General features: G+C 70.4%; 42 protein-coding genes (1 of these 42 running past the window's edge). 14 read left to right on the forward strand and 28 right to left on the reverse strand.

Translation table 11 applies throughout. From position 1 onward, the window contains the following. The 5 genes from ACWDTS_RS00005 to ACWDTS_RS00025 form a co-directional block, all read right to left on the reverse strand. Positions 1 to 9332 (reverse strand): amino acid adenylation domain-containing protein (locus tag ACWDTS_RS00005; protein WP_450117272.1); only part of this gene is annotated, 9332 nt, incomplete at its 3' end. Continuing rightward, positions 9329 to 10018, reverse strand: a complete 690-nt coding sequence (locus ACWDTS_RS00010; RefSeq protein WP_450111485.1) for a DUF6875 domain-containing protein — start codon at positions 10016 to 10018, stop codon at positions 9329 to 9331. The genes ACWDTS_RS00005 and ACWDTS_RS00010, both read right to left, overlap by 4 nt. 252 nt (positions 10019 to 10270) lie before the next feature. After that, complete coding sequence (locus ACWDTS_RS00015) at positions 10271 to 17317, reverse strand: amino acid adenylation domain-containing protein (RefSeq protein WP_450117273.1); 7047 nt, start codon at positions 17315 to 17317, stop codon at positions 10271 to 10273. 218 nt (positions 17318 to 17535) lie between these two features. After that, positions 17536 to 18450 carry a hypothetical protein gene (locus tag ACWDTS_RS00020; RefSeq protein WP_197256114.1) on the reverse strand — a complete coding sequence of 305 codons (915 nt, stop codon included), beginning with the start codon at positions 18448 to 18450 and terminating at the stop codon, positions 17536 to 17538. A 70-nt stretch (positions 18451 to 18520) separates the two neighbouring features. Then, positions 18521 to 20656 carry a hypothetical protein gene (locus tag ACWDTS_RS00025; RefSeq protein WP_248674285.1) on the reverse strand — a complete coding sequence of 712 codons (2136 nt, stop codon included), beginning with the start codon at positions 20654 to 20656 and terminating at the stop codon, positions 18521 to 18523. Positions 20657 to 20900: 244 nt separating this feature from the next. Between ACWDTS_RS00025 and ACWDTS_RS00030 the strand changes: the two genes are divergently transcribed. Beyond that, complete coding sequence (locus ACWDTS_RS00030; protein ID WP_282581989.1) at positions 20901 to 22139, forward strand: lipase family protein; 1239 nt, start codon at positions 20901 to 20903, stop codon at positions 22137 to 22139. A gap of 1 nt (position 22140) precedes the next feature. On the opposite strand, the gene ACWDTS_RS00035 is transcribed toward ACWDTS_RS00030, so the two are convergent. Then, a complete protein-coding gene (locus tag ACWDTS_RS00035) occupies positions 22141 to 22332 on the reverse strand; it encodes a hypothetical protein (RefSeq protein WP_374068785.1) in 192 nt (63 codons plus the stop codon). A gap of 225 nt (positions 22333 to 22557) precedes the next feature. Between ACWDTS_RS00035 and ACWDTS_RS00040 the strand changes: the two genes are divergently transcribed. Next, positions 22558 to 23466, forward strand: a complete 909-nt coding sequence (locus tag ACWDTS_RS00040) for a beta/alpha barrel domain-containing protein (protein ID WP_197256123.1) — start codon at positions 22558 to 22560, stop codon at positions 23464 to 23466. 13 nt (positions 23467 to 23479) lie between these two features. Further along, complete coding sequence (locus ACWDTS_RS00045; RefSeq protein ID WP_450117274.1) at positions 23480 to 24436, forward strand: glycerate kinase; 957 nt, start codon at positions 23480 to 23482, stop codon at positions 24434 to 24436. 13 nt (positions 24437 to 24449) lie between these two features. On the opposite strand, the gene ACWDTS_RS00050 is transcribed toward ACWDTS_RS00045, so the two are convergent. The 6 genes from ACWDTS_RS00050 to ACWDTS_RS00075 all read right to left on the reverse strand — a co-directional run bounded on the left by ACWDTS_RS00050 (position 24450) and on the right by ACWDTS_RS00075 (position 31843). Next, positions 24450 to 25445, reverse strand: a complete 996-nt coding sequence (locus ACWDTS_RS00050; RefSeq protein ID WP_248674286.1) for a hypothetical protein — start codon at positions 25443 to 25445, stop codon at positions 24450 to 24452. A gap of 63 nt (positions 25446 to 25508) precedes the next feature. Further along, on the reverse strand, positions 25509 to 25991 hold the full coding sequence (locus ACWDTS_RS00055) for an LppA family lipoprotein (protein ID WP_197256104.1): 483 nt from the start codon (positions 25989 to 25991) through the stop codon (positions 25509 to 25511). Next, positions 25988 to 27568: an alpha/beta hydrolase gene (locus ACWDTS_RS00060; protein ID WP_450117275.1), complete on the reverse strand. Its 1581-nt coding sequence runs from the start codon at positions 27566 to 27568 to the stop codon at positions 25988 to 25990. The genes ACWDTS_RS00055 and ACWDTS_RS00060 overlap by 4 nt, the downstream gene beginning before the upstream one ends. Positions 27569 to 27691: 123 nt before the next feature. Further along, positions 27692 to 30214: an ABC transporter permease gene (locus ACWDTS_RS00065; protein WP_450117276.1), complete on the reverse strand. Its 2523-nt coding sequence runs from the start codon at positions 30212 to 30214 to the stop codon at positions 27692 to 27694. A 14-nt stretch (positions 30215 to 30228) separates the two neighbouring features. After that, positions 30229 to 31002: an ABC transporter ATP-binding protein gene (locus ACWDTS_RS00070; protein ID WP_450111491.1), complete on the reverse strand. Its 774-nt coding sequence runs from the start codon at positions 31000 to 31002 to the stop codon at positions 30229 to 30231. A gap of 79 nt (positions 31003 to 31081) precedes the next feature. Next, on the reverse strand, positions 31082 to 31843 hold the full coding sequence (locus ACWDTS_RS00075) for an SDR family NAD(P)-dependent oxidoreductase (RefSeq protein ID WP_450117277.1): 762 nt from the start codon (positions 31841 to 31843) through the stop codon (positions 31082 to 31084). Positions 31844 to 32030: 187 nt separating this feature from the next. On the opposite strand from ACWDTS_RS00075, the gene ACWDTS_RS00080 reads away from it, so the two are divergent. Together ACWDTS_RS00080 and ACWDTS_RS00085 are read left to right on the forward strand one after the other, a co-directional pair. Next, positions 32031 to 32612, forward strand: coding sequence for a T3SS (YopN, CesT) and YbjN peptide-binding chaperone 1 (locus ACWDTS_RS00080; RefSeq protein ID WP_197256093.1), 582 nt, complete (start codon positions 32031 to 32033; stop codon positions 32610 to 32612). A gap of 27 nt (positions 32613 to 32639) precedes the next feature. Continuing rightward, entirely contained in the window at positions 32640 to 33410 is a 771-nt protein-coding gene (locus tag ACWDTS_RS00085; protein WP_450117278.1) for a deoxyribonuclease IV, read from the forward strand. A gap of 53 nt (positions 33411 to 33463) precedes the next feature. Here the strand turns inward: ACWDTS_RS00085 and ACWDTS_RS00090 are convergent, their stop codons facing one another. From ACWDTS_RS00090 to ACWDTS_RS00105, 4 genes are all read right to left on the reverse strand, one after another. Next, a complete protein-coding gene (locus ACWDTS_RS00090; RefSeq protein ID WP_450110067.1) occupies positions 33464 to 34060 on the reverse strand; it encodes a TetR/AcrR family transcriptional regulator in 597 nt (198 codons plus the stop codon). Continuing rightward, the gene (locus ACWDTS_RS00095) at positions 34057 to 34812 is read right to left on the reverse strand and encodes an ABC transporter permease (protein ID WP_197256087.1); all 756 of its coding nucleotides are present in this window, start codon (positions 34810 to 34812) and stop codon (positions 34057 to 34059) included. The genes ACWDTS_RS00090 and ACWDTS_RS00095 overlap by 4 nt, the downstream gene beginning before the upstream one ends. After that, on the reverse strand, positions 34809 to 35540 hold the full coding sequence (locus tag ACWDTS_RS00100; RefSeq protein ID WP_450110066.1) for an ABC transporter ATP-binding protein: 732 nt from the start codon (positions 35538 to 35540) through the stop codon (positions 34809 to 34811). The genes ACWDTS_RS00095 and ACWDTS_RS00100 overlap by 4 nt, the downstream gene beginning before the upstream one ends. An 87-nt stretch (positions 35541 to 35627) precedes the next feature. Next, positions 35628 to 36557: an NADP-dependent oxidoreductase gene (locus ACWDTS_RS00105; protein WP_450110065.1), complete on the reverse strand. Its 930-nt coding sequence runs from the start codon at positions 36555 to 36557 to the stop codon at positions 35628 to 35630. A gap of 125 nt (positions 36558 to 36682) precedes the next feature. Here ACWDTS_RS00105 and ACWDTS_RS00110 point away from each other — a divergent pair, with 125 nt between their 5' ends. After that, positions 36683 to 37135 (forward strand): winged helix-turn-helix transcriptional regulator, encoded by a 453-nt coding sequence (locus tag ACWDTS_RS00110; RefSeq protein WP_450110064.1) that lies wholly within the window; start codon positions 36683 to 36685, stop codon positions 37133 to 37135. 10 nt (positions 37136 to 37145) lie between these two features. Beyond that, on the forward strand, positions 37146 to 37733 hold the full coding sequence (locus tag ACWDTS_RS00115) for an AMIN-like domain-containing (lipo)protein (RefSeq protein WP_450110063.1): 588 nt from the start codon (positions 37146 to 37148) through the stop codon (positions 37731 to 37733). Between the two features lie 43 nt (positions 37734 to 37776). Here ACWDTS_RS00115 and ACWDTS_RS00120 read toward each other — a convergent pair whose 3' ends face one another. The 4 genes from ACWDTS_RS00120 to ACWDTS_RS00135 form a co-directional block, all read right to left on the reverse strand. Continuing rightward, positions 37777 to 38001 carry a hypothetical protein gene (locus ACWDTS_RS00120; RefSeq protein ID WP_231611450.1) on the reverse strand — a complete coding sequence of 75 codons (225 nt, stop codon included), beginning with the start codon at positions 37999 to 38001 and terminating at the stop codon, positions 37777 to 37779. Between the two features lie 62 nt (positions 38002 to 38063). Further along, entirely contained in the window at positions 38064 to 38390 is a 327-nt protein-coding gene (locus ACWDTS_RS00125; RefSeq protein WP_450110061.1) for a hypothetical protein, read from the reverse strand. Beyond that, entirely contained in the window at positions 38387 to 39706 is a 1320-nt protein-coding gene (locus tag ACWDTS_RS00130) for a hypothetical protein (protein ID WP_450110060.1), read from the reverse strand. The genes ACWDTS_RS00125 and ACWDTS_RS00130 overlap by 4 nt, the downstream gene beginning before the upstream one ends. Continuing rightward, the gene (locus tag ACWDTS_RS00135) at positions 39703 to 40122 is read right to left on the reverse strand and encodes a hypothetical protein (RefSeq protein ID WP_450110059.1); all 420 of its coding nucleotides are present in this window, start codon (positions 40120 to 40122) and stop codon (positions 39703 to 39705) included. The genes ACWDTS_RS00130 and ACWDTS_RS00135 overlap by 4 nt, the downstream gene beginning before the upstream one ends. A gap of 193 nt (positions 40123 to 40315) precedes the next feature. Here ACWDTS_RS00135 and ACWDTS_RS00140 point away from each other — a divergent pair, with 193 nt between their 5' ends. Genes ACWDTS_RS00140 through ACWDTS_RS00150 form a run of 3 tightly spaced genes read left to right on the forward strand, consistent with a single transcriptional unit; the run spans position 40316 to position 43522 of the window. Beyond that, positions 40316 to 42217, forward strand: a complete 1902-nt coding sequence (locus ACWDTS_RS00140) for an ABC transporter ATP-binding protein (RefSeq protein WP_450110058.1) — start codon at positions 40316 to 40318, stop codon at positions 42215 to 42217. Continuing rightward, complete coding sequence (locus ACWDTS_RS00145; RefSeq protein ID WP_248674299.1) at positions 42214 to 42732, forward strand: mycothiol transferase; 519 nt, start codon at positions 42214 to 42216, stop codon at positions 42730 to 42732. The genes ACWDTS_RS00140 and ACWDTS_RS00145 overlap by 4 nt, the downstream gene beginning before the upstream one ends. 4 nt (positions 42733 to 42736) lie before the next feature. After that, the gene (locus ACWDTS_RS00150; protein ID WP_450110057.1) at positions 42737 to 43522 is read left to right on the forward strand and encodes a DUF1206 domain-containing protein; all 786 of its coding nucleotides are present in this window, start codon (positions 42737 to 42739) and stop codon (positions 43520 to 43522) included. Between the two features lie 33 nt (positions 43523 to 43555). Here ACWDTS_RS00150 and ACWDTS_RS00155 read toward each other — a convergent pair whose 3' ends face one another. Beyond that, complete coding sequence (locus ACWDTS_RS00155) at positions 43556 to 45514, reverse strand: DEAD/DEAH box helicase (protein WP_450110056.1); 1959 nt, start codon at positions 45512 to 45514, stop codon at positions 43556 to 43558. Positions 45515 to 45665: 151 nt separating this feature from the next. Here ACWDTS_RS00155 and ACWDTS_RS00160 point away from each other — a divergent pair, with 151 nt between their 5' ends. From ACWDTS_RS00160 to ACWDTS_RS00170, 3 genes are all read left to right on the forward strand, one after another. Further along, positions 45666 to 46940, forward strand: a complete 1275-nt coding sequence (locus ACWDTS_RS00160; protein WP_197256062.1) for a TrpB-like pyridoxal phosphate-dependent enzyme — start codon at positions 45666 to 45668, stop codon at positions 46938 to 46940. Between the two features lie 123 nt (positions 46941 to 47063). Beyond that, a complete protein-coding gene (locus ACWDTS_RS00165) occupies positions 47064 to 47693 on the forward strand; it encodes a phosphoribosyltransferase (RefSeq protein WP_450110055.1) in 630 nt (209 codons plus the stop codon). A 165-nt stretch (positions 47694 to 47858) separates the two neighbouring features. Further along, entirely contained in the window at positions 47859 to 49661 is a 1803-nt protein-coding gene (locus tag ACWDTS_RS00170) for an AMP-dependent synthetase/ligase (RefSeq protein WP_450110054.1), read from the forward strand. A 57-nt stretch (positions 49662 to 49718) separates the two neighbouring features. On the opposite strand, the gene ACWDTS_RS00175 is transcribed toward ACWDTS_RS00170, so the two are convergent. The 3 genes from ACWDTS_RS00175 to ACWDTS_RS00185 form a co-directional block, all read right to left on the reverse strand. After that, positions 49719 to 50348, reverse strand: coding sequence for an alpha/beta hydrolase (locus tag ACWDTS_RS00175; RefSeq protein WP_450110053.1), 630 nt, complete (start codon positions 50346 to 50348; stop codon positions 49719 to 49721). Between the two features lie 77 nt (positions 50349 to 50425). Then, positions 50426 to 51604 (reverse strand): amino acid deaminase/aldolase, encoded by a 1179-nt coding sequence (locus ACWDTS_RS00180; RefSeq protein ID WP_450117279.1) that lies wholly within the window; start codon positions 51602 to 51604, stop codon positions 50426 to 50428. Positions 51605 to 51724: 120 nt separating this feature from the next. Next, the gene (locus ACWDTS_RS00185) at positions 51725 to 52369 is read right to left on the reverse strand and encodes a TetR/AcrR family transcriptional regulator (protein ID WP_450110051.1); all 645 of its coding nucleotides are present in this window, start codon (positions 52367 to 52369) and stop codon (positions 51725 to 51727) included. A gap of 95 nt (positions 52370 to 52464) precedes the next feature. Here ACWDTS_RS00185 and ACWDTS_RS00190 point away from each other — a divergent pair, with 95 nt between their 5' ends. Beyond that, positions 52465 to 53790 carry a D-arabinono-1,4-lactone oxidase gene (locus tag ACWDTS_RS00190; protein ID WP_450117280.1) on the forward strand — a complete coding sequence of 442 codons (1326 nt, stop codon included), beginning with the start codon at positions 52465 to 52467 and terminating at the stop codon, positions 53788 to 53790. On the opposite strand, the gene ACWDTS_RS00195 is transcribed toward ACWDTS_RS00190, so the two are convergent. The 4 genes from ACWDTS_RS00195 to ACWDTS_RS00210 form a co-directional block, all read right to left on the reverse strand. Continuing rightward, on the reverse strand, positions 53783 to 54706 hold the full coding sequence (locus ACWDTS_RS00195; protein WP_450117281.1) for an adenosine deaminase: 924 nt from the start codon (positions 54704 to 54706) through the stop codon (positions 53783 to 53785). The genes ACWDTS_RS00190 and ACWDTS_RS00195 overlap by 8 nt on opposite strands. A 69-nt stretch (positions 54707 to 54775) precedes the next feature. Beyond that, complete coding sequence (locus ACWDTS_RS00200; RefSeq protein WP_450117282.1) at positions 54776 to 55537, reverse strand: crotonase/enoyl-CoA hydratase family protein; 762 nt, start codon at positions 55535 to 55537, stop codon at positions 54776 to 54778. An 87-nt stretch (positions 55538 to 55624) separates the two neighbouring features. Next, positions 55625 to 56677: a class I adenylate-forming enzyme family protein gene (locus ACWDTS_RS00205; RefSeq protein WP_450110049.1), complete on the reverse strand. Its 1053-nt coding sequence runs from the start codon at positions 56675 to 56677 to the stop codon at positions 55625 to 55627. Between the two features lie 71 nt (positions 56678 to 56748). Continuing rightward, positions 56749 to 57671 carry the 3' portion of an MFS transporter gene (locus ACWDTS_RS00210; protein WP_450117283.1) on the reverse strand. 553 nt of this gene lie beyond the right edge of the window, so only the last 923 of its 1476 coding nucleotides appear in the window; the start codon falls outside the window, past its right edge; it ends in the stop codon at positions 56749 to 56751.

Below are 57671 nucleotides of genomic sequence, written 5' to 3' on the forward strand. Positions count from 1 at the left end.
GTGTTCAACGTCGCCCCGCGATCACGCACCCACGCCGACAACGCCGCCGTCTCCTCCACACCGAAATCGGCACACACGTCCCGTGATTCGCGGTACCGGCGCGTTGGATCGTCCGGGACGACCAGTGTCGGCTCGTCGACGCCGGCGAGCGCACGTGCCCATTCGTCGAGGGAGTGTTCGCGGTCCTGCCGCTCGACCCAGGCGAGGTAGTCCCGGTACGAGGTGGGCCGCGGGAGGCCGGCGGGGTCGCCTTCGGTCGCGTACAGCATCAGCAGTTCGCGAACGAGGAGCGGCGTCGACCAGCCGTCGAGCAGCAGGTGATGGTTGGTCATGATCAGCCGGTGACTGTCCGGCCCGGTGGTGACCAGCAGCCACCGGATCAGCGGCGGTTGCGCGGGATCGAATCGTGTCGCCCGGTCTTCCGCCATGATCCGTTCGAGTTCGCGGTCGCGGTCGTCGGCGGGGAGAGCGGACAGATCGATCTCGGTGAACGGCAGTTCGACGCGATCCCGGACGATCTGTACCGGTCGTCCGTCGACGTCGGGCACGAACGTGGTGCGCAGGTTGGCGTGGCGGTCCAGCAGCACCGTTCCGGCGCGCCGCAACCGCTCCGCGTCGACCTGTCCGCGCAGCTCGAGCACCAGTTGCACCAGGTACGCGTCGACGGAGTCCTCCGACACCAGCGCATGGAACAGCAGACCCTCCTGCAGCGGCGACAGCGGCCACACGTCAGCCAGGTCCGGATACTGCCGCTCGAGTTCCTCGATCTGCGCCTGCTGCAGTGTCACCAGGTCCAGGTCGGACGACGTGTGTCCCCCGGAGCCGGGGATGCGGGTGCGCTCCGCCAGCGCGGTGAGCACGCGGCACCACAGGTCGGCGACGTCGTGCACCTCGCCTGCGGTCAGTAGCCCGGTCGGGAACGCCCACGTGGCGCGCAGCCGAGGGCCGGTGCTGTCGTCGAGGGTGAGCGCGTTGATGTCCAGCGCCGCGGGCACCGGCATCTCCGGATCCTGGGCACCGCCGAGTTCCGAGCCGGCGTCGACGGGCATCCACGGTCCCGCCGGCATCCCGTCCGCTGTTCCGGTGGCGATGCGGCCGAGGTAGTTGAAGCCGATCTGCGGCCCAGCGTGTTCGCGCAGGATCGAGGCGGTTTCGTCGTCGAGATAGCGGAGCAGCCCGAAGCCGATGCCGTGGTCGGGGACCGCGAGGAGCTGTTCCTTGACGGACTTCACGGCCGCGTCCAGCGCAGGGCCGCCGCCGCAGGCGTCGTCGAGATCGATCCCGGCCAGGTCCAGCCGGACCGGGAAGCCGGTGGTGAACCAGCCGACGGTCCGGCTCAGCTCGGCGCCCGGTACCGTCTGTTCCTCCCGCCCGTGCCCTTCCAAGGCGATGAATGCGTCGTCGATCGGGGTGCCGCGGTTGCGGCGCCAGGCCGTCGCCGCGACCGCGAGTGCAGTGAGCAGACCGTCCGCGACGCTGCCGTGGAACGCATCGGGGACGGCGGTCAGCAGCGCCTCGGTCACGTCGGTCGGCAGTTCGACGCAGAAGTGCTCGGCCGTCGCGGTCACGTCGGTCGCGGGATCGAGCGGGCGGGATCCGATCGTCGGGTCGTCCCCGGCCGTGGTCGCGCGCCAGAAGTCGAGTTCGGCGAGCCGTTCGGGTTGCTGCGCGGCCTCGACCAGACCGTGCGCCCAGCGGCGCATCGACGTACCGACCGCGTCGAGCTGCGGGTTCTCTCCCGCCGCGATCTGCGACCACGCGGTCGCGAGATCCGGGACGAGGTTCCGCCACGACACCCCGTCCACGGCCGAATGATGGATCACGACCAGCAGCCGACCCGGGATTCCGGTGTCGGACGAGTCGGTGCCGGCGGGGTCGAACCACACCGCCTGCAGCACGATTCCCGAGGCCGGGTCGAGCCGGTCGGCGGCGGCGTCGAGTTCGGCGTGTGCGATGGCGTCGAAGTCGTCGCCGTGCGGGTCGGTGGCCACGCGGACGAGGACATCGTCGGCGTCGACGGTTCCGGTCGGCTGCACGGTCCAGGTCCACGTCCCGTTCGACGAGCGCAGCCGGGAGCGCAGCATGTCGTGCCGATCGAGCACGGCCTGGAGCGTGCGCGTGAGTGTCGTGTGGTCGATGCCGGCAGGTAGTTCGAGCAGGACCGCCTGGGAGAAGCGGGTGTGGTGCAGCGGGCTGCGGTCGAGGAGCCAGTGCATGACGGGGGTGAGCGGCAGGTCGCCGACCCCACCACCGGGCAGCTCCTCGAGCACCACCACACCGGCACCACCGGACGCCGCCACCTGCGCCAACGCCGCCACCGTCCGGCACTCGAACACATCCCGCGGCGAGAACACCAACCCCCGCGCCTTCGCCCGCGCCACCAACTGGATCGACATGATGCTGTCCCCACCGAGCGCGAAGAACGAATCCTGCGCCCCCACCGTCTCGACCCCCAGCACCTCGGCGAACAACTCCGCCAGCACCGCCTCCGTCTCCGAGGCCGGCGCACGGAACTCCGCCGCACCCGAACGGAAATCCGGCTCCGGCAACGCCGCCCGATCCACCTTCCCGTTCGCCGTCACCGGCACCGCATCGATCACCGACACCGACGCCGGCACCATGTGCGGCGCCAACCGCGCCCCCACCTGTGCCAGCACCGCGACCGGATCCAGCTCGGCGCCGGGTTCCGGCACCACATATCCGACGAGCCGATCCACCGCACCACGATGGACACTCGCCACCGCCTGCTCGACTCCGTCGCACGCCCGCAGCGCGGATTCGATCTCGCCGAGTTCGATGCGGAAGCCGCAGACCTTCACCTGATCGTCGGAGCGGTGGAGGTACTCGAGTTCGAATGTGTTGTCGCCGCACTTCTTCCATCGAACGAGGTCGCCGGTTCGGTACATCCGCTGCCCGGGGGTCCCGAACGGATCGGCCACGAACCGCGACGCGGTCAGCGAACCCCGGTTCCGGTATCCCCGTGCCAGGGCGGGGCCCGACAGGTACAGCTCCCCCGCCACGCCGACCGGGACCGGCCGCAGCCGGTCGTCGAGCACCAGTTCGGCGAATCCACGGATCGGGCCACCGATCGTCACGGGATCTCCCACCGTGAGCGGCCGTCCGGCGTTCGACTGGATCGTCGCTTCCGCCGGACCGTAGGTGTTCACCATGGTCCGGCCCGGCGCCCACCGCGCCACCAGCTCCGGCGGGCAGGCCTCACCACCGACGATCACCGTGCCCAGATGGTCGAGCCCGACCGGATCCACCGTGCCCAGCGCCGCCGGGGTCAGGGCCACATGGGTGACCTGCTCGCGCGCCAGCAACTCCGCGAGTTCGCGACCACCGAAGACCCCGGGCTGCGAGATCACCAGGCGGCCACCGGATCCGAAGGCCCACAACATCTCCAGCACCGCCGCGTCAAAGCTCGGCGACGCCGCGTGCAGCACCCGCGCATCCGGACCCAATCCGAACCGGGCGCGCTGCTCGGCAACCAGGTTCGCGAGTCCGGCGTGCGTGACGGTCACGCCCTTGGGCACGCCCGTCGACCCGGACGTGTAGATCACGTACGCGGCCTGCTCCGGCCGTACCGGCACCCGCACCTCCCGGTACCGGGAGCCGTCGGCGTGGGCGGTCTCGGAGACGGGTATCCAGGGGACGAGGCCGGGCAGCTGTTCGACTCGGTCCGGGGTCGTAAGGCCCAGCACGGCACCGGAATCGGCGAGCATGTGCTCGATCCGGCCGGCCGGGTACCCGGGGTCGACGGGGACGAACGCGGCCCCGGTCTTCGCGACCGCCCACACCGACAGGATCGACTCCACCGACCGCGACACCGCGATCGCCACCACCGATTCCGGACCCGCTCCTGCTTCGATCAACCTGTGCGCCAATCGATTCGACTCGTCGTGCAGCTCGCGGTACGTCACTCGACGGTCTCCGCAGACGACGGCGATCGCGTCCGGATCGGTCGCCGCCGACGCCGTCAGCAGCTCGGACAGCGTCCTCGACGGCAGCGCGGGTGCGCCCGCCGCCGGCACCAGGTGGCGGCGTTCGTCCGGGGAGAGGATGTCGATCGTCTCGATCGGCGCCGACGGGTCGGCGGTCACGTCCTCGAGGATGCGCACGAACCGTTCGGCGAACGCCCGCACGGTCGTCTCCTCGAGGAGGTCGTCGGCGTAGACGAGCGCAGCCGATATTCCTTCGGGGGCACCGTTTTCGGTGAACTCTTCGACGAGACCCAGGTGGAGGTCGTAGCGTGCGACGCCGGGATCGAGCAGGATCGGCTCGACCGTCAGGCCCGGCAGTTCCAGGCGCGCGGCTTCGGTGTTCCGGAACTCCAGCATCACCTGGAACAGCGGCGAATACGCGGTCGACCGCTCCGGATCCACGGCGTCGACGACCTGATCGAACGGGACCTCGGCGTGCGCGAAGGCTCCGAGCGCGCTCTCGCGCGCCCGGCCGAGAAGCCCGGTGAACGAACCGGCCGGATCGACGGCGGTCCGCAGCACGATCGTGTTGACGAACATGCCCACGACGTCGTCGAGCGCGGCCTCTCCCCGACCGGCGACCGGGGTGCCGACACTGATGTCGTCGGATCCGCCGAGCCGGGCCAGCAGCACCGCCAGCGCGGCGTGCATCACCATGAACATCGTCGAATCATGTTGCCGGGCAAGTTCTCGAAGGCGGCGGTGCAGTTCGGAATCCATCCTGAAGTCCGCCGTGCCCGCGTGCAGCGACCGGTGTACCGGCCGTGGCCGGTCCCACGGCAGTTCGAGCACCGCGGGCGCGCCGGACAACGTCCGCTGCCAGTACCCGAGCTGGACCGCGGCACGCGAATGCGGGTCCGTGTCGCTGCCGAGAAGCTCCCGCTGCCACAGGGTGTAGTCGACGTAGTCGACCGGCAGCGGCGCCCAGTCGGGGGCGTGACCGTCGCGGCGCGCGGTGTAGGCGACCATGACGTCCCGGGCCAAGGGCACCATCGACGAACCGTCGGCCGCGATGTGGTGCACCACCATGACAAGGGCGTGCTCGGCCGGGCCGGTCCGGAACAGTGCGGTCCGGATCGGGGCGGCGCGGCTGACGTCGAAACCGGTTCCGCCCAGCTCCGCGATGCGGGCCCGCAGGGTCGTCTCGTCGGGAACCACGGTCGGCGTCAGGTCGGGCAGCACCGCCTCGACGGGGAGCGTGACCTGATGCGGCCCGTCCTCGGAGCCGGGGTACACGGTGCGCAGCGTGATGTGCCGTTCGAGGACGTCGGCCAGGGCGGCGCGAAGGGCGTCCGGATCGAGATCGCCGGTCAGCCGCAGCGCGATGGGGATGTTGTAGGCCGGGGAGCCGGTGTCGAGCTGGTTGACGAGCCACATGCGCTGTTGCGCGAGGGACAGCGGGATCCGGTCCGGGCGCGGGAGGCGAGCCAGGGCGGGCCGGGATCCGGCCGCGGTGTCCCGGGCGCTCACTCGGGCGGCCAGTGCCGCCACGGTCGGCGCTTCGAACAGATCGCGGACCCCGATACCCGAGCCGAGCGCGGTGTTCACCCGGGCGACTACCCGCGTCGCACTGAGGGAGTTGCCGCCGAGGTCGAAGAAGTTCGCGTCGATGCCGAGTCCACCGGTGCCGAGCACGTCGGCGAAAGCCGTCGCGATCGCCGACTCGCGGGCGGTGCGGGGTGCGCGGAACTGCGTGGGCGCCGCGAAGTCCGGTGCGGGCAGCGCCGCGCGGTCGAACTTGCCGACCGGGGTACGCGGGATGTCGTCGAGGACGACGACGGCCGCGGGAACCATGTAACCCGGAACCCGTGCGCGCACGTGCTCGGTGAGCGCGGCGACATCGGGTTCTCCGTCGTCGGACGGGACGACATAGGCCACCAGAACGGTGTCTCCGCCCGGGCCGAGCCGCCCGACTGTGACGGCGAAACGCACACCCGGATGGGAGGCCAGGGCGGCGTCGATCTCGCCGAGTTCGATGCGGAGGCCGCGGATCTTCACCTGGAAGTCGCTGCGCCCCAGGTAGTCCAGTTCGAGTCCGCCGTCGTCGGCGCGCCGCCATCGCACGACGTCGCCGGTCCGGTACATCCGGCTGCCGGGTCCGCCGAACGGGTCCGCGACGAACCGGCCCGCGGTCAGGTCCGGCCGATTCCGGTAGCCCCACGCCAGGCCGGGGCCCGACAGGTACAGTTCTCCCGCGACTCCGACCGGCACGGGTCGCAGCCGCTCGTCGAGGACGAGTTCGGCGATGCCGCGGATCGGTCCGCCGATGCCGACCGGGCCGTCCGCCGCGACCGCACCGAGATTCGACATGACCGTCACTTCGGTCGGCCCGTACGCGTTGAACATCGTCCGGCCGGGCGCCCACCGCGCCACGAGTTCCGGCGCGCAGGCCTCACCGGCCGCCACCAGGCACCGGAGCGACCCGCGCCCGACGGGGTCGAGGGAGGCGAGCACCGACGGCGTCAGGACCGCGTGGGTCACCGCCCGGTGGTCCATCAGCGCGGCGAGATCGTCTCCGCCGTAGGTGCCCGGGGGTGCGATCACCAGTTGCGCGCCGGAACCGAAGGCCCACAGCATCTCGAACACCGACGCGTCGAAACTCGGGGACGCGAAGTGCAGCACGCGGGACGCGGGATCGGCGCCGAACCGCTCCCGCTCTTCCGTCGACAGACACGTCAGGCCCCGGTGCGGCACGACGACACCCTTCGGGGTTCCCGTGGAACCGGACGTGTAGATCACGTACGCCGGGTGGTCGAGGTGCAGCGGCGCGGTGCGGTCCCGGTCGGTGATCGGCTGCGGCGAATGCGTGGCCACCGCGTCGACGGCGGCGGGTTCGTCGATCGGCATCCACGGCACGTCCCCGGGCAGCGTCGGAGCCGAAGCCGTGACGGTCAGCCCGAGTGCCGCCCCCGAATCGGAGAGCATGTGCTCGATGCGCGCGGACGGGTAGGTGGGGTCGACCGGGACGAAGGCGGCCCCCGTCTTCGCGACCGCCCACACCGCGAGCACCGACTCGTACGAGCGCGGGATCGCCACGGCGACAGTCGTTCCGGGCCCGGCGCCTCGTGCGATCAGCAACCGCGCCAGTCGGTTCGAGTCGGTGTCGAGCCGGCCGTAGGTGATCCGCCGGTCCCCGCACCACACGGCGACCGCGTCGGAGTCGGTGCCGGCCGACGCGGCCAGCAGATCCGGCAGGGTGGCCGCGGGGACCGCGGCTGCCCCGGTGACCGGGGTCAGCTCGGCGCGTTCGCGCGGCGACAGGACGTCGAGGTCGCCGAGCCGCACCATGGGTTCGGCCACGCCCTGTTCGAGAATGCGGCGGAACCGATCCGCGCAGGCGCGCACGGCCGCCGCGTCGACTGCGGCGCTGAACTCGAAGTCGATCGTCAGGCCCGCAGGGTGACAGGCGTCGGTGAACGTCTCGGCGACGGTCACCCGGACGGCACCGAATCCGCCGCGGTCGCCGGGTGCGGGGGCGGTGATCGACACACCGGCGACGCCGGAATAGGTCGCTTCGCGCACTCCGAGCACGACCTGGCACGGCGACGGCGACTGCCCGCCCCTTGTCAGCTCGTCCAGGACCCGGGCGAGCTCGATCCCGGTATGGGAGAACGCACCCAGTTCACAGTCGCGTGTCCGGGCGACGGCCTCCGAGAAGGTGGTCGCGTCCTCCACCCGCGTGCGCAGCACGACGGCATCGACGCCGGTCCCGGCGCGCACGGGGGCGCCGATCGTGATGTCGTCGGAATCGACGGATCTGCTCAGCGCAACGGCGAGCGCGGTGTGCACGACCGAGTAGGTCCGGGTGTCGTGGGCCCTGGCCAGGCATCGCGCCCGGCGGTGCGTCCGGGCATCGACGGCGACGCGGGTGCGGTCCCCGTGTTCCGGATGCGCGGACGTCGGGCCGCTCGCCGGTCCGCCGGACGTCGGCAGGTTCGCGAGGGTGCGACGCCAGTAGTCGAGGTGCTGCGCCGCGGCGCGCCTGCGCTCGCCGGCACGCACGCTGTCGGGATCGATCGCGGACAGCGGCGTATCGGGCGCCGAGGACACGAATTCCTGGACGAATCCGACGAATCCACCGTGGAGTTCGTGCAACTCGTCGTCCCGATAGCGGCCGGGATTGCCCCGGAATTCGAGGTAGGTCGTCGGCGGTGTGCCGCTCTGGTACACGTTGACCAGCAGGTCCTCGACCGGTCCCGACGTGAGCACATGGAATTCACCGACGAGGGGCCCGAGAACGATCTCCTCGTGGAAGAGCATGACGTTCACCATCGGGGCACTCGCCCGGCGGGTGTCGGCGCCGAGGTCGCGCATGATCGTGGCGAGGTCACCACGCTGGTGCCGCAGTGCGCCGAGCAGTTCGCCCTGGACGCGGTCCACGAGGTCGCCGACGGCGTCGTCGGGTCGCACCGCGATCCGCAGCGGTGCGACGTTGACGACCATGCCACCGGACCGGCGCAACACCGCGGTGGTGCGGCCCGACACCGGAATGTCGACACGCACCTCCGGCCGGCCCGTCAACCGGGACAGGTAACACGCGAATCCGGCGATGATCGAGGCCGCCGAGTTTCCGCTCGCGCGGTTGTCGGTGTCGAGAAGCCGGGCCGCGGTGGCATCGGCGAGCGCGGCGGTGACCAGGGTGTTGTCGGCAACGGCCGGGGCCCGGCGCTCGCTCAGGCTCGAGCCCTCCGTCAGGACGGCGAGCCGTTCGGCCCAGTACTCGCGGTCGGAGTCGAAGCGCGCCGACTCGCAGTAGCGGCGGTCGAGGTCGTACAGGGCGCGCAGGTCGGCGGCACCGTGAGGTTCGGGCTCACGCCCCTCGGCCGCCGCGGTGTACAGCGCCGCGATCCGCTTCACCATGGTCATCGCGCCGTAGCCGTCCAACGCGACGTGATGAATTCGGCTGTACCAGAGATAGTGCTCGTCGCCGAGTCGCAGGATCGACGACGCGACGAGCCGGTCGGTGGCCGGATCCATCGGTGCCGTGTAGTTCGCGTGCATCCAGGCGTGGGCCGCCGCGACCGGGTCCTCGTGGGCCCGGAAGTCGAGCACCTCGAGGTCGGAGTCGAGCGTCGGATCGACCACCTGGTACGGCTCCCCGTCGACCTCGGTCAGCCGCAGGAACCCGGAACCGAACTCGAGCCCGGCCACGACGGCCACCCGGTGGAACAGGTCGACGTCGAGCGCCCCGTGGAATTCCACGTACTGGGCGATGCACAGCGGCACCTCGGGTGCGAGTTGCTGCGCGAACCACATCCCGTACTGGGCGGGTGAGAGGGGAAACGGGGTCGTGCTGTCCTTGCCGGCCGGCCCGGTGGAGGCAACGGGCGCGGCCGAGTCCGTGCTCATGACGCGAGCTTCTCCGCAATCTCGGTGCGGACGGACGACGGGACCGAACCCGCGAACTTCTTCAGGTAGGCCAGGACCCATTCGCGGTCGGCCGTCAGGAACGGGAAGTCCGAGCCGACCATGTGCCGCACGGCAAGCATGGGCACCGGCGCGTCGAGAGCTCGGAACTCGCTGTTGCGCAAACCGGACACCGTGCAGCCCGGGTAGAACTGGCCGAGCATGAGGCCCTGAACGACGAAGTCGGACTTGCGTTCGTTCTGCACGCGCTCGATCAGGTCGTAGTCCGTCAGATCGGGGAAGACCACGACGACGGCCTTGAGGGCGGCGTCGGCGCCGGTGTCCGGCGGAAGTCCCGGGAAGAGCTCGGCGAGGTCGTCGGCGATGGCGCGCATCCGGTCCTCCCCGACGTCGGTGCCGGGGACGAACGCTGCCCAGAACAACCGCCGGGTGATCGACGGGCCGGCGAACGGGCAGACCGGGCCACGCCGGCCGAGGTCCTTGTGCGGGTGGCACAGGTAGTCGACCGCCCAGCGGCGCACCGTCGGTGCGCTGGGGTGCTCGTCGATGGCGAACCCGTCGAAGAGGCTGACGAGTTCGATGCCCGATCGGGGGCCGCGTACGGAGGGACCGGGAGGGGTGGACGCCGGGGACGTTGCGGTTTCCAGGCGACGAGTGGTAGCCGGCATTTGCTTCTCCAAGTGACTGTGGATGGTCGGACTCATGGCGGTCCGTCTTCTGGGAATGTCCGTTTTTTGGGAATGTCTGCGATCGGTGCTGCCGATAACTTTCGGCCGCTTCACCGGCGGGGTCACGAGTAGTGCGCTACCTGTTTCGCGCTCCGGAACGGGTAGCGCGCAATGTGCTGGACTGTCGCTGTCGTGACATCTCTAGAATCCCGCGTTCCGGCCGACGTCACCAGTACCCAAGGGGGTTTCTGTTCACACCCTGTGGCCCGCCGCGCCCTGCCGCGTACCTGCCGAGCCGGTCCGGGCCGCGTCCGCACGAAGCAGGTGCCGGGCGAGCTCGGGACCGATCTCGGCGAGGGCCTGCGGACTCGTCAGCTCCTGGTGGGTGGCTCGCACCGCGTGCTCGTCGATCCGGCCGGCGACGTGCGCCTGCCAGGCCTCTGCGGCGGTGGGGTCGCCGGCCGATTCCGCGGCCGCGAAGTACAGCACATCGAGATCGGGCGACGCCGACGGACTATGTGTGACAGCGAGTTCCACCGTCGCGGTGAACACCCGGTGCAGCATCTCGACGCGTTCCGGCGTCACCGCGTCGAACAGGCCGCCGGTGCGGCGCAGCACGTCCGCGGCCTGTTCCGCGGTCAACGTGTCGCCGGCCGGCAGGTCACCGAACTCGGCGAGCAGTTCGGCCAGGGTCGGTGGTTCGCGGCGGATGTCGTCGTCGCCCAGCAGATGCGAGTCGAGCATCGTGAGGGTCGCGACCTCGGAGCCGAGCCGCACCGCCATCTCGTGGGCGATCTGGCCGCCCACCGAATACCCCACCAGGTGGTACGGGCCGTCCGGCTGCACGGACCGGATCTGCTCGATGTAGCGGTCGGCGAGGTCGCCGAGGTCGGTGAAACGCGCCTCGAGGTCGGTGAGCGCCGGGGACTGCAGGCCGTACACCGGGCGATCGCCCAGGTAGGGCACCAGACCGGTGAAGCACCAGGCCAGGCCGATCGCCGGGTGGATGCAGAACACCGGCGTGCCGGTGCCGTCCGGGCGCAGCGGAAGCAGCGGCGCGAGCGCGTCGTCGGCTTCGTGGTCCGGCGCGGTGGCGATCCGGTGGGCCAGGGATTCCGGGGTGGGGTCGGTGAAGATCCACTGCACCGGCACCTGCCGGCCGATCCCGTCCGAGATCTTGGCCATCAGCACGGTCGCACTCAGGGACGTGCCGCCGAGAGCGAAGTAGTTGTCGTCCAGCCCGACCCGATCGATCCCGAGATCCTCGGCGAACGCGTCGGCGACGACGGTCTCGGCGGCGTCGCGCGGCGCCCGGTAGGCGACGCGGGTGTGCTCCGGCCGCGGCAGGGCGGCCCGGTCGAGCTTGCCGTTCGCGGTGACCGGGACCCGAGCCAGGACGGTGACGGTCGCGGGAACCATGTGCGGGGCGAGCCGGGCGCGGGCGTGGCCGAGCACGGCATCGACGTCGACCTCGGAGCCCGGGGCCGCGACGACGTAGCCGGCGAGCCGGTCCCCGTCGGTGTGGGCGACGGCGTGCGCGACACCGGGATAGCCGAGCAGCGCCGATTCGATCTCGCCGAGTTCGATGCGGAATCCGCGGACCTTCACCTGCTGATCGGAGCGGCCGACGTAGTCGAGTTCGAGCGTCCCGTCCTCGCGGCGGCGCCAGCGCACCAGATCACCCGTGCGGTACATCCGCAGCCCGTCCGCGGCGGCGACGAACCGAGCCGCCGACAATCCGGGACGGTTACGGTAGCCACGGGCCGAGCCGGGACCCGACAGGTACAGTTCCCCCACCACCCCGACCGGGACCGGCCGCAGCCGCTCGTCGAGCACCAGTTCGGCGAAGCCGCGGATCGGGCCGCCGATCGTAACCGGTTCTCCTGCAACGAGAGCGCGACCTGCATTGGACTGAATAGTCGTTTCCGCGGGACCGTAGGTGTTCACCATGGTCCGGCCAGGGGCCCACCGCGCGACGAGTTCCGGAGGGCAGGCCTCGCCACCGACGATGACCGTGCTCAGATGGTCGAGTCCGTCCGGATCCACCGTGCCCAGCGCAGCGGGGGTCAGTGCCACGTGCGTGACCTGCTCGCGCGCCAGCAGATCGGCGAGCTCGCGCCCGCCGAACACCCCGGGCGGAGAGATCACCAGACGACCACCGGCCCCGAAGGCCCACAGCATCTCCAGGACGGCCGCGTCGAAACTCGGCGAGGCCGCGTGCAGCACCCGCGCGTGCGGGCCGAGTCCGAACCGGGTGCGCTGTTCGGCCACCAGGTTCGCCAGGCCCGCGTGGGTGACCTCGACGCCCTTCGGCACTCCCGTCGATCCGGACGTGTAGATGAAGTATGCGGGATGCTCGACCAGCAGCGGCGCGACCCGATCCGCATCGGTCACCCGATCGATCGACGCCTGCTCGCACGGCTGATCCAGGTTCAGCCACGTCACCGATGCCGGCAATGCATCACGCGCATCCGAAATCGTGACCCCCACCGTCACAGCCGAATCCGCGATCATGTGCGCAATTCGCGCCGCGGGATAGTTCGGGTCGACGGGAAGGAACGCGGCCCCGGTCTTCACGACCGCCCACACCGCGAGCGCGGATTCGAGCGACCGCGGAATCGCGATCGCCACCGCAGACTCCGGACCGACACCGGCGCGGATCAGTACCCGCGCCAGCCAATTCGACTGCTCGTCCAGCTCACGGTAGGTCAGCCGGCGCTCCCCCGCGACCACCGCGACCGCGTCGGGGTCGGCAGCCGCCGCGGCCGCGAACAACTCGGGCAGGGTGACGGCGGGGACCGACGCACCGCCCGACACCGGGACCAGTTCGGCGCGTTCGGCGTCGTCGAGCAGGTCGAAGGCGCCGAGCGGACGCGTCGGCTCGGCAACGACGGCCTCGAGCAACCCCACGAACCGACGCGCGAAACCGTCGACGGTGCTGCGGTCGAAGATGTCTGTGGTGTAACCGAATTCGGCTTTCATTCCGGCGGGAGCGCCGGAACGGTCCCGGGTCTCGTCGATGCTCAGGTACAGATCGCACTTGGCGACCTCGAGGTCGATGTCGACGGTCTCGACGGTCAGCCCCGGCAGGTCGAGGCGGGTCGCGTCGAGGTTGCGGAACTCGAGGAGCACCTGGAACAGCGGCGAGTGCGCGGAGGATCGCACCGGGTCGAGCGCCCGGACGACGTGGTCGAACGGGACGTCGGCGTTCCCGAAGGCGGCGAGGTCACCGTCGCGCACCTGGGCCACCAACTCGCCGAAGGTGGACTGCGGTGCGATGCGGGTGCGGAGGGTCACCGTGTTGACGAACATGCCGACCATGTCGTCGAGCGCCGCGTCGCCCCGGCCCGCCACCGGCGTTCCGATCGCGAGATCCGCTGTGCCCGCGAGCTTCCCGAGGAGGACTGCCAGCGCGGCGTGCACGACCATGAACACGGTGGCGTCGTGCTCGCGGGCCAGCTCGGTGACCGCGCGGTGCAGGTCCGGGCCGAACCCGAACGGCACGGCGGCCCCGTGCGCGGAGCGATGCATCGTCCGCTCCCGATCGGTCGGCAGTTCGAGCAGTTCCGGCAGTCCGTCGAGGGTGTGGCGCCAGAAGTCGATCTGCGCGGTCGCGAGCGAGTCCGGGTCGGTGTCGTCGCCGACGACCTCCCGCTGCCACAGGGTGTAGTCGACGTAGTGCGCGGGCAGCGGCACCCACAGCGGCGCCTGCCCCTGCGCGCGGGTCGTGTAGGCGAGCATCACATCCCGTGCGAGCGGCGCCATCGAGAAGCCGTCGGCCGCGATGTGGTGCAGCACGATCGCGACGACGTGCTCCTGGGAGCCCAGCCGGAACAGGGCGGTGCGGATCGGGACGTCGACGCTCACGTCGAAGCCGATGGACGCGACGGCGCGCAACCGTTCCCGCAGCTCGGATTCGCCCGTCACCGGCATCGGCGTGAGGTCGGCGGTGACGCTGCCGGCGGGCAGCACGACCTGATGCGGACCCTGCTCGGACGACGGGTGAACGGTGCGGAGAGCCTCGTGCCGCTCCAGCACATCGGCGAGCGCGGCGCGCAGCGCGTCGAGGTCCAGGTCGCCGGTCAGGCGCAGCGCGATCGGGACGTTGTAGGCGGGGGAGGTCGGATCGACCTGGTTGACCACCCACATCCGCTGCTGCGCGAGCGACAGCGGCACCCGCTCCGGCCGGGGACCTGCCACCAGGGCGGGCCGGTCCCCCGCGCGACGGCCGGCCGCATCGGCGCGCGCGGCGAACGCCGCGACGGTGGGTGCCTCGAACAGTTCCCGCACACCCATTTCCGTGCCGACGGCGGTGTTCACGCGGGCGACCACGCGGGTCGCGCTGAGCGAGTTGCCGCCGAGGTCGAAGAAGTGGTCGTCCAGGCCGACGCGGTCCAGGCCGAGGACCTCCGCGAAGGCCGCGGCGGCGGCACGTTCGGTGCCGGTGACGGGCGCCCGGTATTCGGCCCGGGCGAAGTCCGGGGCGGGCAGCGCGGCGCGGTCGAGCTTGCCGACCGGGGTGAGCGGCAGTTCGCCGAGCACGACGATCGCCGCCGGAATCATGTGCGAGGGCACGAAGTCCCGGAGATGCGCGATCAGCGCGGCGGCCTCGGGGACCGCGGTGTCGGATCCGTCCGCGGGCAGCACGTAGGACACCAGCACGGTGTCGCCGCCCGGCCCGGGGCGTCCGACCGTGATGGCGAAGTCCACGTCCGGATGGGCGGTGAGGGCCGCGTCGATCTCCCCGAGTTCGACGCGGATGCCGCGGATCTTGACCTGGAAGTCGGACCGGCCGAGGTAGTCGAGAGTGGAGCTTCCGTCGGCGGTGGTCCGCCAGCGCACGACGTCACCGGTGCGGTACAGGCGCGCACCCGGCTCACCGAAGGGGTCGGCGACGAACCGCGACGCGGTCAGCGCCGGCCGCCCCCGGTAGCCGCGCGCCAGCGCAGGTCCGCCGAGGTAGAGCTCGCCGGCGACACCGGCCGGGACCGGGCGCAGCGCGGCGTCGAGGACGACCTCGGTGAATCCGCGTCCCGGTCCCCCGATGGTCACGGGTTCTCCCGGGACGAGCGCGTCGCTGAGATTGGACATCACGGTCGCTTCGGTGGGCCCGTATCCGTCGAGCATGGTGCGGCCGGGAGCCCAGCGATCCACCAGTTCCGATGCGCACGCCTCCCCCGCGACGAGCAGGACGCGCAGCGCGTCGAGACCGGACGGGTCGAGCGAGGCCAGCACGCTCGGGGTGAGCACCATATGGGTGACGGCCTCGCGGCGCAGGAGCTCGGTGAATTCGTCGCCGCCGTAGACGGTCGGGGGCACGATGACCAGGGTCGCGGCCGATCCCACCGCCCACAGCATCTCGAACACCGACGCATCGAAACTCGGTGAGGCGCAGTGGAGCACCTTCGCATTGCGGTCGCCGGCGAGGCGGGTGCGTTGTTCGGTCACGAGGTTCGCCAGCCCGTGGTGGGTGACGACGACGCCCTTCGGCAGGCCGGTCGAACCCGACGTGTAGATCACGTACGCGGCCTGGCCGGGGTTGACCGGGTCGCCGTCGGTGATCGGCGCGTCGGACACGTCGCCGGCGGGTTCGTCGAGCAGGAGCCAGCACACCGAGCCGGGCAGCCGGTGCACCGTCGACGAAAGGGTCACGCCGACAGTTACTTCGGAGTCGGTGATCATGTGCTCGATGCGTCCGGCCGGGTGGTTCGGGTCCACCGGCACGAACGCGGCGCCGGCCTTCGCGACGGCCCACACCGCGGTCACCGACTCGACGGATCGGGTGAGTGCAACCGCGACGATCGACTCACGGCGCACACCGGCGGCCCGCAGGGCGCGAGCGAGCCGGTTCGACGCGGCGTCGAGTTCGGCGTAGGTGACGCGCCGGCCGGGCGCCGCGAGCGCGATGCCGTCGGGGTTCGCGGCGACCGCCTCGGCCAGCAGCTGCGGCAGCGTGATGCCGGGCATCGGGGCGGTACCGCCGACGACGGTGCGGTGCGGGGCCTCGAGGTCGGCCAGGCGGGATTCCGGGCCGGCCGCGAGCATCCGCTCGACGAGCGCGACGACGGCGTCGTGGTGCACGCGCAGCTCGTCGTCGCCGTAGCGATTCGGATTGGCGGCGAACTCGACGAATACCGTTGCGCCGCTGCGGTATACGTTCACGACGAGATCGGGCACGGGACCGGTCGTGAGGATGTGGAAGTCGGTGGAGAGCGAACCGAACTGCAGGTGCCGGTCGAACAGCATCACGTTGACCATCGGACCGGTCACGGCGCGGGCGGCGGCGTCCGCGCCGAGGTCGCGCAGGATGTCCTCGACATTGCCGCGCTGGTGCCGCAGTGCGCCGAGCAGTTCCCCCTGGACGCGGTCCACGAGGCCGCCGACAGTGTCGCCCGGCCGCGTCTGCACCCGGATCGGGGCGACGTTGGCGAGCATGCCGCCCGAGCGGCGCAGGATCGCGGTGGGTCGCGCCGAGACCGGGATGTCGACGGTGACCTCGCGGCGGCCGGTGCGTCGGGACAGGTAGTGGGCGAATGCCGCGACCAATGTGGCGGCGGCGGTGCCGTCGTTGCCCGAGAGCAGCGCGGCGGCCCGATCGGACAGGGCGGTGCGGAGGGTGCGGCTCGTCGCGACCGGCGGGGCGTCCCGGTCGGCGAGAGTGGCAGCGCCGCTGCGGGTGTCCAGGCGCTGCGCCCAGTAGTCGCGGTCGGCGGCGAACCGGTGGGACTCGCGGTACTCGCGCTCGAGCCGTTCGAGGGTGCGCAGGTCCGCGGCCCGGTTCGGTTCCGGCACAGTGTGTTCCACCGCGGCGGTGTAGAGGGAGGCAACTCGGCCGACCATCGTCGCGGCACCGTGCCCGTCGAGGGCGATGTGGTGGATGCGGCTGTACCACAGGTAGTGCTCGTCACCGACCCGCAGCAACGTCGACTCGCACAGGTGGTCGCGCTCGAAGTTCACCGGGGCCGTGTAGTTCGCGTGCATCCAGGACTGCGCGGCGGTCAGCGGGTCGGGTTCGGCGCGGAAGTCGTGGAAGCCCATCTCCGCGTCGGCCGGCGGGTCGATAACCTGGTGTGGCACGCCGTCGACCTCGACGATGCGCAGGAACACCGACTGGAACTCGTGTGCGGCGCGCATCGCGACCTCGCGGAACAGCTCGACGTCGAGCGGACCCCGGATGTCGAGATACTGGGCGATGCAGATCGGCACATCGGGTGCGAGGTGCTGCGCGAACCACAGTCCGTGCTGGGCGGCCGAGAGTGGGAACGGCTCGTGGACGGTGGTCGACGCGGCGCGGTCCATCGATTCACAACCCCTGGAGTGCTGGCGCCGCGGGGTGCGCGGCGGGCGGTGGATTCTTCGGTTCGCCGGTGCGAATCCGGCTTCTCCACCGTGCCGCGGCGGGGCCGCGTCGTTAACACACCCAAGGGGTGAGGGTGTACCACCTCGTGTGTCTTGGTGGCGGCCGGGGCCGCCACATCTGCACACCGGCGCGTCAGCGCCGAATGGACGCTGCCGCGTCAGCGCCTGGCGATGCCTCGGCCGATCCGTTCGATCCGTTCGACACCGGACGCACCCACCCCGGCCGCCCGGTCGCCGATCGCCTTGGCGCTGCCACCGATCGCCTCGCCGAGCGCACCGCCGACGATGCGGACGGGGCGGGAGATCTCGTCGAGCGCCTCGGCGACGGCGGGATCCTCGTCGTCGAGCCACCCGGCGGCATCGGCTCGGCACGCCGCGCGGAAGTCGTCGAGGTCCTCGCGCAGATCCACCAGGTTCTTCACGGTGCGGGTCGACGACAGCCGCTTCACCAGCTCGAGCGTGGTGCCCTGGGCGAACCGCGCCAACGCGCGGCGGGCTCGGCGCAACAGTTCGCCGTCGCGGTCGAGGTGCTCGGCGAGCAGACCGCGGGCCTGCCCGATCGCCTCGGGCAGAGCGGCGGGCTCGGTGGTGCGCAGGTGCTCGAGGCGCAGTCGGTGCCAGAGGTTCAGCGAGTCCTCGACGAGAACGAGCAGCTGCAGGGTCTCCCCGAGCCGCTGCGCCGGGTCGAGCGCGCCGGCTTCGGCGGCGTCGGCCGCGTCGAGAACCGCGGTCGCGTGGTCACGCAAACGCGAGACGGCCGTGGCGAGCGGCGCACCGAAGCCGGCCACCGCGTCCCATTCCCGTGCCGGGAGCGCACCGGTCTGGTCGACGATCGCCACGGCACGGGTCAGCTCATTGTGGTGGGCGACGACGTCACCGAGGGCGGGGGCGTCGGCCAGTTCGAGGAGCTGCTCGACGGTGCTCGACCCGGTCCCGGCCGGCCCGGCGGTCACCCGGGCCACCGCGGCCTCCACCGACGAGACGGCGGCGCGCAGCGCACGGACGATCGCGTCGAGGGACCCTGCACCGGCGGGCGGGACGTCGGGAGCCGCGGGGTTCGGTTCGTCGGTCATGGTGTCCATGGTGCTACGTCCGGTTTCCGGACGCACGCGGGACCCGGCGGTCACCGGCACCACCGAGCCGTCAGTTCCGGACCCGCACCCACGCGTCCTCGAGGAGCGCCACGAGGTCGATCTCGCGGCGGGCCCGGTACGCGCTCAGGACGCGGCGCGGGCGGGTTTCGTCCTCGAGTCCGATCGCGGCGGCGAGCGCGGCGGCCATGCCCTCCTCCGGCACGATCTCCGGCGTCGAATGCCCGACCAGCGCCAGCGCCTTGCGCAGCGGTTCGGCGTTGTCGGCGACCGTGCGCAACGGCACCACGTCGAAATGCCCGTCGGGGTGGAACTCGAGGAACACCTCGTTGTCCTCCTCGACTCCGAGATCCTCGAGGAATCGCCGGATCGTGCCGAGCTGCGGGGTCGCGCCGGACCACCGCATCACCTGCGTCCCCAGCCGGGAACCGAGCACCAGGCCCCCTCCGGGCGGGCATCCGACGATCCCGGCCACGGCGGACGGAACCGGGAAGTCGGCGCCGCGCAGGTGGTCGCGGGTGGCGGTGATACGCAGCCGGGAGACGTCGCCGAGCCGGTAGAGCCGGCGGGTGCGCTGCGGCGACCGCACCGCGACGTGGGTGCGGACCCGTCGCCGGACGCGGCCCCCGACGACCTCGAAGTCGCCGCTGTCCGCGAAGATCCGAGCGGCGGCCTCCGAGATCGGGAACCGCTCGGTCAGGGCGGCGGCCAGCGCGGCGGCGTCGGCGGACCCGCCGGCCCCGTCGACGATCCGGGCGATGCGCGCACGGACCGCACCCGGGATGTCGGTCTCCCACCGCGCGAGCGACCACAGTCCGGATTCGGAGACGGCGAACCGTTCGTCGTCTGCGAGCTCACCGATGACGGTCGCGGTGTCGTGGGTGGTGTCCATGCGGGTGACGAGGGCGGCGGCGGGCATCGGATCGCCGAGGATCTCGAGCACCTGCGCCGCGCGATCGGCGAGGCTGTCCTGGCGAGTGAGGATCCGGCCGTCGATCACCGGCAGCCCGCAGTGCCGCAGCCACGCGGTCAGTTCGCCGGCGGGCAGATTCCACAGTGCCCCGACGGCGGCGAGTTCGACGACCCCGTTCTCGGATTCGAACTCGGCGAGCAGGGCGCGTGTCTGCCGCTCCGCCTCGGGCAGGTTCGGCACCGCGACCCAGCCGTCCGCGACTTCGAAGCGGTCGTCGAGACGGTTCAGCACCCGGCCGAGCGGAACGTCGAGACCGGGAACCTGCCGGGACAGGTCCGGGGACAGCGCCAGGATCCGGTCGAGCGAGGCGACGGGTCGCACGTGCACGCGCAGCGCGGCGAGCAGGTCCCCGACCGCCGTGCCGAACGGGAACGTCGACGGGGCGGACGGATCGGCGGGAACATCGTCGAGGACCCGTTGCCGCAGGTTCTCCCGCTCCGGCGCGGGCAAGGCCGCGACGTAGCCGCCGAGTTCGGCGATCGGATCGTGCGGTCCGGGCAGCGGCAGGTCGCGCGCGATCAGGGCGGTGATGCGCGCGGCGACCTCCTGGATCTCCTCGGGGGCACCGTCCTCGAGTTCGACGCGCAGCAGCGGCCGGTCGCCCTGGCCACGCAGCGTCCGCCAGCGGGCCAGTTCCGCGAGATCGGAGACGAGCAGGTCGAGTGCGGGCACGTTCGATCCGGTGGCCGCACCCTCCGGTGCGCGCAACACGCCGGGATCGCGCAGGATCGCGAGGACCATCGCCGCACACACGATCTCGTGCACGGTGGCGGGGCCGGCGCCGCGCACCGCGAACAGGTCGGACGGGCTGCGGTCGAGCAGCGCGGCCGTGGTCGCGACCCCCGGCAGGCGGTCGACGATCGTGGCCGCGGCGGTGCTCAGGTCCAGCGCGGCGACCGGCACGTCGATCCGGTCGGCGAGCCCGGCGGACAGCGGCATGTCCGGATGTTCGGTGACGTAGATGTGGGCGAGGGCCGCGCAGACGGCGGGAACGTCGGCCGAGGCGGCCGTCTCGGCCGGCGACTGCTTCTCCCACCAGCGGTCGCCGGGAGCGAGTTCGGACAGGGCCGCGGCGCGTCCGGAACCGTACCGGTCGAGCCACGGCATCAGATCGAGCCAGCGGCGCTCCCCGAGTTCCTTGTCGGACAACGCAATGGACCACAGCGACACGACCGGCTGCTCCTCTTCGACGCTCGGCGGGATATCACGAACCACGGACCCCCCACCGCCGCGGTCACCCACGAGAGGAAACCGCCCGGTCGACTCTACCGGTGCGCCACCGTCCGGGCTCGTGACGGGGCCGAGAGACCCGGGACGGCCCGGCGATTCGCCCGGATCGGCGCCCACCCGGCGGTAACGTTGACGGTGTCGGGGCATTCCACCGAGGTTCACCTCGAGCGAGGAGTTCCGGATGCGACGGCCACATCGCGCGACCCCGGTACTGTCGGCCGGCTCGCTCTTGACCACAGTCCTCGTCACGGTGTGGCTCCTGTCGACCGCCGGCCCGGCGACCGCGTCACCGGTGTCCGGGTTCCCCCTTCCGCCACCGCCGCGTGTGACGCTCGACGACCTGCTGCCGACACCGATCACCGACGACGAGTTCTTCGCGCGACCCGCGGATCTCGAGGCCTACCCGCCGGGCACGGTGCTGCGGGAACGTGCGGTGCGGATGCGGGCGCTGCCGGCGGCGCTCGTCCCTCACACCGCACGGCAGTTCCTGGTGCGCTCGACCGACGCGTCGGGACGGCCGATCCCGGTGACGGCGACGCTCGTGCTGCCCGACGCCCCGTGGCCCGGCGGGACGCGGCCGGTCGTCGTCTACAACATGGCGATCGATTCGCTCGGCACCCGCTGTACCCCGTCGTATCGGATGGTGCACGATGCCGTCGACATCGACGTCCCGCCGATGCTGCCGGTCCTGCTCGCCCACGGCTGGGCGGTGCTCGTCCCCGATCACGAGGGACCGAACATGGCGTATGCCGCCGGCCCGCTCGCCGGGCACGCCGTGCTGGATTCGATCCGGGGGTTGCGCACCGTCGCACCCGACCTCGCGGATTCTCCGCTCGCGATGACCGGCTACAGCGGCGGCGCCATCGCGACGGGCTGGGCCGCGCAACTGCAACCGACGTACGCGCCCGACGTGCAGTTCACCGGCGCCGCGGCCGGTGGGCTGCCCGCCGACCTGTCGCTGCTGCGGGCCACGATGAACGGGCAGCTCGGAGCCGGGCTGTTCCTCGCGGCGACGGTGGGTCTGGCCCGCGAGTATCCGCAACTGCTGGACCTGGCCGACCCGTTGACCGGGGTCCTGGCCCGGACCCCGCTGAAGGACCAGTGCACGATCGTGCTGGCTGCCACCGGCGTCGCCATGGTTCCCGTCGAGGTGTTCACCACCGTCCCGGACCCGTTCGACGATCCGCGGGTGCGGCAGGTGCTCGACGACAACCGGCTCGGCGGGCAGATCCCGCAGGCCCCGATGTACCTGTACCACGGGTCGTCGCAGGTGTTCCTCGGTGACGAGTTCATCCCGGAATCGGGAGTTCTTGCCCTGCAACAGCAATGGTGCGCCGGCGGCGCGAACGTGACCTATGTGCCGGTGTGGGGTGAACACCTGACGGCCGCGGTCGCGGGTGCACCCGGGATGCTGGACTGGATCTCCGAGCGGCTCGCCGGTGTGCCGGCACCGCAGGGGTGCCCGTGAATCAAGATGCCGCGGTGTCCGAATCCTGGGCGTCCTGCGCGGCGGGCCTCAGCCGCAGCAGCACCAGGCCCGCGACGAACGCGACGATCAACGACGCGACCGCACCGTTGACGTGCAGGGCATTGACCGCGACCGCCGCCCCGCCGACACCGGCGAGCAGCGCACACCACAGCAACGCCTTTGCGATCACCACACCCATGACCACGCACCCTCCAAGGCCCCGATCCGACAAACGACAATAGTGTCACCCGTCACAACCGCTGCGACACCGGGTCCGGCGTGTCCGAGAATCCGCGTTCCGGCGACTCCCCACGGGCCGTCCCGGTCCGTAGGCTCGGAGCCGGATGCCCCGGCGGAATCCGGGCGTGAGACGAGGCGGAGGTACGGCGTGAACTTCGGGGACGTGCGACTGCAGGATGTGACCCTGCGGGATGTGACACTGCGCGACGGACTGCAGCTGACCGGCAAGCTCCTGCCCACCGAACGCAAGGTGCGCCTCGCCCGGTCCCTGCTGGCCACCGGCATCCCCGAGCTCGAGATCGGTTCGCTCGCCCGCCCGGACCTGGTCCCCCCGATGGCCAACACCCTGGAGTTGATCGCGGCGCTCACCGAGGAGGAACTCGATCGCTGCTGGGTGTGGGTCGCCACGCCGCGGCACGTGGAGAAGGCGATCGCGGCCGGCGCGCGCCACTTCCAGTACTGCTTCTCGGTGTCCGACGCCCACAACAACGCGAACATCGGCCGCGACACCGAGACGAGCGTCGCCGCGATGCCCGCCGCCGTCGAACTGGCCCACGCCGCCGGCGGCAGCATCCAGCTGTGCCTCGCCACGTCGTTCACCTGCCCGTTCGACGGCCCCGTCGACCCGGACCGGGTCCTGGAGATCGCGTGCGATCCGCGGACCGACGGCGCCGCCGACATCGTCCTCGCCGACACCCTCGGGCAGGCCGTGCCCGGCCAGGTCGCCGAGCTGATCGCGCGGGTCCGCACCGAATCCCCCGCGCGCCGGATCGTCTACCACGGCCACGACACGTGGGGACTCGGTGTCGCGAACAGCCTGGCCGCGGTGTCGGCCGGTGCGAGCGTCGTCGACGGGGCCCTCGCCGGGCTCGGCGGCTGCCCGTTCGCGCCCGGTGCGAGCGGTAACACCGCCACCGAGGACCTGCTGTTCGCAACCCGCCCGCAGTGGCTGTCGCCGGACGTGTTCGCCGATCTGGTGCGGCTCGGCGAGGACCTCGTGGCCGAACTGGACGAACCGAACCGGGCACGGGCGACGCAGGGCGCCCGTTCGGAAGCCGCAGCGTTCGAATGGGTGCTGCGTTCGTGACAGGATCACCAGCGTGCGGATCCTGATCGCCCCGGACAGTTTCAAGGGCACCTACCGTGCGGCCGAGGTCGCGGACTCCGTCGCGGCCGGCGCCGAAACGTCGGGGCACGAGACGATCCGGCTCCCGGTCGCCGACGGCGGCGAGGGCACCCTCGAAGTCCTGACCGGGCCGATGCTGCTCGACCGCATCGAGGTCGAGACGGTCAACCCGTGGCGGGTGTCGTGCGCGGGGACGTTCGGACTGGCACCGGACGGAACCGCCCTCGTCGAACTCGCGACCGCGAGCGGAATCACGACCCCGCACAACGGTTTCCGCGATCCGGTCACCGCGGACACCTACGGTACGGGCTTGCTGATGGCGGAGGCGGCGCGATGCGGCGCGGAGCGCATCGTCGTCGCGGCCGGTGGTTCGGCGACCACCGACGGCGGCCTCGGCGCCATCGCCGCGATCGACTCGTCCGGCGGCCTGCACGGCGCGGCGGTCACGGTCCTGACCGACGTCACCACCCGATACGTCGACGCGGCACGGGTGTTCGGTCCGCAGAAGGGCGCCGACCCCGCCACGGTGGATCTGCTCACCCAGCGGCTCGACGCGACCGCGATGGCCCTGCCGCGCGACCCGCGGTGCGTCGACGGCACCGGCGCGGCCGGCGGCTTCTCCGGCGGCATGTGGGCCCGGTACTGCGCCGAACTGCGCTCCGGTGCCGAATTCGTGCTCGACGCCCTCGCATTCGACCGGCATCTCGCGACCGCCGACCTCGTGGTCGTCGGCGAGGGGCGTCTCGACGGGCAGAGCCGCGCCGGGAAGATCGTCTCCGCGATCCTCGCCCGGACCGGGTCGGTACCGGTGGTCGCGGTCGTCGGGTCGGTCGGTGACGACCTCGGCGACTACCGCGACCGGTTCGCCGATGTGATCGTCGCGTCGGATGCGGACGCGATGCGCGCGGCAGGAGCCCGGCTGGGCCGCTGACCTTCCGAATCCCCTACGGGCAGGGCGCTGTCGGTGCAGGGGTGGGAGTCGGCGCGGGGCCCGTGTCCGGATCCGAGGCGCGGGCGGGCCAGGACGCGGGACGGATCTGCGGTGCGTCGGGTTCCTCCGATGCACACGGCGCCGCTTCCGGAGTTGCGGTGCCGGCCGACGCGGGCGGCGCGGACGTCGGGACCGGCCGTTCGTCGAACACGACGGCGGGTTCGTTCTCCCTCGATTCGCCGGCACCGCCGATCGCGACCGCGAGCCCGGCTCCGAGGATCGCGAGCAGCACGACCAGCACTCCCACCAGGGCGGCGATCCGGCCTCGGTTGTTGCCTCCCCCGGGCACCGGCGGCGGCGCGTCCTGCCGTGCCGCGACCAATGCCGCACCCGTCGCGCGGTGCCACGGCACCCCGTGCGGGGTCACGAACGGGACCCCGAGCACGGTGGCCAGTTCGCGGGCGGGACCGGCGTCGCCGGGACGCAGATCCAGGAACACCAGGGCCTGCGGGGATCGGCCGGCGCGGGCGACCGCCTCGTCCATCGCGTCCGGCAGCAGGTCGGCGTAGCCGACGAGTTCGTCGCCCTCCGGGGTCACGGCCGCCAGCACGCTGCCGGCGGGGACGTCCACGACCGAGACGGTCTCCGCTCCCCCGCTGCGGGTGTGCACGGCCAGCACCGGGGTCTCGGCCAGTTCGGGGGCGTTGGCCAGGTACGCGAGCCGGGTCGCGTCCACGTCGGCCGGGGTCACTTCCACGGTCGCGGCCTCGCGGACGGCGTCGACGACGGCGGGATCGGCGACCAACCCGATGCGGCCGATGGCCAGCCCCGCGCGTTCGGCACGTTCGGTCATGGCGGCGACGGCACCGACCGCCGCGGCGGTCGTGTCGTCGGCGTCGGACGCGGCCCAGCGCTGCGAATCGAACGGGCCGAGCGCCGGTACATCGGCGTCGACGAGTACCGCGCTGATCTCCCCGTCGTCGACCGCGACACCGAGCACCGCACGCATGACATCCCCCTCGCCGGCACGGACTCACCTGGACGGACAACCGAGCGTAACCGACGGCTGCCCTCACCGCGGGTAGCAGCCGACCTCGAGTCCGAGCACCGTCGACACCCCGGCACCGAACGTGACCGCCGAGCCGTCGGAGGCGACCCGTCGTTCGTCGAATCGCCGGGCCAGCCGCGGCACCGCCACCCGCTGATGGAATCCGGCGCGGGCAGCGGCCCGGTCGAACACCGCCACGGCACGGTCCACGTCGTGGGGCACGCTGTGGTCGGACACGAGCAGCGGCAGGTGCGCGACCCAGCCGGTGCTGCCGTCCGTCATCTCGCACCCCGCGTTCAGGCGCGAGTGGTCGGTGCCGAAGACCAATTCCGGAAATTCCGCCGACAGCGCGTCGGCGATCTCGTGGTGCACCCGCAGGTAGTGGTCGACGGCCCCGTCGATGGTGGTCGCGACCGGTTCCGGGACGGCGTGGAATTCCGGATCGGACGCGCATCCGGTGGTCGCCGCGAGCAGCAGCGCCACCGGGAGAAGCCGCCGGGCGCTCATCGCACCGCCTGCCCGGCCAGGCCCGCGACGACCAGTGCGACGTTGTAGGAACTCGTCGTCCCGGGGGTCAGGTAGGCGCTGTGCCCGATCGAGCCGCGGTACGCCTCACCGGTCGCGCCGACGCCCGGATCCGACGACAGCCGGGTCAGGCCGTCGAGGAAGCTGGGATCGCCGCCGAACGTACCGACATCGGCGACCGGGTCACGGTCGGCCTCGACGAGGAACGCCGAGCCCGGCGCCAGCCCCAGGTCGTGGATGTCGTCGGTGCCGATACCCGGCGCGCCGAGGAACACCGCGGCATCGGCGGGGGCGCCCTGTGCCAGTGCCATGCCGGTGACGAGCGCACCGTAGGAGTGCCCGATCGCCGTCACGTTCGGATTGTCCTCGCGCGCATCGAGACTCGTCAGGAACCGGGCCAGGCCGGGTGCCGCGCGGGTCGCCGCGAGATCGGACACCGGGCTCTGCTCCGTTATTGCGAGACCCCAACCCCATTGCGGAGCTTGATAATTCAGCCAGGTCACCGCCGCGACCGAACGGTCCGGGCGACCGGACGATTCCAGCCCGCGTTCGGCCTGGGACCGGACCGCCGCGATCTGTTCGTCGTAGCCGGCGAGATTGCCTTGCACCGTCGAGCCGGCGCCCGGGGTGAACACCGCGACGTGGTCGGCGGTGTCGACATCCCCCACCGCGACCGCGGCCATCGCCTCGCGCCCGGACAGGTCGAGCGCCAGCAGCTGCCGGTCGCCGCGCTCGAGCACGTCCGCGACAGCGTCGAGCGCGGCGAGTTTCCTGCGGGTCTGTTCGAGGCCGGCGTCGGCGTTGCTGAACAGGCCCCCGAAGATGTTGCCGTCGAGTTCGGTGGCCAGCCGCTCGGCGACGCGTTCGAGCCGGACGCGCTCGGTCTCGAGCAGTGCGCGATTCGCGCGGTCACGGTCGGCGGCAGGAATCCCCTCGAGCCCGCCGATCTCGCCCGGCCGGGTGGTGAGCAGATGCTCGCGGGCCTGCGCGCCGAGCATGTCCCACCAGCGCATCACCTCGCGCGGATCGGTGCCCGGCCCGGGAACCGGGACGATCGCCGGGCCCTGGGTGTGGATCCTGCCGAACGGTGTCCCGCCGACGTCGAGATCGACCGCGACCTCGGCGAGCGCGGCCGCGGCCTCGCGGTCGAGGGCCGCGGCGGACTCGAGGATCGCGGCGATCTGCGCGCGGATGTCGTCGGCGTCGGCGGAATCGGCGGGCATGACGGTGCCGTCCGGTCCGATCGCCAGCCCGAGCTCCGCTGCCCGGCTCGCGGTTTCGTCGAGCCTGCCGCGCAGCAGCCGGAGCCTCGGCGCGCAGTCCGAGGCGCACCGTCCCACCTTCCGATACGAATCCGCGTGGTCGGCAATGCGTTTACCGGTCCGCGCGATGTTCCCGGCGGCGGTGTCGGAGGCTGCTCCGATCCACACCTCGCCGAAGTCACCGGCCGCGCCGACGTCGACACCGACGTTCTCGATCCGCCCGGCGAACGCCCCGAGTGTGCCGCCGAACTTCTCGAGCGCGTCCGGATTCCATTGCTGCAGTTGCCGGATGTCCATCCGCTCTCACCCCCCGAAGCGCACAGTAGAGGAGGGCAACGACACCCGGCCCGCGACGAGCGTCGCGGGCCGGGTGCCTGTGGATGAATCGTGCGGTTGTGGAAAACCGTCCTTGCCGGACGATTACACGTCGGCGATGGCCTCCAGCGGAGGCGTCTTCGCGGCTCGGGCACCCGGCCACAGCGCGGCCAGGACACCGACGACACCGGATCCGATCAGCATGGCCAGCACCTGGATCCACGGAACGGTGATCTCACCGAGGCCCTGGTCGGCCAGGGTGCGAACGAAGCCCCACCCGAACACCAGGCCGAGCACCAGACCGATCACGGCGCCGAACACGGCGATGAGCAACGACTCGAGGTAGATGGTGCGGCGCACCTGGGCGCGCTGCATGCCGACCGCGCGCAGCATCCCGATCTCCCGTCGCCGTTCCACCACCGACAGCGCCAGGGTGTTGACGATGCCGAGAATCGCGATGACCACGGCGAGGGCCAGCAGCCCGTAGAGGACGGCGAGCAGCGTGTCGATCTGCGCCGCCTGCTGACCCTTGAACTGTTCACGGTCGAGGACCTGCACCACGACGAACTGCTTGGTCGCGTCCTCGAGCCCGGTACGGATCGTCTCCGGATCGCTGCCGTCCGCGGTGTTGAGCAGCACCACCATGGGGGCACGCGAGGCGGCCGGGACGAAGCGGTCGAGCATCTCCGGCGACAGGACCCACAGCCCGACGACCTGGTTGTCCTCGTAGATGCCGGCGACCGTCGTCTCGACGGTGTCACCGTCCCGGTTGGTCATCGGCACCGTCGACCCCACCTGCAGGCCGTGCTTGTCCGCGGTTTCCGCCGAGACCAGCATCTCGTCGCCCGCGATCTGTTCGGTGCCGGCGGTGATGTCCAGGGACAGCACGGTGTCGACCGGTCCGGACATGGCCGCGCCGAACTCGTCGTCGTCGCCGACCTTCGCCTGCACCCCGTACACACCGACGGCTTCCGTGATCCCGGGGACACCCGCGGCCGCGGTCTCCGCGCCCGCCGGCACGCCCATCATCTGGGGGCCCATGAGCATGAACTCGGACTTGACGCCGGTGTCGACGAGGGTGTTCACGCTGGACTTGGCGGACGCACCGAACACGGCGATGACCGACACCAGCATCAGGCCGAGGGTCAGCGCGAACGCCGTCGCCGCGGTGCGCCGCGGGTTCCGCGCGGCATTGGTGCGTGCCAGGCGGCCGATCGCACCGAACGGGCGGGCGAACACGGCGCCGAGCGCTCCGACGATCGGCTTCGACAACGCCGGGGCGGCGAGCAGAACCGCGAGGATCAGCCCGAGGGCGCCGACGCCGACGGTCGCGGCGGCGCCGCCGCCGGTCCCCTGCGCACCGATCACGACGCCGACGACACCGGCGACGGCCGCGACCGCGCCGACGATCGTGCGCACCCGCAGCGACTCGATGGTGGCCGTCGATTCCTCACGCATCGCGGCGACCGGCGGGACCTTCGTGGCCCGGCGGGCCGGGGCGTACGCGCTGACCACGGTGACGACGACACCGACCAGCAGCGCGATGATCACCGTGCGCGGCGCCAGCTGCAGCGGCCCGGACGGCAGCCCGATGTCCGCGGCGTTGAGGGCGGCGCGCAGCCCGTAGGCCAGGGCGACACCGCCGGCGATGCCCAGGGCACTGCCGACCACACCGACCACGAGGGCCTCGAGGGTCACCGAGCGTCCGACCTGCTGGCGGCTGGCGCCGATCGCGCGCAGAAGCGCCAGTTCGCGCAGCCGCTGCGCGACGATCATCGAGAAGGTGTTGTAGATGATGAACGTGCCGACCAGCAGGGCGATCGCCCCGAACGCGAGCAGGAAGTAGTTGAGGAAGCTCAGTGCCTGCTCGACGTCGGACTTGACGTCCTCGGTGACCTCGGCGCCGGTCTGCACCTTCAGATCGGGCAGGGCCGCGGCGACCTCGTCGCGCAGCTCGTCCGGCGACACGCTGCCGTCGGAGGCGACGTCCACGTACTGCACGTGCCGTCCGTCGGTGAACAGGTCGCGGGCCTGCTGCTCGGTGAACAGCGCCCCGACGTAGCCGCCGGTATCGGTCTCGATGTCGTAGATACCGCTCACGGTGACGGGCACGATGCCGCGGGAGGAGGTGAGCACCTTCGTCGCGTCCCCGACCGCGAGATCGCCGCGGGTGGCGGCGCTCGCGTTCAGAGCGATCTGCCCGGCGGCGACCGGCGGGCCGCCGGCGACGAACGTCTCGGGGTCACCGAGCACGCGGTCCGGCGGCAGGTAGGCGGAACCCTCCGCGGGGGCTCCACCGGTCTGGATCGCGGCGCCCTCCGAGTCGAGGACGATGACGCCGCCGCTGTACGCGGGCACCACGGCCTTGACGCCCGGCACGGCCGCGATCACGTCGATGTCCTGGACCGGGACACCGCTGGCGCCGGATTGTTCGGTGCCGACACGCACGTCGACGCCCTTGGCGACGTCGGCGAAGATGCTGTCGAACGTGCGCTGCAGGGTGTCTGTGAACACGAACGACCCGGTGACGAACGCGGTGCCGAGCACCACGGACAGCACCGTCAGCAGCAGCCGCACCTTGTGCGCGGCGATGTTGCGCAAGGCAACTTTGGTGATGGGATTCGACATGTGTGACGTGTCCTCTATTCCGCCGCGTATTCGGCCGCGGACACCGTGGTGGTGGTGTCGAAGCGCTTCATGCGGTCGAGCACGGCGTCGGCGGTCGGATCGCGCAGTTCGTCGACGATGCTGCCGTCGGCGAGGAACACCACGCGGTCCGCGTAGCTCGCCGCGGTGGGGTCGTGGGTGACGATGACGACGGTCTGGCCGAACTCGTCGACGGACGCGCGCAGGATCGACAGGACCTCGCTCGACGACCGCGAGTCCAGGTTGCCGGTCGGCTCGTCACCGAAGATGATGTCGGGCCGGCCGGCGAGGGCGCGGGCGCAGGCCACGCGCTGCTGCTGACCACCGGACAGCTCGCCCGGGCGGTGATCCAGGCGCTCGCCGAGTCCGAGCCGGGACACGACGGTGTCGAGCCAGTCGCGGTCGACCTTGCGGCCGGCGATGTCGAGCGGCAGCGTGATGTTCTCGAGTGCGGTCAGGGTCGGCACCAGGTTGAACGCCTGGAACACGAACCCGATGCGGTCGCGTCGCAGCTGGGTCATCTGCTTGTCGGACAGCGAGGTCAGGTCGGTGTCGCCGATGAGCACCGACCCCGAGGTGGCGCTGTCGAGACCGGCGAGGCAGTGCATGAGTGTCGACTTGCCCGAGCCGGACGGGCCCATGATGGCGGTGAACTCCCCCGCCGCGAAATCGGCGGTCACACCGGCGAGCGCGTGGACGGCGGTCTCTCCGGTTCCGTAGATCTTCTTCAGGTTGATGGCGCGAGCGGCTGCGGCGCTGTGAAGTGACATGCGCTCCATCTTCCCGGGTGCCCGGTTCGGGCACCATCGGGGACCACCCTGATCCTGGCCCCCGGGGGTGCCCGGGTGGTCAGCCCCAGCGGGCCTGACCACCGTCGAGCGGGATCGTCGCGCCGGTGAGGTAGCGGGCATCGTCGCTCACGATCCACGCGACCGCGCGCCCGATGTCGTCCTCGCAGTCGCCGATCCGGCGCAGCGGAATGCTCGCGACGAACTCGGCGGCTTCCTCCGGCCGGTTCTCGGTCCACCACTTCAATCCGGGCGACAGGGCGTGGGGGGCGATCGCGTTGACCCGGATGTTGTCCGGCCCCCACTCGGAGGCGGCGGTGCGGGTCAGCGACCGCAGGGCTTCCTTGACGGACGCGTAGCCGCCGTAGCCGCTGGTGTCCCACCGCACCGCGGCGGAGGTGACCATGTTGACGATGTTGCCACCGCCGCGTTCCTTCATGATCGGGTGGACGGTCTGCATCGCGTGCAGCGCGGCGATCGGGCCGGACCCGTAGGCCTTCGCCATCAGCTCGGGTGTGAGGGCGAGCAGCGGGCCGAGGGGGTTGAGGCTCGCGTTGTTGACGAGGACGTCGACTCCGCCGAACAGCTCGACGGTCCTCTCGATCGCGGCGGTGATCCGGGCGGTGTCGGCGATGTCGCACACGATCGGCTCGGCGACGCCGCCGAACGCGCGGATCTGCTCGACGGTGTCGACGAGCTTGGACTCGGTGCGACCGGTCACGGCGATCGAGGCACCCTCGCGGGCCAGAGCGAACGCCACCCCCTGTCCGACGCCCTGCCCGGCTCCGGTGATGAATGCGACCTTGCCCTCGAGTGTGCCCATGGACGACCTTTCCGTGCTCTCGCGCAGCGTGCCGTCGGGTATGCAAACAGATCCTGCCGCCTGCGGGCCGGGTTGTCCCGGTGATCGGTAACCGGGCCGGACCTGCACAGCTCCCGTCCGCGGCCATCGCTTAGGCTCGTGCACCGAGGCCGTACCACCCGAGTCGGCGCCCCACCGGGAGGAAACGATGACCGAGCACGACACGCACGACGGCCCGATCCGCCTCGACGGCGACATCGCCGTGGCCACCGAGGAACGGCAGCAGCTGATCGACCTGAGCATCCGTGCCCTGGCGGAGCTGCTCGGCAGCGCGCCCGAGACCGACGAGGACGGCGATATCGCGATCCCGGTCCACGGGTTCGGCGTGTACGTCACGGTGGCCGAGGACTCCCCGGAGCTGCACGTGTGGTCGTCGCTGCTGAGCGACATCGACAGCGGGGGCAACACGGCCGCGCTGGTCGCCGAGCTGTCCGAGGAGTGGCCGCGTCTGCGCTTCAGCTTCCAGCAGGGCCACCTGCTGGTGTCGACAATCCTCGACGCCGACCCGTTCGCGCCCCAGCACCTGGTGAACCTCATCGGCGAGATCCACGAGCTCACCCATGAGGTCGACGACGACTTCGCGGCCCGGTTCGGCGGCGTCCTCGACTGCGACGCCGACGACGACTCGTACGCCGGTGGATGCGGTGGCGGCGGCTGCGGCGAAGGATGCGCGTGCGGCCACGACAACGAACTCGGTGCGACCATCCCGGTCGGAGAACCCGAAGCGTAGGCAGGCTCCGGCGTTACGCTGGAGCCCATGCGGATAGGCGCACACGTCCGTCGGGACGACGATCCGACCGGTCAGGGTGAACGTCTCGGCGCGGACCTGGTGCAGGTCTTCCTCACCGACCCGCAGAAATGGGACACGCCTGGACCGCATCCGCGTGCCGAGCAGATCCTCGCGTCCGACATCGACGTGATCGTGCACTCGCCGTACGTCATCAATGTCGCGAGCCTGAACAACCGGCTGCGGATGCCGTCGCGCAAGGCGGTCGCCGAGCATGCCGCGGCCGCCGCCGCGATCGGCGCGTTCGGCCTCGTCGTGCACGGAGGGCACGTCCGCGAGGGCGAGAACGTCGCGGCCGGGGTGGAGAACTGGCGGAAACTGTTCGAACGCCAGGAGGACAAGGGCGGCTTCGGGGTGCCGATCCTCGTGGAGAACACCGCGGGCGGGGACTTCGCGATGGCCCGCTACGTCGACGCGATCGGCCGGTTGTGGGATGCCATCGGCGACTACGGCGCCGGGTTCTGCCTCGACACCTGCCACGCGTGGGCGGCCGGTGAGGATCTCGTCGACGTCGTCGAGCGGGTGCGCGCCGTCACCGGACGTATCGATCTTGTGCACCTGAACAATTCGCGCGACGAATTCGATTCGGCCCGCGACCGGCACGCGAACCTCGCGGACGGGCAGATCGACCCCGCGCTGCTCGTCGAGGTCGCCACCGCGGCCGGCGCCCCCATCATCCTGGAAACACCCGAGGACGGAATGGCCGAGGACATCGCCTTTCTGAGGGAGAAACTGGGCTAGCGCCCCGTGCGCCTTTGTGGCGGTTGGGGGCGCCACAAAGGCACACCGGGGCGTCAGCCCACGTCACCGGTGAGATAGCGCTGCAGCGTCGGCCCGACGATCTCGACGACACGGTCGGCGGGCAGTGACGCGAGCGGTTCGATCCGCAGGATGTACCGCATCACCATGAGCCCGGCCATCTGCGAGGCGACCAGTTCGACGCGCAGCGGACCGGTGCCCGCCGGGTGGTCCACGCGGGGCACGATCTCGTCGAAGACGATGTCCAGCAGGAAGGTTCGCAGCAGACCCACATCGCCACCACCACCGATCACGGTGCGGAAGACGGCGATGATCGCGTCACGGTGCGGGGAGTCCCACACGCCGAGCAGCGCCGTCGCCAACCGCGGGCCGATCTCGTCGACGGGCGCCGCGCGCACGGGCGCGAGGACGTCGTCGGGGTCGACGGGCAGCGCGATCGCCGCGACGAACAGCGCGTGTTTGTTGCCGAAGTAGTGGTGCACCAGCGCGGCGTCCACTTCGGCGCGGGCCGCGATCGCCCGGATGGTCGTCTTTCCGAAACCGTTGTCCGCAAACAACTCTCGCGCCGATTCGAGGATGCGGTCCCGGCTGCCGGAGTTGCCGGGACGCCGGCCCGGCCGCGTTGCGGTCACGGCGTCCGGCGGCGCAGGGTGGCCGCGGCCAGCCACAATCCGACAAAGACGAATCCTGCGACCACGATCAGATCGCGCGCCATCACCGCGGTCACCCCGGGATGAGCGGCGACCTGCTGCAGGGCCTCGACGGCGTAGCTCAACGGAAGCACGTTGCTGATCCACTGCAGCACCACGGGCAGTTGATCCCGCGGCACCAGCAGCCCGCACAGCAGCAACTGGGGAATGACGAGCACCGGCATGAACTGCACGGCCTGGAATTCGGTGCGGGCGAACGCACTGCACAGCAACCCCAGGGAGACCCCGAGCACGGCGTCGAGCACCGCGATGAAGATGACCCACGCGACGCTGCCCGCCGCGGTCAGGCCGAGAAACCCGAACGTGATCAGGCACGCGAGCCCGGCCTGCACGGCGGCCGCGAGGGAGAACGCGCTGCCGTACCCGGCGAGCAGGTCGAATTTCGCGAGCGGCGTGGTGAGCAACCGCTCGAGGGTGCCCGACGAGCGCTCGCGTTGCATCGCGATGGACGTGACGAGGAACATCACCACGAACGGCAGGATCCCGAGCATCGTGATCGCGATCCGGTCGAACAGGGAGGGACCCACCGGCGGGGCGGGCACGTTCCGGTAAATGAAGTACAGCAGCGTCATCAGCAGGCTCGGAACGAGCACGAGCATCGCGACGGTGCGATGGTCGGCCCGCAACTGCCGCAGGATCCGCGTCGTCGTGGCGGCGTAGATGGTGACATTCACGACTGCGCTCCTTCCCGAGTCCTGATCAGCCGCAGAAAGGCGTCCTCGAGCCGCGATTCGCCGGTCTGCTCCCGGAGATCACCGGGAGTGAGCTTGCCGAGCAACCGCCCCTCGCGCAGCAGCAGCAACTGCGCGCAGCGGTCGGCCTCGTCCATCACGTGACTCGAAATCAGCAGGGTCACACCGCGATCGGCGAGCATGTGGAAGTGGTCCCACAGCTCGACGCGCAGCACCGGATCGAGCCCGACGGTCGGTTCGTCGAGCACGAGCAGTTCCGGGTCGCCGACCAACGCGCACGCCAGCGACACTCTGCCGAGCTGTCCGCCGGACAGATTCCCGGCGAGCTGCTTGGAATGGCTGCTCAGCCCGACGGCCGCGATCGTCTCGTCGACCACTGCGCCGGACCGTCCGTAGAGGGCGGCGAAGTAGGCGACGTTCTTGGCGACGGTCAGATCGGGGTAGACGCTGGGGTCCTGGGTCACGTATCCGACACGCCGGCGCAGGCTCGCCTCCCCCGCGGGCCGGTCCAGCACGGTGACCGTGCCGGACTCGATGATCTGGGTGCCCACGATGCACCTCATCAGGGTGGTCTTGCCGCACCCGGAGGGGCCGAGAAGTCCGGTGACCGAGCCGCGGGGAATCGTGACGGTCACGTCCTCGAGTGCCCGGTGCGGGCCGCGGCGGACGTTCAGATTGCGGATGTCGACGGCAGGACTCGAGGTATCCATGGGATTCTCAATTCATCGATCGATGAAATCATCGTCTGTTGAATTGTCCGCCCGCTCACCCCGCACAGTCAACCCCCGCCGCTCCGGTCAGGGCGTCAGCACCCAGCGACCGCGCACCCCGCTCTCGCCCGCCGCCTGGTAGGCATCGGCGGCCCGGTCGAGCGGCACGACGGCGTGCACGCGGGCGGGCAGTTCGCCGGTCGCCGTCCGGGCGAGCAGCTCGGCGAGACGAGCACCCTCGGCCTGCACCGATACGGCGGCGACGGAGATTCCGCGTTCGGCGGCAGGCTCCCCTCCCGGCCGCACGCCGACGTAGCGCCCGCCGTCCCGAACCAGGCCGAGACCTTCGTCCTGCAGTCCCGCGCAGTCGGCCAGCGCGTCCCAGCCGGGTTCGGCGGCGGTCGTGAATTCGGCGCCGAGGCCGCGGACGTACTCCTCGTCCGACGTTCTGGCCAGGCCGGTCACGTGCCAGCCACGATCCCGGGCGAGCGACGTGACGTATCCGCCGACCGCGCCGGCCGCACCGGTCACCAGCAGCCTCCCAGCGGCCGGCGCATCGCCGAGCAGATCGACGATCTGTGCGGCGGCGAGGCCGTTGAGCGGCACTGTCGATGCCTCGACGAGGCCCAGGCCGTCGGGCACCACGGCGAGGTCCGCTGCGGGCACGTGGACGTACTCGGCGTGCGTCCCGACGGCCCGGTCGAAACCGGTCACCAATCCGGCAACCCGGGTGCCGACGGCCAGGTCGACATCGGGGCCGGTGGCGGCGACGGTCCCGGAGAAATCCCAGCCGATGCCGGTGTGCTCGGGTTGATCGATCAGTCCCCGTTGGTGGAACCATCCGGACGCGGTCGTGAGGTCGACGGGGTTGACGGAGGCCGCGGCGACCCGGACGCGGGCCTCGCCGGGGCCGGGTTCGGGGAGCGGGACCTCGACGACCTCGACGGCGTCGGGCGCGCCGGGCGTGCGGACGACGGCGGCGCGGTACGTGGTGGTGCGGAGTTCGGTGGCGCTCATGGCTACCTCCTCGTCGGAGAGTTCGCTTTCGTCTTGGCACACACCACTTTCGTAGAGCTACTCTCTATCGGTAAGTAGGCACCCGAGAGTGCGTAACTTCCTTCGCTTACGGTGAGGAGCCGGCGATGGCGACGACGACCGCGGCCGACAAACGGGCACAGGCCAAGCTCGAATACGACGCATTCCTGGCTGCGTGCCCCAGCCACCGACTGCTCGATCGGATCTCCGACAAGTGGGTCGCCCTGGTGCTCGCGGCCCTCGGGGACGAGACCGGCGCACCCCGTTCGCTGCGGTATTCGGAACTGTCCCGGCACCTCGCGGGAGTCAGCCAGAAGATGCTCACGCAGACGTTGCGCAACCTCGAGCGCGACGGTCTGGTCACGCGCACCGTCACACCCACCGTGCCCGTGACCGTCACGTACGAACCGACCGACCTCGGCCTGTCGCTCCACGCGCTGATGAAGCAGGTCAAGGCGTGGGCCGAAGCGAACATGGACGAAGTGCTCGCCAATCGTGAGCAGTACGACGCACGGGCGGCGGCCTCGCCAATCACCGATTCCCATGGATCACAGCCGTAACATCGATCCCATGAACCACCGCCGCGTCGCCGTTGTCGCCCTTGCCGCTGTCGCGGCCCTGACCCTGGCCGGGTGCGCCGATTCGCAGAGCCCCGCGCCGCCGGCGTCGGCCGGCACGATCCCCACCACCACCGCACCCGCGGCGGCGAAGAACCTCCCCGTCGACGCGGCCGCCAAGTCGGCACCGGCAGCGCCCGGTTCGAAGCTGACGGTCACCGACATCCGCACCGGCACCCACGACGGCTTCGATCGCGTGGTGTACGAACTCGGCGGCACCGGCGCCCCGGGCTGGCGCGTCGGCTACGTCGACCGTGCCGTGCAGGACGGCAGCGGAAACGAGGTCGCGGTCGCGGGCGGAGCGATCCTGCAGGTTCTCATCGACGGTTCCGCCTACCCGTTCGACAGCGGCGTCGAGCAGTACGCCGGCCCTCAACCGGTGCTCGCGGCGCCCGGCGGCTCGGTCGTCGAGGTCAACGGCGCAGGTGTGTTCGAGGGCGTCACCCAATCGTTCATCGGGATCAAAGATCCCGACACGCCGTTCTCGGTGTACTCCCTGACCGGCCCGACCCGCCTCGTGATCGACGTGGCGCGCCCGTAGGGCACTCATCCCGAACGGGGCGTCCAGACAGCGTCGACCTCGGTTAATACCGCATCACGTGCAGGATCGCGCCGGCGGTCCACATCGCGAGAATCGCCAGCGGGAGCGTCGCCATCGACACGACCAGCCCTGCACCGAGATGGCGCACACGGCCAGAGAAGAGACAACAGACGAGGCCGGACACGAATGGCAACGCCAGGGCGGTCCAGCCGAATTCACGTGGGACCCAGAACGGTACGGTCGCCTGGACCACGATCCCGGCAACCACACCGATCAGACTCGCCGGGCCGAACACTCGTCCGGGCGCAATCCGGGTCTTGTCGGCTACCACTACCGCACCACCAGAATCACACCGCCGTAGATCGCAACCAGCGATCCCACCGCGACCCCCAGCGCGACCCCGGCGCGGATCCGCGACGCGGTCCGCAGCAGCACCGCCGAGGCGAGCGGTGTCAGAATCGCCGCGAGAACCACCAACGCCACAAGTAGTTGGGGCTCATTCGTGTCGTCCATCCCGAACGCCTCGAAAACGAATATGGCAATCGCAAACGTGAACGCGAGCGAGATCGGTACCATCACAGTCGCTGATCCCCAGAACAGCCCGTCGGTAGCCACGCGCGGCTTCAGTTCCTGTCCAGTCACATTCAGCTGCCTCACGACCCTCCTCCGTGCGCCCACGCGAGGTTCACTTCTTGGAGCGCCATGGGCTGCACGCCATCGAAACGTTCTGTGGCCGAGGAGTAGTCGCCCAGAGTGTGATCGAACGGTAGGTTGCCGAGCGGGCCCCACTTCGAGCCGCTGTCAGCCGGGTCGATATAGATCTGTTGCGTACTGCCGGATACTGAATCCTGATAGATCTCCAAAGACGGATAGTTCCCGATCTGCGCGGCAACACCGACCCTCTCCGGACCAGGAGCGAGAACTATGTCCCCTTTCACGGAATGAAATGTCGTCAGTGCCTCCGAATCGAGAGGCGGCAGTGCATTCGTCGCCTCGTACACAAGTCGTACCGACCCGTCCGAGAGCTGCTGTACGTTCACCGCAGGAGCACCGACTTCCACTTCGCCTGTCACCCCGACGGACGGATTCTGACGCGCAATCACGACGCCGTTCTCGTAGTCCACGTACAGCGAAACCCTCGTTCGTTCCGGATCGAACGTCGGATCCTCGTCTCGATCATCACCGAGATCGTTGTGAATGAAGTTGACAACTTCACCAGCCGGAATGAAGAGACCCATCCGGACGATCCCCTGCCCCGGGACCGGTTCGATACGGCCGACCACCACTTCGGCGCGCACGCCCTGGTTCTTGTCCAGATAACTTGTGGTGTCGAGAGCCATCGCGGTACGCCAGTCGACCGTACTCGCCGGGCGTCGTCCGAACATCGCCTCGAATGCGACCGAGGCAGCGGTCAATCGTCCCGGACTCGCAACAGCAGCCTCCCGCAACTCCGGGGGCACGCCCTGCGGGCTGTTCGACGACAGTTCACCGGCGAGCGCCTCCAACGCAGCCGCAAGACTTCCGTCGATCGCCCGGATCCCTTCGACGGCATTCCGAATCCGTTCTGCGAAGTAGTCTGCGAGTTCGTCCTGGCGAGCCCTGAGTTCATCGTCGGCCGCAGGCCTCGGGGTCAGCGCCCAATCTTCACCGACGATGAACAGTTCCTCCGCCTCAGCCACCACTGCTCGCAGGAACTCCAGCATCGATTCGAGTTCACGGGCACTTCCGTCGTAGGCGTCGACGATCGCCTGCACCGTTCCCGCAAGGCGCCGAACTTCGTCGTACTCATCGTCTGCTCGGTGCGCCGCCGCATCGAAGGCGATTCCGGTCCATTCCGGAGCCATTGCACGAACGTCGTTGCGCATGGTTCCGGCCACGTCGACGATCGATCGGCGAATCCCGTCCAGGTTCGACGCCGTCACGGTCAGGTCCGACGATTTCCACAGCTCTATCTCAGACCGGCTCGGGGTCACGGGAGGTCCCCCACGGCAGCGAGTTGCGCCGCGAATACGCCCTCGGCGACCTGGTAGTCCCCGGCGGACCCTCTCGCGAGACCCGACATGTACGCGATCCGGTCTGCCGCGGCAACGGTCGCGGCATTCAGCGCCTGAACTACCGCGACGCTGACCTGCGCGGTACGACTTCCGGGGAATCGCACAACCGAGTCCCCACGCCCGAGGCCCTCCGAAAGCTCCTCGATCGCTTCCGTCGCCGAATCGAGCAATCCGGACAATCGCCGGAGCTCTTCCGGATTCACCCGGAAGAGGTCGACTGCGCTCGGCGGCCCTGGGTCACCTGCGCCCGGAGACGAGCCGCCCGACTCGCCCAGCATCGCTTCCATGTAGTCGTCGACGAATACAGCAGACTCGCTCGGAACAGCACTGGTCACGTTTCGAAATTCCCCCCGCTCAGTGGACGACGCGCTCGCGTCCTTCCGGCTCCCCCTCCGGCCGGGTGAGGGTATCACCGCCACGAGACGCGCGAGCGACACGCTGTGGGGCAGGTGTGTCGCCGACTACCCTTGACCTCGAGCCTGCTCGAGGTTCTACGGTCGGGGCTACGAGAGAGGGAGGCTCCGCGAGATGAGCATGGAAATCACCGCGTGGAACGCGATGTACAACGCGATGCACGCACACAACGACCGTCGGCCGTTCTCACGTGAAAGCCTGCGCCGGATCGGCGCGTTCGCCCGTCCGCATCGCCGCAACATCCTGTTCTACCTGGTGCTCAGCGTCGTGATCGCGGCGCTCGGTGTTGCCACGCCGGTGCTGGCCGGCCGGGTCGTCAACGCCATCGTCGATCACGCCGCACTGTCCGTGGTCCTCGGGTTGGCGGTGCTCATCGCCGGCATCGCGATCGTCGAGGCCGGGCTCGCGATCGCCAATCGCTGGTTGTCGGCGAGCATCGGCGAGGACCTGATCCTGGATCTGCGCACCACCGTGTTCGATCACGTCCAGCGCATGCCCATCGCGTTCTTCACCCGCACCCGCACCGGTGCGCTGGTCAGTCGGCTGAACAACGACGTCATCGGCGCGCAGCGCGCCTTCAGCGACACCCTCTCCGGTGTCGTCGGCAACATCGTCACACTCGTCATCACGCTCGTCGTGATGATCGGAATCTCGTGGCAGATCACGCTTCTCGCACTGCTGTTGTTGCCGATCTTCGTGATTCCCGCGCGGCACATGGGGACTCGTCTCGCCCGATTGAGTCGTGAAGCCGCGAACCACAATTCGGTGATGAGCACCCAGATGACCGAACGGTTCTCCGCCCCTGGAGCCACGCTCGTCAAGCTGTTCGGCCGGCCGGACCACGAATCCGCCGAGTTCGCGATCCGGGCTCGACGCGTCCGCGACATCGGAGTCCGCACGGCGATGCTGCAGTCCGTCTTCGTCACCGCACTGACCCTCGTCTCGGCTCTGGCGCTCGCGCTCGTCTACGGCCTCGGCGGCGTCTACGCTCTGCGCGGCCAGCTGGACGCCGGCTCGGTGGTGGCGATGGCGATGCTGCTGACCCGCCTGTACTCGCCGCTCACGGCCCTGGCCAGCGCCCGGATGGATGTCATGAGCGCGATGGTCAGCTTCGAGCGGGTCTTCGAGGTTCTCGACCTGGAGCCGTTGATCGTCGAGGCCCCCGGCGCGCGCGACGTGCCGCCGGGACCGGTGTCGGTGGAACTGCGCAACGTGAGCTTCGCCTACCCCTCCGCCGACAAGGTGTCGCTGGCGTCGCTCGAGGAGGTCGCGGTCCTGGACACCCGCGGCGGCGAAACCGTGCTGCACGACATCGATTTCCGCGTCGAACCTGGACAGATGGTGGCGCTGGTCGGCTCGTCCGGTGCCGGAAAATCCACCGTGGCGCAGCTGATTCCGCGACTGTACGACGTGGATTCCGGACAGGTGCTACTGAACGGCATCGACGTGCGGGAGCTGACGGCCTCGTCGATCCGTGCCACGGTCGGCCTGGTCACCCAGGACGGGCACCTGTTCCACGAGTCGGTGCGGCAGAATCTGCTGCTGGCCCGGCCGACGGCCACCGAGGACGAGCTGTGGGACGCGCTGCGCCGAGCCCGCCTGCACGATCTGATCGCCTCGTTGCCGGACGGACTGGACACCGTCGTCGGCGAACGCGGCTACCGGCTCTCCGGCGGTGAACGCCAGCGGCTGACGATCGCGCGGCTGTTGCTCGCACACCCGCGCGTCGTGATCCTCGACGAGGCCACCGCGCACCTGGATTCGACCTCGGAGGCCGCGGTGCAGGAGGCGCTGACCGAAGCACTGGCCGGCCGGACCTCGGTGGTCATCGCGCACCGGCTGTCGACGATCCGGGCCGCCGATCAGATCCTGGTCGTGGAGGGCGGGCGCATCGTCGAACGGGGTACGCACACCGAGCTGCTCGCGGCCGGTGGCCGTTACGAGCAGCTGTATCGCACCCAGTTTGCTGATTCCGGAAAGTATTCGTCCGCGTTCGCCCCGATACTCGAAGCATGAGCATCCCCACCGAATCCGAGCTGCTGCTCGAGATCCTCGGCAACCAGCACGACGCGTTCCGCAACGCGGTCTCCGGGCTCACCGAGGAACAGGCACGCTCGGTGCCGAGCGCGTCGTCGATGAGCCTGGCGTCGCTGCTCGCGCACGTCGTCGACGGCGAGGTCGCCGCTGCCGACCGTATCGCCGGAACCAACAGCCGCCCCGACGACCCGGTCGAGGCATGGACGTCGGGCTGGCTCGTCGGCGACGACGAGACCGTCGCCGACCAGATCGCGAAGCTCGATGCGGCCGCAGCCCGGCTCGCCCAGCTGGTCCGCGACGAACCGGATCTCGACCGCGTCGTCGACATTCCCGACGACGTGGCCCGCTACCTGGACCAGGGGGTGCCGTTCACGGTGCGGTTCCTGCTGCTGCACCAGATCGAGGAGTGGGCGCGGCACGCCGGCCACGCCGACATCATCCGCGAGTCGATCGACGGTGCCACGGCCGACGTCCTCGCCGGTCACGCCTGGTAGGGACATGGAAATCGATGCGGCCGGCGCCGCGCAGAACACGCCTCTCGAACGAGTGGCCCGGGTGGGTCAGGCGACCAGCGGCGTCGTCCACGCGCTGATCGGATACATCGTCGTGCGGCTCGCCATGGGCGAGTCCGGTGCCGCCGACCAGTCCGGTGCGCTGGCCACGATGGCCGCGGCGCCCGGGGGCACCGCCGTCCTGTGGGTCACCGCGGTGACGCTCGCGGCCCTCGCATTGTGGCGGCTGACCGAAGCGTTGATGGGTAAACGGTCCGACCTCGAGGAACCGTCGACGCTGGACCGGTTCAAGTCCGCGGGAGTCGCGATCGCGTATGCGGCGCTCGCGTTCACCGCCCTGCAGTTCGCGCTGGGAAGCGGACGGTCCAGCAGCGAGCAGAGCGTCGGGCTGAGCGCCCGGCTGATGCAATCCGGCGCCGGCAAGACGGTGCTCGTCGTCGCCGGGCTCATTGCCGTGGGGATCGGCGGATACCACGTGTACAAGGGCGTGAGCCGGAACTTCCTCGACGACCTGCACCGTCCGGTGCCGGGCGTCGCGACGGTGCTCGGCGTCGTCGGTTACACCGCGAAGGGACTGGCGATCGCAGGCGCGGGAATCCTGGTCATCATCGCGACCTTCACGTCCGACCCGGCCAAGGCGACCGGGCTGGACGGTGCCCTGAAGACGCTGGGCACCGCCCCGTTCGGACAGGTCCTTCTGTGGGCGGCCGGACTGGGCATCGTCGTCTACGGTGCCTACTGCTTCGTCCTGGCGCGCTACGGAAGGATGTGACCGGACCGGACCGTCACAACTCGACCGGACCGGTCAGTCGCGACCGCGGAATCCGCCGCCGCGGCTGCCGTGGCCGTGACCGCCACGGTCGCCGCGGTGCGAGAAGCCGCCGCGATCCTTGTCGCGGTCCTTGAAGTCACGGTCCTTGAAGTCGCCGCGGTCCTTGTAGCCACGGGGCTTGTCGCCGTAGTCCTTGCGGCCGCCGCGCTCGCCCCAGTCCTTCTTGCCGCCGTACTCGCGGCGCTCACCGCCGCGACGCTCACCGCGGTCGTCACGGGCCCGGTACGAGCCCGGCCGTCCCGACGGGGCGCCGGTATCGGGCTGCAACTGGATGAGGACACCGGAGATCCGGGTCGCGCGCAGCGCCTCGAGGGTCTGCGCCGACAGGTCCTTGGGCAGCTCGACGAGGCTGTGATCGGCCCGGATGCTGATGTGCCCGAAGTCGCTGCGACGCAGGCCGCCCTCGTTGGCGATGGCACCGACGATCGCGCCGGGCTGCACCCGGTGCCGCTTGCCGACGGCGATCCGGTAGGTGATCAGTTCCTGGCCGTCACGGCCGACGCGGGAGGCTCCGTCGTCGTCGAACCGGCGCGGCGGACGCGGCTCGCGCTCGCGCTCGCGGCGCGGCGGGGCGATCGGCTCGGGCTCGGACTCCATGAGGAAGGACTCGCCGTCGCGCGAGAGCACGGCGAGCGCGGCCGCGATGTCGGCGAGCGGAACGTCGTGCTCCCGCTCGTAGTCCTCGATGAACGTGCGGAACAACTGCAGGTGATCCGACGCGAGCGCCTCGGTGATCCCGTCGTTGAACTTGGCGACCCGCTGCGCGTTCACGTCCTCGACGGTGGGCAGCTGGATCTCGGCGAGCGGCTGCCGCGTGGCCCGCTCGATGGACTTGAGCAGGTGCCGCTCGCGGGGAGCGACGAACAGCAGCGCGTCGCCGCTGCGGCCGGCGCGGCCGGTGCGGCCGATCCGGTGAACGTACGACTCGGTGTCGTGCGGGATGTCGTAGTTCACGACGTGGCTGATGCGGTCGACGTCGAGGCCGCGCGCGGCGACGTCGGTCGCGACGAGGATGTCGAGGGCACCGCTCTTGAGCTGGCCGATCGTGCGCTCACGCTGGGCCTGCACGATGTCGCCGTTGATCGCGGCGGCGGAGAAGCCGCGGGCACGCAGCCGCTCGGCGAGGTCCTCGGTGGCCTGCTTGGTGCGGACGAAGATGATCATCGCCTCGAACGACTCGACCTCGAGGATGCGGGTCAGTGCGTCGAGCTTGCGCTGGTGCGAGACCAGCACCCAGCGCTGGGAGATGTTGGAGGAGGTCGTGGTCTTCGACTTGACCGTGATCTCTTCGGGGTCGTTGAGGTACTGCTTCGACAGGCGGCGGATCGCGCCGGGCATGGTCGCCGAGAACAGGGCGACCTGCTTGGTGTCGGGGGTGTCGGCGAGGATGCGCTCGACGTCCTCCTGGAAGCCCATCGTGAGCATCTCGTCGGCCTCGTCGAGGACGAGGAATTCCAGCTCCGAGATGTCGAGGGTGCCCTTGGAAAGGTGATCGATCACACGTCCGGGGGTGCCGACGATGACCTGGGCGCCGCGACGCAGTCCGGACAGCTGCACGCCGTACGCCTGGCCACCGTAGATGGGCAGCACGTGCAGCCCGGGGATGTGCGCCGAATACTTGCCGAAAGCCTCTGCGACCTGCAGCGCAAGCTCACGGGTGGGCGCCAGGATCAGCGCCTGGGGCCGCTTCTTCGCGGTGTCGATGCGGGAGAGGATCGGCACCGCGAACGCGGCGGTCTTGCCGGTGCCGGTCTGAGCGAGACCGACGACGTCCCGTCCCTCCAGCAGTGGTGGGATGGTCGCCGCCTGGATCGGCGACGGGGACTCGTAGCCCACGTCCGAAAGCGCTTGCAGCACACGGGCATCGATGTCGAGATCGGCGAACGTGGGGGTGGCGTTTTCGGCGTCGGGGTCTTGCACAATATCACTCATTTGACCTGCAGTTTATCGGATGAGCGTGGGAGAGCCCGCATCGTCGGTGCCACAGCTGCCCCGGTGACCTGGGTCCCACCGCCTGCGTACTCCCGGTATGTGCGTTGGCACACTGGACGGGTTCTCGTTGCGTAACCGAAAGGACGACCCGGTGTCGGAGCCCGTCAACATCCCCACCCATTGGTACAACATCGTCGGTGACCTGCCCGTCGCTCCGCCGCCGCACCTGCACCCCGGCACCAAGGAACCGATCACCGCGGACGACCTCGCGCCGCTGTTCGCGAAGGGCCTGATCGAGCAGGAACTGTCCACCGAGACGGACATCGAGATCCCCGAGCCGGTCCGGGAGGTGTACCGCAACTACCGCACCACCCCGCTGATCAGGGCGCACGCGTTCGAGAAGGCTCTCGGCACCCCGGCCCACATCTACGTCAAGTACGAGGGCGTGAGCCCGGTCGGCAGCCACAAGGTCAACTCCGCGGTCGCGCAGGCGTACTACAACTCGATCGACGGCGTCACCCGGCTCACCACCGAGACCGGCGCCGGCCAGTGGGGGTCGGCCCTGTCCTTCGCGTGCGCGAAGTTCGGCATCGGACTCGAGGTCTGGCAGGTGCGCGCGTCGTACGACTCCAAGCCGTACCGCCGGTTCCTCATCGAGACGTACGGCGGCACCGTGCACGCGAGCCCGTCCGAGCTCACCGACGCCGGACGTCAGGTCCTGGCCGACCACCCGGACACCCCGGGATCCCTCGGCATCGCCGTGTCGGAGGCCGTCGAGGTCGCGGTGAAGGACCCGGCTGCCCGCTACACCCTCGGCAGCGTGCTCAACCACGTCGTGCTGCACCAGACGGTGATCGGCCTCGAGGCCGTCGCACAGCTCCGCGCGGCCGGTGAGGAGAACGCCGACGTCGTGTTCGGTTGCGCGGGCGGTGGCTCGAACCTCGCCGGTCTGGCGTTCCCGTTCATCCGCGAGGTGCTGCACGAGCGCGCCTCGACGCGGATCGTGGCCGTCGAACCGGCCGCGTGCCCGTCCATCACGCAGGGCGAGTACCGCTACGACCACGGCGACATCGCGGGCCTGACGCCGCTCCTGAAGATGCACACCCTCGGTCAGGACTTCATCCCCGACCCGATCCACGCCGGCGGCCTGCGCTACCACGGCATGGCGCCGCTGCTCAGCCACACCGTCGAGCTCGGGTACGTCGAGGGCAAGGCCGTCCCCCAGACCGAGGCGTTCGCCGCGGCAGTGCAGTTCGCGCGCACCGAGGGCATCGTGCCGGCACCCGAGTCGGCGCACGCGATCGCCGCGGCCGCCGAGTACGCGAAGGGCCTGACCGAACCCGAGGTCATCGTGATCGGACTGTCCGGGCACGGACAGCTCGACCTGCCCGCTTACCACTCGTACCTGTCGGGCGAGCTGGTCTAGAAGGCGGGTCGGCTACAGCCGCAGACGAGGGAGACGGCCGCGCGATGCCGCCGGTTGCGCGCGGCTGTCTTTCGGGTCCGCGGATGGGGACGACAGGGCTGTCGACCGGGTCATACTGGAGTCGTGCGCTATGCCGGCCGTGAGGAAGCCGGGCGGCGACTCGCCCGCTCGGTCGGGCACCTGCGCGACGCGAAACCGGTGATCCTGGCCCTGCCGCGCGGCGGGATCCCTGTCGCGCGGGAGGTGGCCCGGGAACTCGACGCTCCGCTCGACGTGCTCGTCGTCCGGAAACTCGGCGTGCCCTGGCAACCCGAACTCGCGATGGGCGCGATCGCCGAGGGCGGCGCCCGCATCCTCAACGAGGAAGTCCTGCGCCGCGGCCGGATCGGCGAGGACTCCCTGGCCCGGGTGGAATACCGCGAACGCGCCGAACTGGAGCGGCGGGCCCGCCTGCTGCGCGGCGACCGCGCCCGCATCCCGATCGCGGGCCGCACGGTCGTGCTCGTCGACGACGGCCTGGCCACCGGAGCAACGGCTGCAGCGGCATGCCTGGCCGCCCGCGCCGAAGGTGCCGAGCGGGTCGTCGTGGCGATTCCCGTCGCCTCTCCGGAGGCGGTTCGACGGATACGGACGGTCGCGGACGAGGTGGTCTGCCCGGAGCAGCCGACCGATCAGGACAGTGTCGGTGCGGCCTACGAAGATTTTCACCAATTGACCGATTCGGAAGCGACCGAGCTGCTGAAACCCCAGTGACCTGCATCATTGGCTACCGACGAGTAACCTGCGGTACCCGAAGTAACACAAATCACTCCTCCATGACCGGCGAAAACAGTGCATAACGGACAGCTCGACAGGTGCAAAACGCCCTAACCTGTGATGCAATGCACATCCCAAGGTAAAACGATGGAGGGGTCAGCAGTGAGTGAGATTTCCGTGCCGCAGTCGTTCTCGATTCCCGAGGACGCATCGATGGCGGATTCCGTCTTCCGGCACGAAAAGGAGTCGCCCGACTTCGTGCCGTTCGAGCGACTGGTCGACGGCGCGTGGACCAAGGTCACCGCGAAGGAGTTCGCCGCGCAGGTCCGCGCCGTCGCCAAGGGCCTGATCGCCTCCGGGATCGAGCTCGGCGACCGCGTCGCAATCCTGTCGTCGACCCGCTACGAGTGGGTTCTCCTCGACTACGCGATCTGGACGGCCGGGGGGGCCACCGTCGCGATCTACGAGACGTCGTCCGCCGACCAGTCCCAGTGGATCCTCGAGGACTCCGGTACGTCGCTGCTCATCGTCGAGAACGACGAGCTCGCCGCGGTCGTCAAGGAGGTCGCCGAGGGGGCGCCGACCGTCCGCGAGGTCCTGCGCATCGCCCCCGGCGACGGCGCCAAGGGTGCGGTCGAGGAACTGATCGCCCGCGGCACCGCGATCACCGACGAGCAGGTCGAGGAGCGCCGCAAGTCGGTCACCGCCGAGTCCGCGGCCACGCTCATCTACACCTCCGGCACCACGGGCCGCCCGAAGGGCGTGCAGCTCAAGCATCGCAACCTGTACGCCGAGTCCGCCGCCGCGGCGCTCCAGCTGCCGGACGCGATGGTCGCGGGCAACCGCACCCTCCTGTTCCTGCCGCTCGCGCACGTGTTCGCCCGGCTCATCTCGTTCGCGGCGTTCGACAGCAAGGTCACCGTCGCGCACACCTCGGACCTGACCACGCTGCTCGACCAGTTCGCCGTGTTCAAGCCGAACTTCATCCTCTCGGTGCCCCGCGTGTTCGAGAAGGTGTACAACTCCGCGAAGCAGAAGGCCTACGACGGCGGCAAGGGCAAGATCTTCGAGAAGGCCTCCGACACCGCCATCGAATACAGCCAGGCGCTCGAGACCGGCGGTCCGGGTCTCGGACTCAAGCTCAAGCACGCCCTGTTCGACAAGCTCGTCTACGGCAAGCTGCGCGCCGCGCTCGGCGGCCAGGCCACGTCCGCGGTGTCCGGCGGTGCCGCGCTCGGTGCCCGCCTCGGCCACTTCTTCCGCGGCGTCGGCATCAACGTCCTCGAAGGCTACGGCCTGACCGAGACCACCGGCGGCATCATCATGAACACGCCGGGCAACCAGAAGGTGGGCACTGTCGGCCGCCCGTTCAACGGCCACGCCGCGAAGATCGCCGAGGACGGCGAGCTGCTGCTCAAGGGCCCCGTCGTGTTCGAGGGCTACTGGCAGAACGAGCAGGCCACCAAGGACGCGATCGTCGACGGCTGGTTCCACACCGGCGACATCGGCACCATCGACGCCGACGGCTTCATCTCGATCACCGGCCGCAAGAAGGAACTCATCGTCACCGCGGGCGGCAAGAACGTCGCCCCGGCCGTCCTCGAGGACTCGCTGCGGGCACATCCGCTGATCAGCCAGGTCATAGTCGTCGGCGACGGCAAGCCGTTCATCGGTGCGCTCATCACCCTCGATCCCGAGTCGCTCCCCGGCTGGAAGGAACGCAACAACGTTCCGGCCGACGCCACCGTGGCCGACCTGATCAAGAACCCGGATCTGATCGCCGAGATCGATGCCGCGGTCGCCGAGACCAACAAGAAGGTCTCCAAGGCCGAGGCGATCAAGAAGTACCGCATCCTCGACGTGGACTTCAGCGTCGAATCCGGTGAGCTGACCCCGACGCTCAAGCTCAAGCGCAACATCATCCACGAGGTGCACGGCGCCGAGATCGCCGCGATCTACGGCTGATCGCCCTCGTCCGGTTGTGAGCGGATGTGCCTCCCCTCCGCGGGGAGGCACATCCGCTCATCGGCGTTCCGGACCCGTCACCGCGAGCACGAACTCCGCGACGTCGCGTGTCACCGTGCGGTGCACCGGCTCGTGCAGCAGATCGTGCCCGGCGTCCGGGTACTCGCGCAGCTCGAGCCCCGGCACGGTCGCGGCCCAGTCGCGGACCGGGTCGATCGGAGCGAGCCGGTCGTCGACGCCGTGCACAGCCAGCACCGGCAGACCCGCGGACCTCAGGACCTCCGCGGTCGCGGGAACGGTCGCGGTGCGCGGCGTCCCGCACAGCACCACACCGCGGAACCGGGACGCCTCGGTGCGCAGCAGCGCCAGGACCGTCGCGGCACCCAGCGAATGTCCCATCACCACCAGGGGCAGTTCGTCCTGCTCGGCGAGGCCGGTGATCTCGGCGAGATCGGCCGCGTGCGCGGCGACGTCTCCCGGCTCCCCCGGCTGTCCCTCCGACAGTCCGTGACCGGCCAGGTCGAGGCCCCACAGCCCGATGCGGTCGGCGGCCAGGCCGGCGGCGAACCGGTGGTAATGACCGCTGTGCTGACCCATCCCGTGCGCGAAGACGACGGCGGCGTCCGCCGCGTCGGTGTTCCAGGATCGGTAGTGGAGGCGGCCCGTGGCCCCGGCGATGAACGGCATTGCCTCATTCTCGGTCCTGCCCCTCGTGCGTGTTTTCGGTAGCCCCCGCTACCGGAAACGCGCACGGGCACGAGGGGTCACCAGCAGTGGCCCTCACCGCGGTAGGTCGGGACGGTGTGGCGTGAGCCGTCCTCGTCGACGAGGTGCAGGTGTGTGAACCGTTCGCACAGCTCGCCCGCCTTGGCGTGCCGGAACCAGACGCGACCGCCGATCGGGATGTCCGACGCGGCGCGCCCGGTGACCGGCGTCTGCACCTCCCCCGCCCCCTCGTTGCGCAGCAGCCGCAAGCCCACCGGATGCACCGGCTTCGGCACGCGCGACGCCCCGGCGGGCCCGGACGCGATGTAGCCGCCGCCGAACAGGGTGGTGACTGCCGGGGCCGGCTTGCGCACCGCGGGGAGCGCGAAGAACAGCGCGGGATGCGGCGTGAAGGCGCGGTAGCGGTCGAACAGGGTCGGCACGTACAACCCGGATCCGGCGGTCACCTCGGTGACAACCGGATCCGCGGAACTCACTTCGAGCGAGCCGGTGCCGCCGCTGTTGACGATCTCGAGGTCGCCGACCGTGGCCCGGACGGCGTCGACGACGATGCGGCGGCGGGTCGCGAGTTCCTGCGCCGACGCCCGCTTGACCAGCCGCACGGGCAGCGACGAATCGGGCAGGCCGGCGATCTGCGCCTCGTAGAACATGACCCCGACCACGGAGAATCCGGCGGTGGTCGCGCACCGCGCGAGTTGCGCGGCGTCGTCCGGACCGCGCAGCGGGGAGCGGCGCACTCCCAGGTGCACGGGTCCGATGCGCAGCGACGCGTCGATGTCGAGGCACACCCGCGGGCGCACCCGGCCGCTGCCGAACGCGTCGCGCGCGAGCCCGAGCTGGGCGGTGGAGTCGATCATCAGGGTGATCGCGTCGAGCGCCTCGGGTCGCGAGGCCAGTTCGGCGAGCGCACCGCGATCGACCGTCGGATAGCCGAGCAGTACGTCGCGGGCACCGCGCTCGACCAGCCACAGCGCTTCGCGCAGCGAATAGGCCATGATGCCCCGGAAGGTGCCGTTCGAACCGGTCAGGTCGGCACCCAGGACCTCCTCGAGGATCGCGCGGCAGCGGACCGATTTGCTCGCAACCCGCACAGGCGTACCGCCTGCGCGCCGGATCAGGTCGGCTGCGTTGCGGCGCACGGTGGCCAGGTCGGCGGCGGCGAAGGGCGGATCGAGGTCGGCGGTCGCGGTGTCGAGCCGATCGAGGGGCGAAGTCACGGCGGGTCCAATCGTCGAGGCAGGGACGGGCAAGCGTCGGGGAACAAGTCGAACACCGGAATGGACGCTTGTCCAGTTCCTTGCTCGCCGGACGGGGCGATCACCCCGAGCGGTGTTCGTTCAGGACTTCTCGGCCGCACGGGAGGCGATGATCCCGGCCATGTCGTCGAGTTCGGCGACGATGAAGTCGCCGTTGCGATCGACGAGCCAGCGCAGCACCAGGCCGTCGATCATCGCCAGCGCCATCCGGGCGATGTCCTCGATCGGTTCGGTCCACGTCGTCCCGGTGCGTTCGGCGCAGTCGGAGAGGAACCGGCACGCCTCGACGTCCATGATCCGGTACTGCTCGGCGGCGATCCGGCCGCCGGGCTCGGAGTCCGAGGCCCGCTGCCGCAGCGAATAGGTGGTGATCTCGTAGGTGAGGATCTGCCGGTTCGCGGTCGCCTCGATCATCGGCCACATCGCGTTGAGCCCCGCATACAGGAGTTGCCGGAGCCCGCGTATTCCCTGCGGATCCGGGCCGTCGTGCGGCAGGTCGAACGCGACGTGGAGAGTCTCGCTGAGCTGGCGGATGAGGGTTTCGCCCATCGCGACGACGAGCGCTTCCTTGCTTTCGAAGCAGTAGTGCACCACGCCGAGGGACACACCGGCGTTCTCCGCGACCGCCCGCACCGTGACCGCGCCGACTCCCCCGCGCTCCGCGAGATCGAGTGCGGATTCGATCAGCTGGGCGCGACGCTCGTCCGCGGGCATCCGGTTCAGCATTCCCCGATCGTAGAGGCTCGGGGCCGGCTCCGTGGCGAACGCGGCCAGCCCGCAACCCTTGACCTGGACGGTCGTCCAAGAGGACGATGTGGGTCATGGCTACCTGGCGCAACTGGGCGCGCACCGAGCACGCGACACCTCGCGCATTCGAGACCCCTGCAGGCGCCGAGGAGGTCGCGGCCATCGTCACCCGCGCCGCCGAACGCGGCGAGCGGGTCAAGGCGGTCGGCGCCGGGCATTCGTTCACCGGCGCGGCGGTCACCGACGGCGTCCTCGTCTCGCTCGACCGGATCGCCGGGATCGAGCGGGTCGAACCGACCGCGGCCGGTGCGCTCGTCACCGTCGGCACCGGCACCCGCCTGCACGATCTCAACCGCCTGCTGTGGTCGCACGGCCTGGCGCTGGCGAACCTCGGCGACATCGACGTGCAGTCGATCGCCGGTGCCCTCTCCACCGGAACCCACGGCACCGGAGCGGGATTCGGCGGCCTGGCCACCCAGGTGCGCGCGGCGACCATCGTGCTCGCGGACGGACGCGTCGTGCACTGCTCCCCCACCACCGAGCCGGAACTGTTCGAGGCGGCGCGCCTCGGTGTCGGTTCCGTCGGCATCCTCACCTCCCTGACGCTCGACTGCGTGCCCGCGTACCGGTTGCACGCGGCGGAGGGGCCCGCGACCCTCACCGAGACGCTCGCGACCCTCGACGAGGACCGGCTCGGCGTGGACCATTTCGAGTTCTACTGGTTCCCGCACACCGACCGTGTCCTGACCAAGCGCAACATCCGGCTCGAGGGAACCGAACCGACCGCGCCGATCGGCCGGATCCGCGGTCTCGTGGACGACGAACTGCTCTCCAACGGCCTGTTCGGCGCGCTGCAGTACGTCGGGGCGCAGGCGCCGGGCCTGATTCCCCGCATCAACAACCTCGCCGGCCGGGCCCTGTCGCCCCGCGAGTTCACCGACCGCAGCTACGCGGTGTTCGCGTCCCCGCGGCGCGTGCGGTTCCGGGAGATGGAGTACGCGATCCCGGTGGACGCACTCCCCGGCGTGCTCGCCGACATCGCCCGCGGCCTCGAACGCACCGGCCGGCAGGTCGCATTTCCGATCGAGGTGCGCTTCGCCGCCGCCGACGATGTGTGGCTGTCCACCGCGTACGGTCGCGACACCGCCTACGTCGCGGTGCACGAGTTCCACCGGCGCGACCACCGCGACTACTTCGCGACCGTCGAGAAGATCGTGCGCGACGTCGACGGCCGGCCGCACTGGGGCAAGCTCCACGAGCGGACCGCCGACGATCTGCGGCCCGCGTACCCGAAGTTCGACGACTTCCTCGCCGTGCGGCAGCGCGTCGACCCGGACGGCAGGTTCGCCAACCCGTACCTCGAGCGGGTGTTCGGCATCGAGGCGAACGCACTCAGGTGAAGGCGGCCTCGAGCGAATTGCGCACCAGCGTGTCGTGTTCGGCGTAGGTCAGGCCCAGCCCGGTGTGCAGTGCCGCGAAGTTGTCGTCGACGTAGCCGCCGAAATAGGCGGGGTCGTCGGAGTTGACGGTGACCAGCAGGCCCGCGTCGAGCATGCGGCGCAACGGGTGCTCCTCGATCGAATCCACCACGCCCAGGAGCACATTCGACAGCGGGCAGACGGTGAGCGGCACCTGCTCGTCGACGAGCCGCGCCACCAGTTCGGGATCTTCGAGTGACCGGATGCCGTGGTCGATGCGTTCGGCGCCGAGCAGATCCAGCGCCTGCCGGACGTAGTCCGGGGGTCCCTCCTCACCGGCGTGCGCGACGACGTGCAGACCTTCGGCGCGGGCACGAGCGAACACGTCCTCGAACAACGAGGGTGGATGGCCGACCTCGGCGGAGTCGAGGCCGAGACCGATGATCGGGGCGTGCAGCCGCAGCAGCTCACCGAACACCTCACCGGCCTCCTGCACGGGACGGTCCCGCACGATCGACGCGATCATCGCGGCATCGACCCCGAACTCGCGACCGCTGCCGGCGACGGCGTCTGCGAGCCCGTCGACGACCTCACGCAGCGGCACGCCGCGGCTGGTGTGGGCCTGCGGGTCGAAGAAGAACTCGGCGCGGGTCACGCCCGCGTCCGCCGCGCGCGCCAGGTACGCGCGGGTGAGATCGGCGAAGTCCTGCGCCGTACGCAGCACCTGCATGTTGGCGTAGTACAACTCCAGGAACGAACCGAGATCGGTGAACTCGTACCGCGAACGCAGATCGGCGATATCGCGATACGGCAGGGACACCTCGTTGCGCTCGGCCAACGCGAAGATCAGCTCGGGTTCGAGCGTGCCCTCGATGTGCACGTGCAGTTCGGCGCTCATGCGTTCGGCTCCTCCCGGACTCCCGGTACCGCGGTGCCCGCCCGTCACCGGACGGGCACCGCGGTGAGGTCAGCGCCCCTTCCAGACGGGGGCGCGCTTCTCGGCGAACGCCGTCGCACCCTCGCGGGCGTCCTCCGACACGAACACCGGACCGGCGATCTCCATCTGCTTCGCGAACGCCTCGTCGGACGACCAGTCCGCGGCGGCCGCGACGATCTGCTTGGTCACCGCGACCGCGAGCGGGCCGTTGGCGGTGATGCGCTCGGCGAGTGCGAGCGCACCGTCGAGCGCGCCACCCGGCTCGGTGAGCGTGTTGACGAACCCGAACCCGTACGCTTCCTCGGCGGTGAAGCTGTCGCCGGTCAGGGCGAGTTCGAGTGCCTTCTGGTACGGGATGCGCTTGGGCAGGCGCAGCAGACCGCCACCGGCGGCGACGAGTCCGCGCTTGACCTCGGGGATGCCGAACTTGGCGTCCCGGGCCGCGACGACCAGGTCGGTCGCCAGCACCAGTTCGGTGCCACCCGCGAGCGCGTAGCCCTCGACCGCGGAGATCAGCGGCTTGCGCGGCGGCTGCTCGGTGAAGCCCATTCCCCGGCCCGGGACCACGACGTTCTCGCCGGCCACGAACGCCTTGAGATCCATGCCGGCGCAGAAGTTTCCGCCGGCACCGGTGAGGACACCGACCGAGAGGTCGTCGTCGCCGTCGAGTTCGTCGATCGCTTCGGCCAGTCCGTGGCTCACGGCGGCGTTGACGGCGTTGCGGGCGTCGGGCCGGTTGATGGTGATGACCAGTACTCGACCACGGCGCTCGGACAAGACCACATCGGACATGTGCGTATACCTCCACTGAGCGGATCGGATGCGCCGACCCGGGTGTGGGTCGCGGCACATCAGGTGTATACCCGAGTCCGCGTCACATCACGAGACCCGTACCGCTAGCTGGGTGACGAACCCGCCTTCGTCGATCTCGACCTGGTCGCCGGTGCGGAACCAGCCGTCGCCGAACGTCTCGGCGGTGCCCTGCGGATCGTTCCAGTACCGGCGGGCCACACTCGGGCCGCGGCACAGCAGTTCACCCACGCCGCGTTCGGCATCGGGGCCGAGCAACGCGACCTCCATTCCGCCGAACGGAATCCCGATGCTGCGGGGATGCCGCTGCCGAGCCTCGATCGGCAGCACCAGTCCGATCCCGCCGGTCTCCGCGACCCCCCAGCCGCGCACGCAGCGGGCCGTCGGGAACGAGGCGCGCAGGTGGCGCCACGGCACCCGGATGCCGCGCGCCCCGGCCGCGACGACGGTGCCACCGACCGACAGGGTGGGCAGCAGTTGCACACCGCATCCGACGGCGGTGGACAGCGGCGCGGTGATCACGGTCCGCACGCCACCGACGCCGAGATCCATCGCGTGGACGACCGCTTCGATGGTGGACAGGATGTTCTCGTTGGTCAATTCGACACCGTGCAGTCCCCCGCCGAACTTGCGCACGTAGTAGAGCAGGGCCAGTTCCTCGGGCGAGGCACCCCCGTCGAGGAAGGCGACCCCGTCGGGCAGCTTTCCGTCGAGCATGACGATCGCGCCGCTGTCGGCGACGATCCACTCGAGTTCGGCGTCGCTGCACGTCGGATCCGGCAGGACCGGGACACCACCGGCCAGGACGACGCCGAGAAACGCGTGGAGCCAGTCGAATCCGTTCCGGTAGTGCACGACGACGCGGTCCGCCGGGCCGACACCCTGGTCCAGCAGACCGCCGGCGACGCGAGCGGCGGCAGCCCACAGTTCGCGGTAGGTGATGCCGCGACCGGCCCGGTCGACGGCGGCGGTGCGCTGCGCGAACCGCAAGGCGCTGCGGTCGAGGAGTTCGGCCAGGCACGGCTCGAGCCCCTCGTATCGGAAGACCCCCGCGTGCCGGGTGACGCGATCGTCGCGCAGCCATTCGGCACCACCGGAAAATTTGACCAACGCCGGCGACATCGCCACCTCCGATCGTCTGCGTGCCTCGCACTATATGGCGTGCATCACATTTCGGGGTGGGTTCGGTCGCCTCAACCGTGTGTGGCGTCCACAGTGTCCGATTCGGGGACCACCGGCTGCTTCACCTGAGTGTGCGGCCGCGCGAAGAACAGCGACGCGCCGAGTCCGACGAGGAGCACCGCTGCCGGCAGCCACATCGACTGGGCCATGGCCGTCGAGAACGGCTCGTGCAACTGCTCGGGCATCACGCCCGTGTTCATCTCGGGGCTGCCGCCTCCCCCGAGTCCCTCCGCGGCGAGCCGGGAGGTCATGAGCGCACCCATCGCGGCGCTGCCGAGCACCGCACCGATCTGCCGGTCGGTGTTGTACACACCGGAACCGGCACCGGCCTGCTGCGGCGCCAGGTGGTTCGTCGCGGTCGCCGACAGCGGCGACCAGATCCCGGTCATGGCGACACCCATCAGCGCCGACGGCAGCAGCAGCGACCACGTCGGCGAATCCGGTGTCATCACCGCCGACAGCCAGACCAGCGAGATCGCCAGCAACGCGAACCCGGTTCCCGCGATGTAGCGCGGATGCACCCGGTCGACGAGGCGGCCGACGAACGGCGCGAGAATGCCGGTGAACACCGCCATCGGCACCATCAGCAGCGCCGAACCGGTCGGGCTGAGGCCGCGCACCGCCTGTGCGTAGAACATCAGCGGCAGCGTCATCGCGGTGACGGTGAAACCGATCGCCACGATCCCGATGTTCGCGAGCGAGAAGTTGCGGTCGCGGAACAGCTCGAGCGGCACGAGCGGCTCACCGCGCATCCGCCCCTGGTACAGAACGAACACCACGAGCAGGACCACACCGGCCGCGATGCAGCCCCACACCTTCGCGGACCAGTCGTAGGAATTGCCCTCCTGGATGCCGAACACCAGCAGGAACATGCCCGCGCCGCTGAGCGCGACACCGGGCAGATCGAAGGTGTGCGAGTGCGTCTCCAGGTTCG

The organism is Rhodococcus sp. NPDC003383, from assembly GCF_053589115.1.

Bases quoted from the DNA above. Each gene is read 5' to 3' on its own strand.
- ACWDTS_RS00080 (WP_197256093.1), top strand. From the start codon at position 32,031: ATGACCGAGCACGACACGCACGACGGCCCGATCCGCCTCGACGGCGAC.
- ACWDTS_RS00200 (WP_450117282.1), bottom strand. From the start codon at position 55,537: ATGTCCGATGTGGTCTTGTCCGAGCGCCGTGGTCGAGTACTGGTCATC.
- ACWDTS_RS00190 (WP_450117280.1), top strand. From the start codon at position 52,465: ATGGCTACCTGGCGCAACTGGGCGCGCACCGAGCACGCGACACCTCGC.
- ACWDTS_RS00140 (WP_450110058.1), top strand. From the start codon at position 40,316: ATGAGCATGGAAATCACCGCGTGGAACGCGATGTACAACGCGATGCAC.
- ACWDTS_RS00115 (WP_450110063.1), top strand. From the start codon at position 37,146: ATGAACCACCGCCGCGTCGCCGTTGTCGCCCTTGCCGCTGTCGCGGCC.
- ACWDTS_RS00150 (WP_450110057.1), top strand. From the start codon at position 42,737: ATGGAAATCGATGCGGCCGGCGCCGCGCAGAACACGCCTCTCGAACGA.
- ACWDTS_RS00055 (WP_197256104.1), bottom strand. From the start codon at position 25,991: ATGAGCGCCCGGCGGCTTCTCCCGGTGGCGCTGCTGCTCGCGGCGACC.
- ACWDTS_RS00050 (WP_248674286.1), bottom strand. From the start codon at position 25,445: ATGCGTGCGGTGCTCGGTGTCGCGGTCGACGACGGGGAGATCAGCGCG.
- ACWDTS_RS00195 (WP_450117281.1), bottom strand. From the start codon at position 54,706: ATGAGCGCCGAACTGCACGTGCACATCGAGGGCACGCTCGAACCCGAG.
- ACWDTS_RS00060 (WP_450117275.1), bottom strand. From the start codon at position 27,568: ATGGACATCCGGCAACTGCAGCAATGGAATCCGGACGCGCTCGAGAAG.
- ACWDTS_RS00065 (WP_450117276.1), bottom strand. From the start codon at position 30,214: ATGTCGAATCCCATCACCAAAGTTGCCTTGCGCAACATCGCCGCGCAC.
- ACWDTS_RS00145 (WP_248674299.1), top strand. From the start codon at position 42,214: ATGAGCATCCCCACCGAATCCGAGCTGCTGCTCGAGATCCTCGGCAAC.
- ACWDTS_RS00070 (WP_450111491.1), bottom strand. From the start codon at position 31,002: ATGTCACTTCACAGCGCCGCAGCCGCTCGCGCCATCAACCTGAAGAAG.
- ACWDTS_RS00100 (WP_450110066.1), bottom strand. From the start codon at position 35,540: ATGGATACCTCGAGTCCTGCCGTCGACATCCGCAATCTGAACGTCCGC.
- ACWDTS_RS00075 (WP_450117277.1), bottom strand. From the start codon at position 31,843: ATGGGCACACTCGAGGGCAAGGTCGCATTCATCACCGGAGCCGGGCAG.
- ACWDTS_RS00015 (WP_450117273.1), bottom strand. From the start codon at position 17,317: ATGGACCGCGCCGCGTCGACCACCGTCCACGAGCCGTTCCCACTCTCG.
- ACWDTS_RS00110 (WP_450110064.1), top strand. From the start codon at position 36,683: ATGGCGACGACGACCGCGGCCGACAAACGGGCACAGGCCAAGCTCGAA.
- ACWDTS_RS00185 (WP_450110051.1), bottom strand. From the start codon at position 52,369: ATGCTGAACCGGATGCCCGCGGACGAGCGTCGCGCCCAGCTGATCGAA.
- ACWDTS_RS00085 (WP_450117278.1), top strand. From the start codon at position 32,640: ATGCGGATAGGCGCACACGTCCGTCGGGACGACGATCCGACCGGTCAG.
- ACWDTS_RS00010 (WP_450111485.1), bottom strand. From the start codon at position 10,018: ATGCCGGCTACCACTCGTCGCCTGGAAACCGCAACGTCCCCGGCGTCC.
- ACWDTS_RS00105 (WP_450110065.1), bottom strand. From the start codon at position 36,557: ATGAGCGCCACCGAACTCCGCACCACCACGTACCGCGCCGCCGTCGTC.
- ACWDTS_RS00205 (WP_450110049.1), bottom strand. From the start codon at position 56,677: ATGTCGCCGGCGTTGGTCAAATTTTCCGGTGGTGCCGAATGGCTGCGC.
- ACWDTS_RS00175 (WP_450110053.1), bottom strand. From the start codon at position 50,348: ATGCCGTTCATCGCCGGGGCCACGGGCCGCCTCCACTACCGATCCTGG.
- ACWDTS_RS00155 (WP_450110056.1), bottom strand. From the start codon at position 45,514: ATGAGTGATATTGTGCAAGACCCCGACGCCGAAAACGCCACCCCCACG.
- ACWDTS_RS00020 (WP_197256114.1), bottom strand. From the start codon at position 18,450: ATGACCGACGAACCGAACCCCGCGGCTCCCGACGTCCCGCCCGCCGGT.